The following is a 57,439-nucleotide window of genomic DNA, read 5'->3' as shown; positions in this document are numbered from 1 at the left end:
GCATGACCGACATCAGCGACGGCCTTGCCCGCGATCTGCCCAAGCTGTGCGCGGCCAGCGGCGTTGGCGCGAAAATCGACGCTGCGCGGCTGCCTTGTTCCGAGTCTTTGCGCCGCTTTGCGGGAGATCGGGCGGCGGAATACGTCTGGAAAGGCGGGGAAGATTACGAACTGCTCTTTACGCTATCTGCATCGGATGCGGAAAAACTTACGCAGGAATGGACTCTCGATTGCCCCTTGCGGGAAATCGGCGAAGCGGCGGCGCGGGAGAATGGAATAGAAATAGCAGGCTTTCCGCAGGGCATTCCAATCGGCTTCGATCATTTCCGCGAATGATTGAGCAGTAAATCCGGATCGATCAAACTCCATTGACCGGCTTTGCGACCGTCAGCAGGGAAGAGCGAATCACGACGTTGGAATTGATGGTTTTGGATTCGACTTTCTTGCCTCGGATCATCTGATGCAAAAGATTCACTGCCTCAACGCCTTCTTGTTCCAACGGTTGATGGACGGTTGTCAATCCGATCGCTTCCGAGAAGGGCAGATCGTCGAAGCCGGTGATAGAGACTTCCGCTCCTAAACTGGCGCCGACGTTTTTCAAAAGGCTGAAAACGTGAATGGCGATTTGATCGTTCAGGCACATCAACGCCGTCGGTTCGTATTCGCAGAGAATCGTTTCGAAATCTTCCAAACTTTTGGAAAAAGGTTTTTCGCCGCTGACGCTTACTACCTTGGCCAGTTCCGCTTTTTCGCCGCTTTTTACGGCGGATTCCATGAAACCAGCGACGCGCTCGTCCGTCGAAGTGCTCTGGATTTCCTCCCATCGGACCATCAGGATGCGCCGGTGTCCCCGTTTCATGACTTCGCGAGTGAGATTGGCCATCGCTTCTTTATTATTGGTTTGCACGATGGGAACGTTTTCCAGATTTTTAATGCCCCGATCCACAAGGATTACGGGAATCTGCGCTTCGCGAAACATGCCGTACCAACGGAGATTGCACGAAGTATCGGCTACGCGCTCCAATGGAGCGGCGATGACGCCCGCCGCCTTGCGGGCGATAAGGCGCTCGGCGAAGGTTTCTACTTTCGCCGCATCGTCGTCGGTGCTGCATAAAAACACTTCGTATCCCAGAATGTGGGCGCGTTCCTCGATGCTGTGCAAAATGACGGGGAAGATGCCCTGATCCGTTCCCGGTACGAGGACGCCGATCAAGGGCGCGTTTTTCGATGGACGAAGAACATACGTTCCTTTTCCCTGGACGCGGCGCAAATAACCCTCCTGCACCAGTTCCTGCAAGGCGCGGATCACCGTCATTTTGCTCGCGCCGAAACGATCGATCAGCGCCGATTCGGATGGCAGTTGTTGTCCTTCGTTCAGTACGCCGTTCTCGATTTCGTTACGGATAGATTCTTTGATCTGGACGTATTTCGGTAAACGCTCAAACAAGTCCGACATGGAAATTACCTAATGAATCAGTTTTATATATAGATGTACTACTTATACAAAGAAAATGGATTGCAGGAAAGCCTAGAGATCGTTTTTTTTAACGATTATCTCATAAATGCCGTGATGCCCGCGGGTGAACGCCTATGCGGTTTCGATATTTTTCGATATTTTATGGTATAAATCAATCGAATTGAGATAGCGGTTTTTCTTCTGTTACCTTCATAATAACGGGTATTAGGTTGCTTAGGTAATCGAAAGCGGAGTATAACGTAACGGCGCAAGCAAGGCCCATCAGGGAGTTGGCGATCAGATACAACCAGTTATCGATGACGGGAAAATGAAGAGCGGCAATGCGCAATATTAAAATAATAATTATGATCGTTGCTTGACAAATGGCTTTCATCTTTCCGCTTTTTCTGGCCGCCAACACAATGCCTTTGTAGGCGCAAACAGTGCGCAGCGTGGAGATGATGGAATCTCGATACAAAATCGGCAGTACAAGAAAAAGGGATACCTGGTGCACGACGGCCAGACTCAAAAAAATCGTGTCCCGGTAAATGCTGTCCGCCATGGGATCGAGAATTTTGCCGAAATCGGTTACCTGCCCATGCTTGCGCGCCATATAACCGTCGAAAAGATCCGTAAGTTCCGAAAGTACAACGATGGCTAACGCCCAATAGCGCGCCCAAGGAATCTCCTGATCGAAGAGAAAGAGAATAGCCAGCAAAGGGCTTAGAACCAATCGGCTGGATGTCAATAGATTCGGCAGCGTCGATTGCGATTGAAGGAATTTTATAAACATGATCGGATTCTCTCCCAGCCGTTTTACCGTAGCGAAGGATTCCGCGATGCGAGATAAGCGTAATGAACCAACGCCATTATCGTCCCCGCCGCCGTCAAATACTCCAAAACAACGATGGGAAACGATGATGGCAGTATAACTACTGCGAATACCGTAAAAAACTGCAAGGCGGTGGCTGTTTTTCCAAGATTGGATGGTTCCACGTCTACTTTATCGAATAGAACGGCGAATACGCACCAACCTATGCTGACAAGGATGTCTTTCGTTACGACGGTAATAGCCAGCCAATCGTGGATTTTATCGAATACGGCCAGCAAGACAAAGGAGGCCGTTACGAATAATTTATCCGCCAGGGGATCGAGAATTCCCCCCAATTGCGTCACCTCGCCCCGCACTCGCGCCAAATATCCGTCGAAAAAATCGCTGGCCACGATGAGCAGCAATATCGCTCTCGCCGGCCATAACATCCAATTTTCGCCTTTTAACCAATAATAAGTAAAAAGAAAAAAACAGGGAACCATCAACAGGCGGGTCATCGAAAGTCCATTGGGCAGGTTCAATTTCACCATGAGACGATACGCCTCGTTTCTATGCTTATTGGTTTTTGAAAATGGGAAAAATGGAATCCTTTCGATTCTTTCCCTCCGTATCGATCGTCGAAACGGGCGCCGGATTACTTTTTCCTGAGCCGTACTATACTCCGACAAGCCGTTCTTGGAACCCCGCCGGAAATTCTCCCCTCAACGCCTTGATTTTCTACTCGATTCCCGTCATCCTTCCTATTCGGTTATCGTTGATTTTTGGAGCGATATGGTTTGAAGAGCAGGATGAATTCGCCTTTTCTCTAATGAAAACGATATCCGCATCGTTACTTAATTCCACTATCTTCGTTTTTGTCTAATAACTATGATCGACCAATCTTCCATAAAACACTTTTTTTCAAAAATTACGACGATCTGCAACAGCGTTTCGATTCTTCTTTCGATTTGGCTGATTAGCCATCTCTTCATCCGCAGCATCGGCGGTCCCTTTCCTCAACGGACAATGGGGCCATTTCCCAAAAAAGAGTTTTATCAATTGGGTATTCTACCCGACTGGGAGAATTTGTTGGTTCCCAGAACGGAGGGCGGCAACAAAACATTCTCGGAAATGTTGAACGACGGCGAAAAATTGCCGGAGTTGCCGTTCGCCTATCCCCCGGAAGCCTCTGCTCCTCCCGTCGAAGCCTCTGCTCCGACGGCGGAAGCGTCCTCCGTCCCTCCAGAAGTTTCATCCGCCGGGCAGAATGCGGCGTCCCCGGAAGCCTCCGCCGCTTCGGCTTCGGGGAACTGACGGATTGACGCCGTTTTCCAGGGCGGTAAACTCAACATAGACAATTCCAATAACCGGCGGATTCTCCATGACGAACGTATACGAAGCCAAAAATCAAATCGTTGAAATCGGACGCAGAATGTGGTCGAAGGAATGGGTGGCGGCCAACGACGGGAATATTTCCTGTAAAATTTCCGAAGATGAAATCGTGTGCACTCCGACCGGCGTCAGCAAGGGATTTTTGGAAGTATCCGACTTAATCGTCGTAGACAGCCAAGGCCGCAAGCGGTCCGGCGGTCCCTTGAATCCTTCCTCCGAAATCAAAATGCACCTCTTCGTTTACGGCAAGCGTTCCGACGTTAAGGCGGTTTGCCATGCGCACCCTCCTACAGCTACCGGTTTCGCCGTAGCAGGATTGTCGCTGGATCAATGCGTACTGCCGGAAGTGGTCGCCTTAGTTGGTCAAATTCCCCTTACTCCCTACGGTTTGCCTTCGACGGACGAGATTCCGCAAGCCATCGAACCTTATATCGCAGGCAATAGCGCCCTGCTATTGGCCAATCACGGCGCCCTTTCTTGGGGAAGCGATCTCATGCAGGCGTATTACCGCATGGAGACGATGGAGCATTTCGCCAAAATCCTTCTCGTCGCCATCCAATTAGGCAAAGTCAACCTTTTTTCTCCCGAACAAGTGCAGGCGTTGGAAGGATTGCGCGACCGCTTCGGCCTGAATTCGCCTTTTACGGGATGCAACGTCCGGCAAACGAATCTTCCCGCGCAGACCGGCTCCGTTCCGGATGTGCGAAAAATGTAATACCAGTCTGCGTTAGGATTATTGCTTATGAATTCCCTCGCCCTCTGGGAGAGGGTCAGGGTGAGGGATCAATAAGTCTAATAATATCAACCCTCACCTAACCTCTCCCAATCTTGGGAGAGGGATAAAAAAAAACAATATCTATGCAGGGTGGCGTGATTCGTTTACCGGGGCAGTCTTTCCGATTTCAATTCCCTTAACATCAAACGTTCCACGGCGCGTTTGGGATTGGCGTTCTCGTAGACGATTTTAAAAACTTCTTCCGAGATAGGCAGTTCAACGTTGAACTTCTTCTTGATGTCCGGAATCGCCTTTACCGTACTCAAGCCCTCCACTACCATGCCGATTTCCTCTTCTGCGTCTTCCACGCTGTAGCCTTTGGCGGTCAACTCGCCGAACTTGCGATTGCGGCTATGGCGGCTGGTGCAGGTTACGACGAGATCGCCCAAGCCCGATAATCCCGAAAACGTTTCCGGCTGGGCGCCCATCTCTCTCGCCGCCAGGCTCATTTCGTAAAGCCCGCGCGAGATTAACGCCGCTCGCGCGTTGTCGCCGAAACCCAATCCATCGGAAATGCCTACGGCGATGGCGATGATGTTTTTCAAAGCCGCTCCAATCTCGACGCCCTTGCGGTCGCGGTTGGTATAGACTCGGAAGTGGGAAGTTTGAAAGATTTTTTGCGCTTCTTTGGCTAGGCTCTCCTCGGAGTGCGCGGCTACAACAGCCGTCGGCAAACCCCGCGCTACTTCTTCCGCATGGCTGGGACCGGATAGGGCGACGACGCCCTGAATGGGGCGGTCTTTCCAAACTTCTTCCAGAATTTCGCTCATCGTGGCCAAGGTTCCCGATTCCAGCCCTTTGGTGGCGCTGACGACAAGTTTGGATTGGCCTGCGATGCGTTGGGCGTGTTGTTGCGCGAAAGATTTGAGGAATTTGGATGGAACGGCGATCGCCAGCATCTCCGCTTCTTCTATGAAAGGGCCATCGTCGTCCGTTACGGCGATCGAATCCGGAACGACGATATCCGGCAGCTTATGCGGCAGGCGGCGGGTATGGCGGATTTTCTCCGCTTCCTTGGCGTCGTTGGACCAAAGGTAGATTTCGCGTCCTTTCGCCGCCAGCGTCATCGCCAGCGCCGTCCCCCACGATCCCGATCCGTAAATTCCGATTTTCATATTGGTAAACGCGCTTTCTATTCGTTCTTAGCAAGATAATATTCATTTAATAACTCAAGTTACGCACAATAGAAGGTAGGATGAGCCTATCGCGATTAGCCGTATCGAATCGCGAAGACGCGAAATAACTCGAATTCCACGAAATTTTTGAATCACGGATATCGCGGATTCTATTGGATTCCACGGAAAAATCTTTCTCGCAGCATTATTCCTTGCGTCAAACGTTTTTCTTTTCGTGTTTTTCTTTTTTCATTTCGCGTTTTCGTGATTCAAACGACGAGATCAAGAGATTCCTTTTATTTCCCTTGCGCGTAACTTGAGTTAATAATTACTCATGTTGCTCAGCCTAGTGCGCATGCGTCCCGCCTGCACGTTGGAGGAACCGTCCCAGAGCGGCGATTGGAATTTATTTCTGTTGCGTTTTTTGAATCGCAATGACGCGAAATAACTCGAATTCCACGAAATATTCGAATCGCGGATATCGCGGATTCTTTTGGATTTCATGGTAAAAACTTTCACATAACGCGATTCCTTGCGTTAACCTTTTTTCTTATCTTTTTTTCGTATTTTTCTTTTTTCCTTTCGTGTTTTCGTGATTCAAACGTCGAGAGTAAGAGATACCTTTAATTTCCCATAGCGCATAATATGACTTAACAACTATAAACAAGATATCGCCATATGGAAGCGGGAACGCGCGTCATAGGACATTGGCGGGGAAGAAAGAGTATAAAATAGAGTGAAATAATTAAATGAAATATTCGTAAGATATTATTGCGCCTGCGAAACGAAATAAACGGCGCCGGGAACATGTGCGATCAGGCGGAAGAGGCAACCTATATTCAGCGCGTGCTGGCTGGCGACCGCGAATCGTTTCGCGCGTTGGTGGAGAACTATAACGGCGTTGTTTATCGCATTGCTTATGGTATGACCCGCAACGCCGAGAGCGCTCAGGACGCCGTCCAGGAAGTCTTTTACCGCGCTTATCGCGGATTGGAAAAGTTCGATATGGAACAACCGTTTGGAGCGTGGATCCGCCGCATCGCCGTGAATTACCTCCTGGATCAACGCAAGAAAAAACGCGCTTTTACAGTTTCGATGACGGCGGAGGATAACCAGGAAATCGACGCGCCGGACGAATCGGAAAATCCGCGCGAGCGCTGGATGAAGAAAGAACGACAAACCGCCGTCCTGCAAGCGTTGCAGCGGCTGCCGGAGAAATACCGCATGATTCTGACGCTGCGGCATTTCGATAACTTGAGCTACGAAGAGATCGCCGATACGCTGGCTATGCCCCTGGGTACGGTGACTACCCAGATTCATCGGGCGAGAAGCAAACTGGCGGAGTTGCTGAGTCCGCTGCAAAAAGAGTTGACGATTTAACGGATTGAGAAACATCGCTGGAAGGGAATATATCATCGCCGAGGAACGATCATGAACTATCGCCAAGAACCGGAAAAGAAAAAGAACGAATCTGCGGAGAATATGGGCGGCCATTGCTTCGACGGAGATGAGTTTCTTTTCGACGGCGAAGAGAACCGGAACGTTATAGCGCTCCTGGGAGAAATCGAAATCGCCTTGAATGAAATAGAACTGCCCCCGCCTCCCAGCGCTTTGGTTGACGATGTGATGGCGTTCATCGCAAAGCGCGAAGCGCAACGCAGCTTGGTCTGGTTGATTCCCGGCTTCGGCGCGTTGGCTAGCGTTATAAAAACAGCGGCGCGTTATTTATCCGCCCTGACCGTTCCCAATGTGCTGCGGCGGGAAGCCTTGGCCGTCTCCATCGCGGCGTTCGTCATCGTCTGGAGCGTCTTTATTTCGCCGCAAGTAGAAGCGGGCAAGATCGATCCTTACGTGGCCAAAGCGAACCAGGCGGCCGATTACCTTCTCCTGAAGGGGGAAATCATCGCCGACCGGCTCTCTTCCATCGCCAACGAGTGGACGCCTAAGCCTTTCCGTCTGGAAAAAGCGACGAAAAATGAGGAAAAAGCGACAGAAAAGGAATCCAACGCTCGTACTCTTTACAAGAATGCCGCCTATGAAACTTTTTCGGCGTAAGACCGAAGATTCTCGGAGCGAAAAATCATGCAATCTCCGCGCCGCATCAATAAAAGACCTTGGCTGGCTGGCGTCCTTTCCGCCATTTTTCCCGGTACGGGGCAAGTATACAACGACCAGATCGTTAAGGGAATTTTGATTTACTTCATGCTAATCGGTTCGTTCGTTCTGATGGTCATCATCCGCGTTCCTTTTATTTTCAATCCCGCCGCGTTCTTTTTAGGCGGCGGCATCTTCGATAACGGATGGCGTCATGAAGATTATCTCTTCTTCCGGTTATCGCCCTTTTTTTGGGCGATTCTGGTATTCCCCATTCTTTATATCTACGCCATCACCGACGCGATCGTCAGCGCCCGCGCCATCAACGAGAAGGCAACGCCGCCCGCTCCTCAACCGCAAAATCAGGCCCAACCGGCTATGGAGGCAACTATGAACGCCAATACGGAACAAGACAATCTTCGGCAGCAAGCGCAGGAGAAACTGGGAGGCGGAACGGCGAGCGTCGCCGCCGCCGCGATTCCCCGCAAAAAAACCAAAGGCTTGACGGGAAAATTCTTCATTGGCTTCGTCCTGGCGGCCATCGGCATCGTCTCTGTCTTGGATGAGATGGATATCCAACTTTTCACTTGGTACACCTGGGAGCGCGTCTGGCCGCTGATTCCGCTGCTGTTGGGATTGCGGCTGTTGAAGGACTACATCCGCGACCATGAGCAGGGGCAATTCATTCTGGGCATCGCCTTTTCCGCCGTGGGCGTCATTTTTCTCTTCGAAAATTGGAGAATTTTCCCGCTCTGGGATTTCATCACGGATTACTGGCAGGCGGCTCTGATCCTGGCGGGCGTCGTGCTCATGGCGCAAGACCTTGTTGAAAGGCGGCGGCGGGACAGGTCTTAATTTTTTACTTCCTGGTGGCAGGGTGGCAAGGGTAAGGTTGTTTTTGCCTTTGAAGAATTCCTTAGAATTTAAAGCAAACATCATCCTAAAGCAGAAGGAAAATTAACCGCGACGGATTTCATTGGAATAGGCGCAAGATATCGCCTAAAAATGCCGGAAAAGGAGATGAAATCTCATGGCTCTCAATAAGGATTTACCCCCTAACCTGAATCGAGAAACACCCGAAATCGACCGGCTGGCCAGAGAATTGGACAAATGCTGGCAGGCTTACCAGCGCGTCAAAGAGGCGGCGGACGTAATTTCCTTTAGGGAAGGCGTTCATCCCGCGCTTGTCGAATCGATGAAGAAAGCCGCCAACCAGCAATTCACCGATGAAGTCTACGACGCCGTGCATCGGTTTTCTTCTGGAGAAGAGGCGGAACCGTCGCCCAAGTTGGAAGCCGCCGAAGCCGAGACGAGTTCGGAGGCGGAGACGGAAGCAATGCCGAATATCCGCAAACTCTACCGCGTCAAAGACGACAAAATGGTGGCGGGCATCTGCGGCGGCCTGGCGAAGTATTTCGAAATCGACAGCAGCATCATCCGCGTAGGCTTCGTCCTCGCCAGCATCTTTTGGGGAGCGGGAATTATCGCTTACGTCGTCCTGCTGCTGATCTTGCAGCATGAGGAGTGAAATTGTAGGGCGCCAAGGGCAAGGTTGTTTGTACATTATCATAACATCCTTGACAGGTAGTTATCAGGAGATGGTTTACAATACCAAGGTAAAGAAATCCCAAAAAGGGGGAGAAGAGAGATGCCTTGGCAAGTCGAGGATATTATGGAAAAACGGATTCAATTTGTCGCTCAATCATTCCAAGAAGGCGTTAATTTCAGCGAACTTTGTCATCGATTCGGAATCAGCCGCACAACGGGATATTTATGGAAAGATCGTTTTTACGAAGCGGGGAGTTTTACGCAGCTCAACAAGAAATCCCGACGGCCGCATAATACGCCGAACCGTACGCCGGAAGTAATTGAAGAAAAAGTTGTGAAATGCTGGGAGAAGTGGGGGGAGGGAGCCAAGAAGCTTCGCCCCAAGTTGGTGAAACAAGGCGTCGATTTGCCGTGGATTACGATTCACCGAATTCTCAAGCAGAATAAAAAGATCGCCGCGAAAGAGCGTAGCGCCGCCGCCGTCAAGCGGTTCGAACGGGAAAGGCCCAACGAATTATGGCAGATGGATTTCAAAGGCGACTATCCCCTTCCGAAGGGGCGTTGTTACCCGCTGTCGATCCTGGATGATCGAACGCGATTTCTCGTAGGGGCGCATGGACTGGACCGGCAAACGCGCGAGGAAGTGCAACCCTGCTTGATCGAAACCTTTGAAAGGTACGGATTGCCGGAAGCGATTTTATCGGATCACGGGACGCCCTGGTGGAATGTCAACAACGGTCACGGCTTGACGAAATTAAGCGTTTTTCTAATTCAGCAAGGCATCCGTCTCTATCACGGGCGGATTGGCCATCCGCAGACGCAAGGCAAAGTGGAACGATTCCATCGCACCTTGAACGAGGCCGTCCGTCATCGAGGGCTTCCGGATTCGCTGGAGGCTTGGCGAACGTTTTTGCGGGAATTCCGTACGATGTACAATGAGGAACGTCCGCATGAAGCGCTGGGCATGGTTACGCCCGCCGAGCGCTATACCCCTAGCCCCCGCCCGTACCATCCCCATCCGCCGGAATGGGAGTATCCGCCGGGAGCGCCGGTGACTCGGATCACCCCCTCCGGATGGTTGACCTACAAAGGATGTCACGCCTTCGTGTGCGAGGCGCTGGCGGGAGAACGGGTTCAAGTCGAAGAGGCGGAAGGATTGCTCTTGATCCGATATCGGAACCTGTATATCCGGGAAATTGAACCGGCGGCGGGAAAAAGTATTCCGCTGATTCTGGACGATCAATCCGTGAATGACTGAGGCAAGCCCCCCTCCGCCCCCCAAAGGGGGGAACGCGTTTTGATCCGATCCGGTGTAGGCAGACAAGAAAACTCTCTGCACCGTTTCGTCGCGGGACGGACGCCTCCGGAGCCCGCACTTCCTGCACAGAGAGTTTTCAGCTCCATTATAATCGTTTTAATTGGGAGGTATCATGTTTTCGCTTGATCCTTGAGTGTAAGGGATGTCCTGATAACTACCTGTTCAGCATCTCTTGATAACTTACAGCTTTTTTCTGCCCTTGATTTATTGCGGCATCATTCAAGGGCAAAAACAACTTTGTCCTTGCCGCCCCGACTAAATGCTAACGACTATGATGAACGATCCCAACCGAGAAACCATAACTATTTCCGCGCATGAATGGGAAGAATTAAAATTGCGCCTGGCCGATGTGGAAGAGCATCGGCGCGGGCTTTTGAAACATACGCAAAATCTCGAACATCTCGTTAACGAAGCCACGAAGCACGCCCGCCAATTGGAAGCGCTCTTGCAGCAAAAAACGAACGACGTTTCCAAATTCATCGAGCATATCGGCAACCTGGAGCATCTCTTGAAAGAGAACGAAAGCGATCTGGCGCAATCCCGAACCTTGCTCAACGATTTGAAAGCCCGATGCTACCGCTACGAACAGATGCTTCTCGATCACGGCGAAAAAGTTGGAGGCGGGAACTGACGTGTTTTTCCATCGCCGCCGCGCGGAATATCGAAAACTGGTGGAGCGGGAAGGGGAACTATGGGGACGCAGCAAAACCGGCGTTCGCATTTCCTGGTTCGATTCTCCCCTCATTTACCGTTATATCTGCCAAAGCGTCTCCGGACGTCCGCACGTCGATTGGGTGGATTATATCAAAGAAAAATATTTCCACCGCCCTGCGGAACTGGGGCTGACCGCTGGATGCGGGCATGGCGATGCGGAGCGCCATTTTCTGCAACGGGACGTCGTGCGCCGCATGGAAGCGTTCGACATCAGCCCCCAAGCCATCGAACAAGCGCGCCGGCTGGCGGAGGAGCGCGGTTTCGGCGAACGGGCGCGGTATTTCGTTGGCGATGCCAATTACCTGGAAGACGCCCCCCTCTCTAACAGCTATGACGTCATCTTCGGCGTCATGTCGCTGCATCATTTCGAGCAATTGGAAAAATGCCTGGACGAGCTGCAAGCGAAACTGAAGCCGGGAGGCTATTTCATAGCCGACGAATTTATCGGCCCCGAACGCTTTCAATGGAGCGACGCGCAGTTAGAGGCCGCCAATCGCCTTCTGGCCTGCTTTCCCAAGGAATTGCGGCGTTATCTCGACCGCCCGGACGAATGGAAGACGCTCGTCAAACGCCCCACAATCGAGGAGATGATGAAATACCAAGCCTTCGAGGCGATCTGCTCGCCGCGCATCATCTCCGCCATCCAGAAACGTTTCGATGTATTGGAAATCAAGTATTACGGCGGAACCGTCCTCCACATTCTCTTCGAAGGCATCATGGGCAATTTTAAAGAAGAGAACGAGCGCGAGCACGCCATCATGGTGCGCATGGCCATCGAATGCGAACGCCTGCTTCTCGCTCATGGCGGCCTGCCGCACGATCACGCCTTAATCGTCGCCCGCAAAAAATAAAGGGCGCATCAATTCAAGCGCCCTTTTAAAATAAATCGAACATAACCAAAACAAGAATCGTAATCCAAGAAAAATCAATTCGATTTTGACAAAATTCTTGCGTTTTTGGCGTATTTTTCCACTGCCTGACGGGTTATGGGCGCGGGATGCAGTTCGCCTTTCGACCACATTTCGTAAGCGCTTAACCTCAAGGGATCACCGGGGCGTTCCGATGGGCCGATGGGCAATAGCGACTTGGCGGAATCGATGTCGTTCATGGGAACCCATTGCGTATAGGATTGCGCTTTCTGCGAATGGATGGTTCCGCCGTCGAGGCAGGTTAGATAAGGAACCTTGACGATCTTCTGAGGATCGAGAGCGGAGAAATTATCTAGTGAAACGAAATAACCCAATGTTTCCTGTTGCGCTTCGCGCAGGGCTGCTTCATGCCATTTTTGCGGATCGCTCCCATATTTCGCAATAGCCGATTGCCAAGCCGATTTCAATGTTTCGTCGATCCATCCTTTTTCCATGTCGTCTAAATCCGCTTGAGGATTTTTTTGGATGCGCGATTGCGTGGATTTAAGGAAGCGGGTAAGTCCCGTCTCGCCGCCGCCGTGGACGAACGCCAATTCCGTCGCCGTCATGCGGAAGAAAGTAGAGAGCAAGTTGACTAGTTCCGTTCCTTTGACCGCCATATCGGATTGGGCGCCGTTCTTATACCACTCTTCCAAATAAGCCAGCGCGTTCAATGACGCTTCCGAGAGATGCGCTTTCAATACGTCGCGCATGTGATAGCCGAGGTGAAGAATTTCGCGCTTGGGAGCGTTGACGCAGTCGTAATGGATGGCGAGAACCTCTTCCGGCGTAAAAGTTTTCTTTTCCTGCAACCGTTCGCGCAAGCGCCAGGAGCGGGAAGTATCGCCGGTCGAGCCGGTGCTGATGCCGAGCAGCGTGGGATAGAAGGAACCAATGGGGCGGTGATTGGCGGAGAGGAGATAGCCTCGCTTAGGATTGACGACATGGGGCAACAGGTCGTAAGGCATAGTTCCCAGCCAATCGTACTTGGAATCGGAGCCGTCATGGGCGGCATTCTCGCCATCCAGAGCCAAAGGCGAACGCATGGGAATGGCGGCCAATACCCAATAGGCGATGTTGCCTTGCGCATCCCCGAAAACGATGTTGGCCGAGGGGAAACTCCAACCTTCGATGGCTTTGGAAAATTCTTTCACGTCACGGGCGCGCATCATGGCCACGGCGCCTTGAATCGTATCGTTGTCCGTTTGGCAAAGGGGAATTCGCTTCAACGCCGCTTCTTCGCCGGGACGCATATCGTAGGCGATCGTCGTAACGACGGGGCCGAAATGGGTTTCCTTGACGGTCAGCGTCTGCGGCGAAGCGCCTTTGACTTTGATGGTCTCTTTCGTTATCGCCATATCCCGCCATTGGCCGTCGAAGAAATACTGGTTGGGATGATCCGCGTCCGTTTTCAGTAAAAACATATCGGCTTGATCCGCGCCTAATGCCGTCAATCCCCATGCGACGCGATCCGTCCAGCCGATGAGAATAATAGGACTGCCGGGAACGCCGGCTCCGCGCGCGTTGAAGGTTTTGCCTTGGAAATGATATTCGTAAAGGAGGGAAGGATTGCGCACCGGGGTTTGAGGATCGCTGACCAGTACGGCGCCGCCTGTCGTTGTCGCCTGGCCGCCAACCACCCAGGCGTGGCTGTATTTGGGATTGACCTCGCCGCTGGGATTATCCTTCGTGAAAGATAGGCTTTTTTGTTGGAGAAAATTTTGAACTTTTTGGATCCATTCCGGACTGATGTCTTCTTCTTGAACGACGGCGGCGGCGTCATCCACCGGCGGCTTAAAATTGGCGGCTCTTTGCGCCAGGGCTTCCATGCTGTCGCGCATCGCTGGGCGGGCGCCTTCTTTGGCGGCGGGTTGGGGACGCGCGCCATTCTTGCGGTTGTGATATTGCATAACGTCCCGCAAGCCGTCTCCGGCGAAAAAGTTACCCAAATGCCACCAACTGGCCAGACAGTCGGCGGGCGTCCAAGGTTCAGGCTCAAGGCCGAGTTCATCGAAGAGGTACAACAATTTGGTTCGATTTTCCGCGACATAATCGTTGACGCCGTCGCTGAAGGCTTGCAGCAATTTCACCGTTTCCGCATCCAACTTGCCAACCAGCCGGTTAGCGGCGCGATAGAAGCCCAAGGTTCGGAATTTTTTATCATGATCGAACGTGGAAAAATCGCGCCGGTTCGCGGGGACGTCGCCGAGAATTTCTGAAACGCGGCCCTGGATGATTCGCAGGGAATAGTACATCTGAAAAGCGCGGTCTTCCGCCTGGACATAGCCCACTCCGTAAAACGCCCCGGCGTCAGTATCGGAAAAAATATGCGGAACGCCCCACTCGTCGCGCAACAACTCAATCTTGCCGAATTCCGGGGAAGGCGCCGCTCCCGCCGTGAAGCCGATGGATATTGAAAACAACGCCGTTAAGATCGTTCTTTTAGCGATCATGCCGATCCTCCTCATTCGTAGGAGTTAGTATTAAATTTAAATGTCGTCGAGAAACGCCATTATGTTCCGTGCTATATCGAAGAATCGATCCAAGGAAACCCGGCGCGGGAGAATGGGATGAGGCGATGATAGAGAATTTGGGCGATGGCGTAAGGCAGAGTTCCCATAGCGGCCAAGTAGATATTCAATCGGTTTGGATGAAGCTGCGCCTCCGTTTCCGTCGCCGGTAGATAAATATGAAGCAAAAAGAAAACGGCGATAGGAACGCCTGGCGAAAAGAGGTCCCAGTCTTCGGGATAGCCTCGGTCGGGATTCCACAAAAAGGTATAGGCGAGATATCCAGCGGCGAGCAGCATCCAAAATAGGTTTTCTTTTTTCAGGCGCCGGACGAGAATAGCGAGAGCGAGAGGAAAGAGTAACAAGCAGGGTGGCGATAAATAAATCGCTTCATTGAGCAAATCCCATAAATGGCGTCCTTGAAGCAACGCCCAACCGGGAAGAAACATAGCGCGATCCGGACCGACGTTGAAATCCTCATGGAGCCTCGCCAGCATCCGCGAGGGATCGGAGCCGTAACAGAAAACGAGCAACGAAAGCCAAAATACGGATTGAATAGCGAGAAACGTTGTTCCAAAAACGATAACGTCCGGGAAAATTTTCTTGCGTTCTTTTTGCATAAATGGAAGCAGCCCAAACGCGGGAATCAGCCAGCCAACGGATAAATGCAAGAGAAACGTTAGGGAAAAACCAACGGCGGCGGGCAGGATGGAGCCTTGGCCGCCGAGATAACGCTGCGCGAAATAGAACGTCGGCAACAGTCCGGCGATTAGGATAGGATAGACTTCGACATGGCCGAAATTGAGGATCATCCAACCTCCCGATGCGGCGGCGAGCAGGCAGGCGAGAACGCGGTCGACATTGCCGCGCCAGGCGAGGCGGACGATTTTGAGGAACCAGAACCCGCTCCAAAGCCCCGCCGCGATGGATAAAATGGGGAAAATTTGAAAGGAAACCGCCATATCGTTGCGAACGTGAAAGAACGGACGAACCAGGAGGTAAAGCAGCCGGTGAAGACCGATGGTTAACGGCTCGCGCATATAGAGATGCCACACGGGCTTCGTTGAACGTTCGATCCAGTCGAGACCGTCGCGGGAAATATTGCGCGATTGCAGGGCGAAAAACAGCGCTGTCAGCAAGACAAAAAAAACGGCTGTATAAAACCGTTTCTTTCCATTCGGCCATTCGCCGACTATCCGGCTATAGCGTTCTATCTCCCTATAAGCATCGGGGTGAAGCATCAACGTTCCCACGCCATACCAAACCAAACCTAATAGGGGAGTATGAATCCATCCCCCCCGCATTCCCCACAACGCCGTCAGACCTAACGAAGCACGATAGACTAAGCGAAAGAAATAGAGTGAAGTTAAAATATAGATCGAAGAGATGGGAAGCGATCCCAATCGGATGCGCCAGGCGAAGGCCAATTGCGCCAATACAATGAACTCCATGAATGCAATGAAAGAAAAGGAGAATCCGGCTTCAGGCGAAAGCGCCGGAACGATATCCAGCAAAAAGAATGAAGCGGCGCAGAGCAGCGCCAGCGTCTTCCATTCGCTAAAGCGTTGAAAGATAGGATGGATGGATTGGCTCATTGCCTGGAGGGTAGGCGTTTTTCCCCGCATAGTTAATTTGCAAGTGATAATTAAGGATGACTAGGATTTTTTGTCTTTTTAACCAGTAAATCCTGAAAATCCTGCTCATCCTGATTCTGACTCTACGTCGGCAGCCAGATATCGCGCTTTTGTTTGCGGCGGATGCGCGATTCATGATCCCAATAATAATTTCGCCGCTGATGGATGCGGAGGGCGGAATAGAATTTTTCCGGGTGGACGCCGTGGCGGCCGCTGCTCTCGCTGGCGTAGGAGTTCTTCATGCAATCGCAGAACGAATAGAGCAAATCCTTGCCGCAAACAGGACAGTTATAACGGAATTGGCCGGGTTTCAGGCGACGCTGTTGAATCCATAGAAAGATGCGCTCGTAGGGAACGCTCAGTTTATCGGCCAATTCGAAGACGCTCATGCGCCCTTCCGCCTGGATCATATCGCGGGCGAGTTGCAGCAGTTGCTCGTCGATGGGGAAGCAATCGGAGCAGATATACAATCGGTTAAGTTTGGCGTAGTTATTGCAGAGAATACAGTTTCCGTACATCCAAACCTCCACGGAAAATCCGTCGTTCAGTCTGGCTTCGGAAAACTCTTCGAACCTCGTACGCCCTCATGGCAAATCATGGAAATTCAAACCTAATATCGGCGGAGGGAGGACAACATTGAGAGAAATCGTAAGGGAGAGCGTCACTCAGGCGGGAGGGGCGGTGATGGTCAGCAGGCGATGGGTTAATAACTTGCGGGCGACGTCCTGGATAGTTTGGGCGTCGGCTTTATAAATCTCTTCGGAGAAGCGGTTGGCGTATTCCCATCCCAACCCGGCGGCTTCGTAGAGGGCAAAGCGAGAGGCCTGGCCCATGACGGTTTCCATAGACATAACGTTAGTACCACAAATGTAGGTTTTAACGCGATCCAATTCTTCCTCCGAGATGGATTCGTCCTGAAGCCGCTTGATTTCCGCCTCGGCGCACGAAATCACGTCCCTCCGGTTTTGCGGCGAAGAGACGGCGTAGATCATTAAGGGCGAATGGCCATGCGAGGGAGTGAAATTGGCGCCGACCTGGTAACATAAGCCCCGCTTGTCGCGGATTTCACGGAAAAGACGCGAATCCATCGAACCGCCAAGAATGGCGCCAATAAGGCGCATGGGGATGGCGATCTCGTCGCGGATGCTGCAGCCGGGATAACCCATAACAATGTATTCCGCCTCTGATTCCTTTTGTTCCACTTTCTCGCAGTTGGAAACGAAGGCGGGAGCGGCGGGAGGCGGATCGGGAATGGAGCGATAGCCGTTGACGGGACGATCGGCGAAGGCGTTGGAAATCATCTCCCGGACGCCGCTCTTTTCGGAACCGCCCACAACGGAAACAATGAGATTGGATGGTTCGAAAACGCCTTGGGCGAAGGGGACGAGATCGTCTCTTTCGATATTGTCCAGCGTTTCCACCAGGCCAATATTGGGCCAGGAGTAGGGATGATCGCCGAAAAACAGCTTGCGGAAAATGCGCATCGTGTAAGTCAAGAGCGAATCTTCCTGTTCGAGGATATTCATGCGGACAATTTCGCATTCGCGCTCGATTTTGTCTTCGGGAAACGTGGGGCGATCCAATAATTCCAAAACCGCCTGGAGATCGTCCTGGAAAAAATGGGTAGTGGAGAGCAGATCAACGGCGCTGTTGTCCTTGCCCGCTTCCGCTTTGAAAAGGGCGCCGTTGCGTTCGAGATTAATGGCGATCTCCTCTTCCGTATGCAGATCCGTTCCGGCGGATAGGAGCCTCATGCAAAGATTGGCCATGCCCGCTTTTTCGGCCTGTTCGTGGCGGGAAGCCTGGCGGGAGAGGATGTTCATCGCCACAATGGGATTATATGGATTGGGAGCGTAAAGAAAGACCGTCCCGTTCGCCATAACTTCGCGGACGACTTCTCTTTGGGGGATTTGTATAGCCGGGGTTTCGGATGGCATTGATTTTTTGGTTTAAGATCAAATTTTACGTAATAGAAATTCCTTCTTACTACCTCATGTTACGCAATTCCTGTTCCCTCTCCCAGGGGGAGAAGGAATGATATGTTACAATCTTGATAGGTATTGGTATTACCATTCATTACGCATCGCTCTTTGAATTTTCACGCTGTCTTCTTTTAGAACATCCAAGTCGGCTAAGCATCCAGCCATTTTCTTCAAATTCTTCAGAGAACTTTTTGTTTTGGCTTTTGCGAGCATCTGTTGTTTCAGCAAATCCAAGGCCTTAGCCACCGCCTCATCCGGCGTTCGGCAAAGTCCTTCTCCAATCCATTGTTTAATAGTATGCTCCGCTTCCGGCGTTAAATGAATATCCATGATTTAACATCCTTCAAGCGTCGATTAAGGACTACTTGGCTTTCCCCTGGTTGGCGACGGCTTGCATTTTCTTCTTCAATTCTTCCGCATCGCCTAAATAATAGGATTTGATCGGCTTCAGATCGTCATCCAACTCATAAATCAGCGGGATGCCGGTGGGGATGTTAAGTTCGAGGATGTCTTTTTCCGAAACGTTGTCCAGATGCTTCACCAGACCGCGCAGACTGTTGCCGTGGGCGGCGATAATCACTCTTTTTCCGGCGTTGACGCTGGGGACGATGACGTCAAACCAATAGGGAAGAAAACGGTCGATGGTCAGTTTCAAACTTTCGGTGGTGGGCAATTCTTCAGGTTTCAGGTTGGCGTAGCGGCGATCTTTGCCGGGGAAGCGATCATCCGTCTTTTCTAATTCCGGGGGTGGAACATCATAACTACGGCGCCAGATTTTCACTTGGTCGTCGCCGTACTTGGCCGCCGTCTCCGCCTTGTTGAGGCCTTGCAGTGCGCCGTAATGGCGCTCGTTGAGCCTCCAACTGCGATGAACGTCGATCCACATCTGGTCGATTTCGTCCAGGGCGATCCACAATGTGCGGATGGCGCGTTTGAGAACGGAAGTATAAGCGATGTCGAATTGGTAGCCGCCTTCGCGCAGCAGGCGCCCGGCTTCATTGGCTTCCGCTAGTCCTTTTTCCGATAGATCGACATCGGTCCAACCGGTGAATTTATTTTCCTGATTCCATACGCTTTCGCCATGCCGAAGCAATACGATTTTCTTCATTCCTCTTGCTCCACGATAGTTATGAATGAAATGGCAATTCGTTAATCTCTATGAACACTGAAGAAAACATTCTCGCCTGCGAAAAGGAATTCGTCAAGCGGAAAGGATAGCGGGAGGAAGACGGATATGCCGAATCTTCCAGCAAGGAAATTTCAGCGCCAAAAAGCCGTTTTCTCACTCCCTAAAACGTACAAGAAGACTCGAATGCGAGATAAGTTAGGATGGATCGTATCATTTTGACAAAAGGAAGAAGAGAAAAATCCAATGCACATGTCATGATTGCGCCAAAATGGCCTATTATAGAACGATTCAGGTTTAAAAAAGGGAACAATAAAGAAATCGGTGAAGAAAGGAAAAAGGACATATCGTTTGAAAAACAGTTACATGGTTACTTGTTTGTATCTTGTCCCGATACATATTTTAAATAAAACAATATATAAAATTGATAATTTACCCAAGATAAGTTGACGAATCGGGTGGAATAGAGATAATAATAAAACAAAACTATTGTTGGCGTTGTGTTGGCCTATAAATTGCTTATTAATAAAATTGAAAAAGAAGTCGATAACAAATATGACAAATATGCAAAATTATTTATTGAAATTTTGTTTGACGGCAAAGTCGTTGTAGAATATAAGCAAGGGTTCGTTCCGGCATCGACCGGATGCGACGCCCCCAAAAGGAGTTCTCATCATGTATATACGTGAGCAGAAATCCCCTTTCCAAGGTAAAAAACCGTGCGAGAGTTTCCTCTCTCCGCTGGCGGGAGATAAAAAAACTTGCGGCGCGCCGAGAGAAGACTGGAAACCCGCTGTGGATATCATTGAGAACGCCGAATGTTTCGTCATCGAAATGGACCTGCCAGGGATCGACGCCGATCGGCTGATCGTGGAAACAGGCGAGGATTTTATGGTCGTCCGCGGCGAGAAAAAGAAGACGGACGAGCGGCCTTTCGTGGCGGCGAACCGGTTGGAGCGAGGCTTCGGCGCGTTTGAACGAAGCATATCGCTGCCCGTGGCTATCGTGAGCGAAGCGATAACCACTACTTACGAGAACGGCGTAATGACGATTCATCTTCCCAAAAAAGAAATATCCGTTCCTAAAACGATCAAGATCGATTTCATCAATTAAGGCCGCAGAGAATGAATCCCGGCGTCGATTGCGCCGGATGGAAACAAAAACAAGATATTCAACGCCGTGCGCTTTTCAGAATTCCTTCCCTCCCTATCATGACTAAGGGCGGCTTTGCAGCCGCCCGCTTTGTTTTGTACGAATGACGTTTCCGCAGAGGAATAAAGGTTTGGTAATGGTTGATTTAAATGAACTTATAATCCATCACCCTAATCCTCTCCCAAAGGGCGTCTGGGAATGTAATTGCATAATAAAATCACAATTTAAGTTTTGGATCTATCGTCAGGTTGGATTTCATCATTTCATCCCAAGTTACCATACGTTCTTCATAAGCTGCGATGCGACCTAATATGCAAGTCAGAGTGCTTTCGGCGGCTTGCAGGGTTTCGTTGGCGTAGTTGCCGCTTTTAACGCTTTCGATGAAGGTAGTAACTTTACGTTCTTCCGTACCGCCCAGCAGATCGGTATTTTCCGATTGCCAGGATTTGTCGCCGGTGATTTCGGCGTTGCCAGTATAAGGCGTATTGGCGGTTCCACGGGTTCCGAAGATGCGCTCGCGGCAATCGCCCCATCCCCGTAGAAATTGGGACGAGCTGAAATCGATGCGCACATCATTGGGATACCAGAAGATGCAGATGAAGTGATCCCAGCAGTCGCCTATATCGACGCGGGCTTTGCGTCCGCCGGTTCCGAAAGCTTTAACGGGATGGTTTTGCAGATACCAGTTGCATACATCGATAACATGGACGTTCTGTTCGACGATGATGTCGCCGGAAAGAGCTTTGTCGAATACCCAATTGCGCAGCCGGTTTTCCTCTTCCGTCGCGTTGGGCAGGTTGCGTCCGCCAAGACGGCCGGCATGGTAATTGACCATGCCGCTGACGGGATCGCCGATATCGCCTTGATGGACGCGATTTACGGCTTCCTGAAATTCCAGGCTGAAGCGGATTTGGAAGCCAATCATCATGCTCTTTTTTCCATTCGCTTTGCGTCCAGCCTCGATCACTTTCTTGACGCCCGCCACGTCGGCGCCCGCTGGCTTCTCCATGTAAATATGCTTACCCGCATTGACCGCCGCTTCGAAATGGATGGGGTGGAAATAGACGGGGCTAGTGATGAGAACCATGTCAATATCGTCTATAGCCAAAACGTCTTCGTAAGATTTCATGCCTTTGAATAGTTTGGAGGCTTCGATTTCAGGTTGGCCCTTTTCTTTCAAGCGGCCATCGAGAGTGTTTTTCGTCGATTGCAGACGGTCTTCGAAGTAATCGGCCAGAGCGATGAAGCGCGTATCCGTCATGCGGACGAACACGCCGGCATCGTGCGTCCCACGGCCGCCGCATCCGATAAGACCCGCTTGGATGAGGGAATTGGCTGGGGCGCCGAATACGGATTCCGGCTTGACCAACATTAAACCAGCGCCTGCGGAGGCGGCTTTCATGAATCCGCGCCGGGGCAGCGTGTGAGGGGCGTTCTTTTTATTCATAGCGGTTCTCCAAAGGTTTGATGGATAAATATCCCCAACATCATAATGGAAAAAGGGGGAGAAAAGAAAGCCTTCGCAATATCCTTAAAGGGACATAATGAATTTTGGATTCTTCACAGAGCGAGACCGAAATCGTAGAGGAGAATCATGCGGGGCGGAGGAAGAGGAGGAGAGCGCGGGATATTTTTTAAGATGGTTTTGCGGACCGAATAGCAAATCGCCCTCCGTCTCTTCGGCGCGGAGAACGAAATCGGAATGGCCGATGACGATCATTTTGCGCGGTCCGGGAATCACCGATTTCACCCAACTGCGGAATTCGACGGGATCGTGTTCGGGAATATACGCGGTGATTTCCAATAGCGTATTGGGCCGGAGGGGAATGTGAATTTCGTAGTAGGAAGGAATAACGACGATCAGCCCCATTTTATCCACATCGATCAAATGGCCCCAAAGCAGGGCGTCTGGATATTGGATATACTTCAACAGCAGGCGCGAGCCGGGCGGCAGCTGCTTGGTGGAATGGATCGTCTCCGCGGGCTTAAGTCTATAGCCGAAGAGTTTTTCCCGGATGTTTTGGATCATCAAACGACGGAATTTTTTATACATTGAGAATACGGCTCTTTCGAAGCGATCCTGTTCCGTTAAGATGCGGCTTAGGGGATGGATATTGTTTTTCGAGGCGGCGAGTTTCAAATAATTCGCTTCTCTATTGGACAGATGGAATCGATGCGCTAAGGAATAAAACAGGCGTAGTTCTTTGGTTGCGCTTCGCCGGAATAGAATATAGTCGATAATAATCCAAAGCAAAAATACGGCGATGACGGCAAAAGTGAATCCGATGAGGAAGGGAAAGACCGCTTCCAGAGATTGGGTAGGGTGAAACAATTGGAATGGAAACTGGTACATGATTTCACGCCCCCCTTCTCTATTTATTTAATGTGCAGTTGTCTTCAACTAAATTATAAGCAAAAAACGTACCTTTTATTCAATGTTTTTATCTAGTTGATTTTATTGCATATATATCTACATGTTTTACGAATAGATGAACTAGAATTGCCAAATTGGCCGCTCGTCAGTTCTTTTTTTTCTAGGATTTTATTTGAAAAGTATTCGATTTTGATAAATCTGCGTCAGTGGTTTTCAAGACTGGAGCGTGATAAAATGAAGGCTATTCCCTTATAAAACACGGAAATGGAACGGCATGATGAGTTCAAAAACGCCTCTTTACGATCATCATCTGGCGGAAAAAGGCCGGATGGTCGATTTCGCCGGCTGGGATATGCCGGTGCAATACGAATCCATCCCCTTGGAACATAAAGCAGTGCGGCGTTCGGCGGGCGTTTTCGACGTCGGCCACATGGGGCGCTTCTGGATCGAAGGCGGCGGAGCCGCCGATTCGCTGGAACGGCTGACCGCTTCGCGCATGAAAGACATGGAAATCGGGCAAGTGCGGTATACCGTCGTCTGCAATCCCGAAGGCGGCGTAAAGGACGATATTCTGGTAACGCGGCTAGGGGAAAATTGGTTCGTCGTTGTGGTTAATGCCTCCAACCGGAAAAAACTGCTGCCTTGGTTTCGGGAACATTTCGCCCCGAAGACGTTATTGGACGACTACACCTTGGAAACAGGCATGATCGCTGTTCAAGGGCCTGAAGCGGCGAAAATCGTGGAAAGCATGTTTCCCGGCGCCGATGAATTGGCTTACTACCACGCCCGCGATTTTAGCCAAGGAAAAGGAGAAATCATCGTCTCGCGCACGGGCTACACCGGCGAGGACGGCTTCGAAATCATCGCTCGCGATGACGAGACTTGCGATTTTTGGGATCGCGTCCGCGCGCTCGGCGCTCAACCGGCGGGACTGGGAGCGCGGGATACTCTGCGTCTGGAAATGGGCTATCCGCTGTACGGTCACGAGTTGACGGAAGAAATTACGCCGCTGGAGGCGGGCGTAGGCTGGGCGATTCATCTGGACAAAGAAGATTTCATCGGCCTGGCCGCTCTAAAAAAACAAAAAGAAACGGGCGTTCCCCGGAGGCGCATCGGCTTCCAGCTGGAAGAGAAAGGCATCCCCCGCGAGGGCTGCGCGCTCTACGCGGGAGAAATACCTATCGGCGCGGCGACCAGCGGCGGATTTTCCCCCACATTGGAAACGGGAATCGGCATGGGATTAGTGCAAGCGCAATATGTAAAAACGGATAATTTGTCCGTAGAAGTTCGTTCCAAGCGCCTAGCGGCGAAGATCGTTAAACCGCCTTTCGTAACCAAGCATGTAAAAGCGTGAAAAAGCGATGATCACCGAAATCGAGATCGAAGGCTTCAAGAGTTTCGGCTCTCCGCCGGAAAAAATCCGCTTGGGTCCGCTTAATTTCCTCGTCGGCGCCAACGCCTCGGGGAAGTCGAACCTGCTCTCGGCGCTGGAGTTTTTAAAACTGGCGGTGACGCACGATGTGAATTATGCCGTGAATGAGTTGGGAGGAGCGTTTAATCTAATTAATAGAACTGGATTGTCTCCGAATCGTCAACTTCGTTTGAGAATCGCCGCCGAATCGATAAAAGAAACGATAAAATATTTTGAATACGAATTTACATTGGATTTCGACAATAAAGAAAACGCTCCGATTATTGTCAACGAACAATTACGAACGAAAACGAATAGCGATAACAAGGAAGAAAAATTCGAATTTATAAGAAATAAAACGGAATTTACAATAACGGAATCTTCCTTATCCGATTTTTGGCCAAAAGGGAAAATCTATCTTCTCCCCGAAAATGATAAAGCAAGATTATTAGTAAGCGGCGTGGGAATACGATTATTATCTTCCATTCGATTCTTAATTGAACAATGGCGATTCTTTGATATTTCCCCTAACATTGCCCGGCATCCTATGCCGAGTTCAACATCAAACCTGCATCTTGGGAAAGAAGGGCAATATCTCGCCGATATTCTTCATGAGTGTTCCGAAACAATGCCCAAGGACAGTTTTGGATTCGGCGGCGCTGATCGTTTTCTTCAAGGATTTATCCCAGGATTCGATCGACTTGGTGAATTATATCTTTCGGAAGCCGACAGTCGTTCTTTTGAACTCATCGAAGATAATCTCACGGGAACGATTCGGCAATACGCCGCCGCCGACGGAGTCATCCGGCTTCTGGCCCTTTTTGCTATTGCTGAGTGGGTTGCCAAAAAAGGCTCCTTAATCATGATCGAAGAACCGGAAAACGGTTTGCATCCCTATCTGGCGGAACATATCGTGCAATTATTCCGAGAAGCCAGCGAAGATTTGGGAGCGCAATTCCTCATTACTACGCATAATCCTAATTTTATGAATTATCTGAATCCTGAAGAAATCATTTTATTTGCCAAGAATGAAGGACTTACGAAAACCAAACGAGCATCCAGCGTCGAAGATATTGAAATCTCTCTCAAATACTTCAGTTTAGGAGAACTCTGGGAGCAAGGCGCTCTAGGAGGCATTCCGTGATTATCGGCGTTGGCGTAGAGGGAAATTCCGACAAAGAATTTTACGAAAAAATATTATTTAGATATTTCCCTCAAATCATCTTTAAAGTTAGAAATTATAAAAACAAGCAAGAATTGATTAGTAAGACCCCTTCTTTCTGGGAGGAATGCTTGAATCGGAATTATAATGGTTGTTTTATTTTAGTGGATAGCCATGAACAAGCATGCATTTCAGAAGTAAGGATGTTGTTCAATAAAAACATTATCCACGAATGCAGAAAATCGATAGAAGAAAGAAATCTATTTATATGCGTTGTAATTCGCGGTCTGGAATCATGGCTTTTAGCCGATGACGGCGCTATCAAGAACTTATTTCCTTCCGCCAATTACGAACCTCCAGATGACACGGGTATAATTGATCCTAAAAAAACTCTTAAAAAAATCGATCTTAAACGCATTTACATATCCAATAAGACACTGTTGGCTAAACAGATCGCTGCAAAATTCAATCCCAACCGCGCAAAGCTGCATTCGCCCTCTTTCGCTTACTTTTGGGATTGCTTGCAAACGAAATTCAGACTAATTGAAAGTTAATTTATATCGGAAAGGACAGCAGCATGACGCCGCAGGATTTGAAGTATACGGAATCGCACGAATGGGTGCGGGTGGAGGGCGGCGCCGCCGCCGTGGGAATCACCCATTACGCGCAGGAGCAATTGACCGACATCGTCTTCGTGGAATTGCCGGAGATCGGGCGCAAGGTGGACGTCGGCGACGAATGCGCCGTGATCGAATCGTGCAAGGTGGCGGCGGAATTGTACGCCCCTATCGCGGGCGAGATCGTCGCCGTCAATACGGAATTGAACGATCATCCCGAAATCATCAACAAAGATCCCTTCGGCGCAGGCTGGATCGTGAAGATTCAAATGCTCGATCCCGCCGAACTCGACGAATTAATGGATGCAACGGCTTACGAATCCCACTTGGAAAATTCGTAACTCATATTTGAAGAAGGCAAGGACGGGTAGTTCTAGGTGGGCTACGCTTCGCTTTGAGCCCACCCTACGCGCTACGCACTGCTTGTCATTCGAGAAATAAGTATTTCTATTTAGGAGACGTTCATGGATTATATTCCCCATACTCCCTATGAGAGACGGGAGATGCTGGCGGCGGCGGGCTTGGCGACGGAGAATGACCTCTTCCGATCGATTCCCGCCGCTCTGCGCAATCCGGAGATACCCTTTCCAGCGCCGATGACGGAAATGGAAATCGCCGACGAGATGGAAGACTTGGCGCGCCGCAACGAAGGCCGCCGTATGGCCTCGTTTTTGGGAGGCGGCGCCTACCGCCATTTCATTCCCCAAGCGTTGAAATCGCTGCTGTCGCGCGGCGATTTCGTTACGGCGTATACTCCCTACCAAGCGGAAGCCAGCCAAGGAACGCTGCAATCCATCTACGAGTTCCAAACCCTCATGTGCCGTTTGACGGGGATGGAAGCGGCCAACGCTTCTATGTACGACGGCGCTTCGGCGCTGGCGGAAGCGGCTCTGATGGCCTGCCGTCTGACGCGCAAGGAGAAGATCGCCGTCTCCGCCGCCGCGAATCCTCACTACTGCCGCGTGTTGAATACTTACCTCGTTGCGGCGGGCATCGAAGTCGTCGAGATTCCGCATGACGGCGGCGCCACTTGCGCGGAAAGTCTTAAACGCATGGTGGATGCGTCATGCGCTGGCGTTTTTCTACAAAATCCCAATTATTTCGGCGTTGTGGAACCGATGGACTCGCTGAGCGCGGCGGCGAAGGAAGCGGGAGCGCTTTTGGGCGTCGCCGTTTACCCCATTTCGCTGGGATTACTCAAACCGCCGGGCGCATATAACGCGGATATCGTCCTCGGCGATTTGCAACCGTTGGGGATGCCGCTCAGTTTCGGCGGTCCATATGCGGGCTTTATCGCCTGCAAGGGAGAATACATTCGACAACTTCCCGGACGGCTTGCGGGACGCACAACGGACGCAGACGGCAAGACGGGCTACGTTCTGACTCTGCAAACGCGGGAGCAACATATCCGTCGGGCGAAGGCGACGTCCAACATCTGCACCAACCAAGCGTTGTGCGCGCTAGCTGCCGCGATGTATCTGTTCACGATGGGCGCGAGAGGATTGCAGCAAGCCGCCGAACGCAGCGTTCGCAACGCGCGCGCCTTGCAGGAACGGCTTTGCGGCGTAAAGGGTGTGCGATTGGCGTTTCAAAAACCTTTCTTCAACGAATTCGTTCTCGAATTGCCGATTCCTATCGAACATTTCTTGGCGAAAGCAAAGGAAGAACAAGTCGCGCCGGGAATTCGTTTGGCGCCAGGATTGGCTGGTGAAAAAGAAGCGCTGCTGGTCTGCGCTACGGAATTGACTCGCAAAGCGGATATGGAACGCTATGCGGAAATTCTCACAAAGGTTATGGAATAAAAAATCGCCCCTCACCCCAGCCCTCTCCCGATGGGCGAGGGAGAAGAGAACCGACGGGGTGGCAAAGGCAAGGTTTTTTCTGCCCTTGCGATATCCCTTCGACTTATGAGAAAACCATTGCTGGTTTTATCGGAAAGGAAAATACATGCCGCTTGACGCTTACGAACCGACGCTTTTTGAATTGGATCATGCTGGAGAAGGACGCGATTGGTTTCCCCGCGAATCGGAGGAGAAGCCGATCGAGGATTTATTGCCGCCGGAATGCCTCGCCGGGGCGCCCCCCCGCATTCCCGACGTGAGCGAATTGGAAGCTGTGCGCCATTATACGCGGCTGTCGCGTCGCAATTTCAGCATCGATAGCGGATTCTATCCCCTTGGCTCTTGCACGATGAAATACAATCCCAAAATCTGCGAAGCGATGGCGCAGTTGCCCGGCTTCGTCGATCTGCATCCCGAAATAGGAGCGGAGGCGGCGCAGGGGATATTATTCGTCATGGATGAAATCGCGCGATTTCTCGCCGATTTGACGGGGATGCAGCGAGTTACCATGAATCCCTGCGCCGGAGCGCACGGCGAATTTTGCGGGATGTTGATGGTGAGAGCGTACCATAAAGATCGAAAAGACCATCGCCAAACCGTACTGGTTCCCGATTCGGCGCATGGCACCAATCCCGCATCCGCCGCGATGGCGGGCTTCAAGATCGTCGAAGTGGCGTCCAACACTGAGGGCTGCGTCGATCTCGGCGACTTGAAGAAGAAACTCAATAACGATACCGCCGCCTTGATGATGACCAATCCCAATACGCTGGGAATTTTCGAAAAGGATATTGTGGAGATTGCGCGCTTGGCGCACGAGGCGGGAGCGCTGCTCTATTACGACGGCGCCAATCTCAACGCTATCGCGGGCGTTACGCGCCCTGGCGATATGGGCTTCGACGTGGTGCACATCAATCTGCATAAAACATTTTCTACGCCCCATGGCAGCGGCGGGCCAGGAAGCGGTCCCGTAGGCGTAGGAGAGAAATTGCTGCCCTTCCTGCCGATTCCCGTCATCGAGAAAAAGGCGAATTCCTATACCCTGAATTACGAGTATGAAAAGAGCATAGGCCAGCTTTCCACCTTTTTCGGCAATGTGGGAATCGTTCTGCGCGCTTACGTCTACATGCGACTGCATGGCATAGAAGGCATCCGAAAAAACAGCAACAATGCCGTTCTCAACGCGCGGTATCTCAAATCGAAATTCGAAAAGATAATCCCGCCCGCCATGCAAGGCGATTGCATGCACGAATTCGTTCTAACCATGAAAAATAAAGAACGCTTCGGCGATTTGACGGCGATGGCATTCGCCAAGAACCTGCTTGATCTCGGCTTTCATGCGCCGACCGTCTATTTTCCGCTGATCGTCAAGGAAGCGCTAATGATCGAGCCGACGGAGACGGAATCAAAGCGTACGCTCGACGAATTCGCGGATGCGGCGGCGCAGGTATTGAAGAATTACGAAAACGATCAGAAGCGAGTTTTGAGTGCGCCGCATACAATGCCGGTGCGCAAGCTGGACGAAGTGAAGGCGGCTCGCCAACCTGATTTGATTTTTAAAGATTAATACCAAACACCTTTGAATTTACCGCTAATAAAAATCCCTCATCCTGGAGGGGAGCGGTTAGGTGTGCGCTGATATTAATAGACTTATTATTCCCTCACCTAATCCCTCTCCCAGAGGGACTGAAGTTTGGCTATTGCGAAGCAAAGAAAACAGCGGAAGAGATGGAGTTTTGGCATTTCTGGGGCTTCGCGCCGCAGGAGGAGCGCGTAGAGAAGCCGGAGAAATTGCGCCGCATGCCCAAGCCCCAAACTAGTAAACAGCCAAACTCCAGCAAGAGGATGGAAGCCTCTTCTGCTCTCACTCCGTTTACTTCGAACGTTTGGTTACGCTATGCGAGGACGGCATCGAAAGCGACGACGGCATAAGATGCGACGACTGGAATTCATGCAGCGAAACCGTCCAAGGCGCGCGCATCCGATGCCGAAGAATGTGCCGAATGGCGCTGGCCGAGCCTCCGAAGGAAGCGTCGTCGAAGCCGCCGGATAAGCTGAGCATCTCTTCGAATTTCTCTTCCATGATAGACCATTCTTCGTCTGTGGCGTCGCTGGGACGCGATGGGGGCAGCATGATGCGGTTGGAGCGGACCAAAACGCGATAGGTTCCGTCTCCGCGCTTGAACGCCAGTTCAAACTCATACTCTGGTCCGGATTCGAGGGTGATATACCAGCTTCCGGCGTCGAGAAGAATGGGAATTTCCTGGAGGAATTTCCCTTCGGCGTTATAGATGCGCAAAACGGGAACGGCGACGTCGAAAAACCACTCCCCTTCTTCACGCAAAATCGCCTCTCGGCTTTCGTCCGTAATCTCCCAATAGACGAATGCCCAATGGGGATCGCGGGGAAGAGCCAGAAGCAGGGTTTTACCGTACGCGCGGGGAAGATCGGGGCCTTCCTCCCCAACCCAGACACGGGAAGGTTCCAAAGGAACGGGCGGCTTTTCCTTCTCCGGCATGGGAGAAGTGACGGATTTGCCGATTGGCTGTTTTACCGCTGGAACCTCTTTCTTTTTTGATTTTTTGGCCGGCTCCGTTACGGCGGGATGGGGAGACTTTTTGCCATTGACGCCGTTTTCCAACAATGGCGCCACATCCGTTTCCTTTTTGGCTAGCGCTCTTACAAGTTCCGATTTCGTCATAGTGCTTCGTCCTGGAATCTTGATTCGTTGTGCGACGCGATATAGCGCCGCCTTAGTCATCTGCGCCAGATATTTGAAAAAATTCGTCCCTTTATTTGGGGGAGATGGAGACTTGGGAGACATGATCTCTCCTTTTCTTTTGGTTCAATCATAACTTATTATAGTTTATATTTTATTAAAGTACAAAAAACGTACCATAAATATAGGGTGGTATTGGGGGTTTTGGGGTGATCTATCGATCAAATTTTGCATGAATGAGGACAGGTTGTCCCAAAAATGAGACAATGGCGGATAAAAAAGAAGAAATCCGCCTTGGAGAAAATTTTAGATTCAAACGCTTATACCTCTCTTGCCATAACGGATGAGAACGCCAATCGTTATGATAATCATCGATTATTTTGGAAAACAAAGCGAACCGTTGGGCAAGAAGAGGAAAACCATCCCACTATTTTTTGTCTTCTAAGAGGTTTTCCTTGTTTGCCGTGAACGCCTCTGTTATATTTATTACCGACTGCGGTCTCTTCTAGTTCGTCCGATCCCCTTGGAAAACGCTTGAATTTCGTTATCGCGTTCCAAAGGACCGCATGACATTGAATTCGCCGCGAAAGATAAAATCCAGCCTCGAGGGATCGAATCGTTCTACTTATGGAATGGTATCACTTTTTCCTATTATTCTTTGAGGGTTTTCTCCTCTCCCTCCTATTAACTCCCCTCATGAGAAGATTGGCGCCCGTTTTGGGCTTTCTCGATCACCCCGGGGAACGCAAGGTGCATCACAATCCCAAGCCGCTGTTGGGCGGCGCGGCGATTTTTTTCGCTTTTCTCATCGCCGTAGCCGGCGACCTCTCGATCTTGAATTGGATTCTTAAAAGCGATATTTCCCAAGCGAACTGGTGGGGACGCCATTGGTCCGATCTCTCCTATTTCGCCGCTGGTTCCGGACGCGTGATGCGGGAATTGATCGGGCTTTTGAGCGGCGGAGCGATTTTATTTGTTCTCGGCTTGATTGACGACCGATTTGGAATGAGTCCTCTCGTCAAATTGGCCGGACAGATCGTTGCGGCGATTATTCTTTATTATTGCAATATACAGATCGCCCTTTTCATCGATCACGCCTTTATCAACTTCGCCGTCACTCTCTTTTGGATCGTTCTCATCACCAACGCTTTCAACCTGTTAGACAATATGGACGGCTTATCGGGCGGCGTAGCCGTGATCGCTTTGGTTTTATTGGGCATCTCGACGCTCTTGGTCGGGCGGCAGGTATTCATGTCCTCCATCGCGTTCACGCTGGCGGGATGCATCGCTGGATTCTTGCGCTATAATCTGAATCCCTCCAGCATCTTCATGGGCGACGCGGGATCGTTGGTAGTGGGATACATGGTCGCCGCCCTGACGGTGCAATCGACGTTCTACCAAACGGGAACGGAAAACGCGACGGGTTGGGCGGTGGCAATGCCGGCGGTGATTTTAGCCGTACCCATCTTCGATACGCTCTCCGTGATTCTGATCCGACTCAAAAACGGCAAGCCGATTTACGTGGGCGATAAAAATCATTTCTCCCACCGCCTCGTAGCATTGGGGATGAGCCACCGGCGGGCCGTCTTTTTTATCCACTTGGTGACGTTATGCGTCGGCAGCGCCGCGCTGGTGCTGCCCATCATCAACAAGCCGTTCGGCGCCTACGTCGTCTTGACGCAAACGATTATCTTTTTCGTTATCATTGCCATGCTGGAGCATATTCGGAACAATAACAATCACTCTAAATAATCAGGAAAATGGTGGGCTACGCTTCGCTTTGAACCCATCTATGCATCTGTTAATTTTCATTATAGGGAATATTGGGCAAGATTTGCATTCCGTGCGAAACCAACAAAACGATAATTGTTTGCTGTTCGATTTTATAAACAATGCGGTAATTATGATAAATCAATTCCCGAATTGAGGGTTGATTAAATTCGGGAACGACGCGCCCAAGTTGGGGATAATTCTTCAGTATTTCAAGAGAATGTAGAATCCCTTCCGCCAAACGTCCTGCATAATATTCCGAATCGGCCGCTATATAATCTACGATAGATTCTAAACTATCGATGCCTCGTTGCGTCCAGCGTATTTTCATTGTGGAATCCATTTAGATAATCTTATCTTGGCTTCCTCGTGAGAAATCGTCTTGCCTTCTTCGATTTGCTTGAGACTTCGATCCACCGATTGCTTGAAGTAAATTTGGGCCATAATCTCGTCATAATCGGCGTCATCAGGCATCGTTTGAATCAATTCGATAATTTCTTGCTTCTTACTTGTCATAGCTATTCCTCTTCTATCGATTTTAGTTATTTAAATTTTAGCATAATTTTATTGAGATGATTTTTATAAATCCCGATTGGTGGAATGACGTACGAACAATACGCAGGATATCTTTCTCTTGTACATTCAAGCATCCTGGACACTTGATTCGGATAATTTTATTGTTACAAAAACATGATTAAGAAGCCTTAACCCCTTCCTTCATCATGCAGCATTTTTTGTATTTTTTGCCGCTGCCGCAGGGGCAGGGATCGTTGCGTTGGATTTTCGCGGCTCTTTTTACGGGGGCGGGGCCGCTGGAAGCTCCGTCGCTGCGGTTCGTGGCCATTGGCTGCGGCGCGGGCTGCATCCGCTGGCGGGGGTCTTCGCGGGAAATTTCGACGTGGAAAAAGCTGGAAACGCTCTGCTGTTGAATCCCTTCGTACATGCTTTCGAACATCTGAAAACCTTCCCGTTGATATTCCTGCAAGGGGTCTTTTTGGCCGTAGGCGCGCAAGCCGACGGATTCCTTAAGATGATCCATCGTATAGAGGTGTTCTTTCCATTTAGCGTCAACGGTGCGCAGCATGATGACGGACATGAGCCACTTGGAAAAATCTTCGCCGAATTTTTGCTTGCGTTCGTCGTATTTTTCCCGGACTTTCGCTTCGATTTGAGCGCGGATTTCCTCCCGCTTCATGCCGACGCCGATTTGCAGCCAATCGGCGACATCTTCGCCAAAGGGAATGACGAGATGAAAGAAGTTGCGCAGCTGGTTTTTTAAGTTATCCAATTCCCAACTGTCTTTATCGCGAGGATCGGCGATGGTGAGGCTGACGGCGTAGTCGATGACGTCGAGACACATGTTCCAAAAATAGGAATCGGGTTTTTCGCCGTGGAGCAAGTCCTGGCGGATGCCGTAGATAACCTCGCGCTGCTTGTTCATTACGTCGTCATATTTGAGGATGTGCTTGCGCATGTCAAAATGGTGGCCTTCGACGCGCTTCTGGGCGTTTTCGATGGCCTTAGTAACCATGCGGTGTTCGAGCACTTCGCCTTCGGCCATGCCGAAGCGTTCGGCGAGCGCTTTGATCTTCTCGCCGCCGAAAATGCGCATGAGATCGTCATCCAGGGAGAGGAAGAAGCGCGAAGAGCCGGGATCGCCCTGGCGTCCAGCGCGTCCGCGCAACTGGTTGTCGATGCGGCGGCTTTCATGGCGTTCCGTGCCGATGATGTGTAATCCGCCAAGTCCGGCGACGCCCTCGCCTAGCTTAATGTCGGTGCCGCGTCCGGCCATGTTAGTGGCGATGGTGACGGCGCCGGGCTGTCCGGCTTCGGCGACGATTTCGGCCTCCTTTTCATGATGTTTGGCGTTGAGGACGGTATGCTTGATTCCCCGGCGCTTGAGCATGGCGGAGACTTTTTCCGACTTTTCGATGGAGACCGTGCCTACGAGAGAAGGGCGTCCGCTTTCATGAGTTTGGACGATTTCCTCGATGAGGGCGGCGTATTTTTCTTTTTCGGTTTTATAGACGGCGTCGGGATGGTTGAGACGGGCGAGGGGACAGTTCGTAGGAATAACGATGACTTCAAGTTTGTAGATTTCCATAAATTCCGCTGCTTCGGTGTCGGCGGTGCCGGTCATGCCTGCAAGGACTTCGTAGAGCCGGAAATAGTTCTGAAAGGTGATCGTGGCCAGGGTTTGATTTTCGCGTTGGATTTTCAATCCCTCTTTGGCTTCAAGAGCCTGATGGAGGCCGTCGCTGTAGCGGCGTCCGGGCATCTTGCGCCCAGTGAATTCGTCGACGATGACCACTTCGCCGTTTTCTACCATATAGCGGTCGTCCCGCAGAAAGAGATAATGGGCGCGCAGCGATTGCTGGATGTGGTGAACGAGGTCGATATGCTGCTCGTCGTAGATGTTGACGTTGAGGATTTGCTGCACCTTCTCGCTGCCCTCTTCCGTGAGCATGACCACCTGGTCGCGTTCGTCGATGGTGAAATCCTTGTTTTTGACCAGGCGGCGGACGACGCGGTCAACAACGTAGTATTTGTCAGTGGATTCTTCGGCGGGACCGGAGATGATAAGCGGCGTTCGCGCCTCGTCGATGAGGATGCTGTCTACCTCGTCAACGATGCCATAATAGAGTCCTCGCTGGACGCAGTATTCCTTGGCGATGGCCATGTTGTCGCGCAGGTAGTCGAAGCCGAATTCGTTGTTGGTGCCATAAGTGATGTCGCAGCCATAGGCGGCTTGGCGCGCTTCCGGATCCAGATCGTGCTGGATAGTTCCCACAGTGAGGCCTAAAAACTCGTAAATCGGCCCCATCCATTCCCTGTCGCGGCGGGCGAGGTAGTCGTTGACAGTGACGATGTGGACGCCCTTACCCGTAAGGCCGCGCAAATACGCGGGAAGAGTGGCGACGAGCGTTTTGCCTTCGCCAGTGGCCATTTCAGCGATTTTCCCTTCCAAGAGAACCAAACCACCGACGAGCTGAACGTCGAAGTGGCGCATTCCCAGCGTTCTTTTAGACGCTTCGCGAACCACGGCGAAGGCTTCGGGAACAAGATCCATGATGGATTCGCCGTCTTGGAGGCGTTGACGAAAGATATCCGTCTGCTGGCGCAGTTCGCCGTCGGAAAGCCCGATTGTCCATTCCTCGAAATCGTTCACCGCCTGGACGAGAGGAGCATAGCGCCGCATATCGCGGTTTTGCTTGGTGCCGAATATTTTTTTCAATATAGCCGCAACGATAGACATGGTATTATCCTAATATTAAATTTTTATCTTGGGCGTTTTTTACTGAATGTATCGTACTTATTCGACTCTCGACGCTCAATGCGCGCCCCATTCACCCCGATAGAACGAATAGAAAGAGCGTCCGTTACGCAGTATGAACTTTATAGTTTAGCACGAATGTTTCATCATACGGATAAGCGCGACTTGTACTAATAACAACAAATCCCACCCGATATGGTTTGGGATGCTAAGGAGGAATATATGGGTAGAGCGGGCGTCCCGTCTGCATCAATAAGGCAGGCAAGACGCCTGCTTTACCCACTTTGAGAAAAACGATGTCGGGTATTTTAGTTAATGTTTAGTAAGTTTTCTTTTCTCAATGCCGTTGTCCAAAGCGGAGAGGCGTTGCTTCGTGCGCAATCATTTATGGATTTCACCCTCATTCCCGATTCGTCTTTATGATAAAGTTAGGCGGATTTGAGTGCTGTGAAATGGCGGTAGTCTTTTATAATAATCATAGGACGGTTGGAATATTATTCCAGCCTGATATTGACCGCGTAGAATATTGATGGCGGAAACGACGTAGAATTGGGGAAGGAATATAACGAATAATGAGTTCCATACACGGGATTCCGGTAGTGTTGTCAGGTCCTTCCGGCGTTGGCAAAGGGACGGTGGCTTCTTTGTTGATGGACATGGGATTAGATATGATTCGCTCCGTCTCTATGACGACGCGCCCGCCTCGGCCGGGAGAACAAGAAGGAATTGATTATTTCTTTACAACTCCCGCCGCCTTCGAAGAAGCCATCGATCGAGACCAACTGGTGGAATGGGCGAAAGTCTATCGGCATTATTACGGAACGCCGAAACATTTTTTGGAAAAGCAATTCGAATTGGGCCATGACGCGCTGTTGGATATCGACGTTCAAGGCGCCGCCGCCATCCTGACGTTATATCAAGACGGCATTTTCATCTACTTGCTGCCGCCTTCGCTGGAAGAATTGAGGCGCAGGCTGCATTCGCGCGCCAAGGGAGAAGGAGACGATTTGGAATTCCGCTTCAATCAGGCGCTGCGCGAAATGCGGTTTATTGAAATGTACGATTACGCCGTTATTAATGGCGATCCCCAACAGGCGGCGGAAGAATGCCGAGCCATCATTCAATCCAACCGGCTGCGGGTGGAACGGAGAAAACCCTGGCTGCAAGATTTGGGATTGCTTGTATGAACGCAAGAGCATTCCTGCCTTTTATACCAACCTGCATTGAGATTGTTGTTTTTAAAATTCCTCTCCCAAGATGGGGAGAGGTTAGGTGAGGGTTGATATTATTAGACTTATATTTCCCTCACCCTAACCCTCTCCCAAAGGGCGAGGGAATTTATAAGCAACTAACCTAAAGCAGACTGGTATTACTCATCAAAATATGGAATATCGGCTTGGATCGAAAACCATTCTCCCATGAGGGTGCGACAAGCGCGATTTTCCGAATCGACAATCGATCCATACTCCATTCTCCTATGATATGACAAATTCTTACACGATTTTTGAGACAATCTTCCCGCCTTATGTTAATACTAAAAGCAGGAGAATCTTTTATAATTGATAGATAGACCTTTTTCGCCGTCATGTTTTTTTCTTGTTATCGAGTCGAATAACGGCTGCACAGGCGCAAGCGGGAGGGAGGGCGAATCATGTTCGCAAAAACCTCATTTAACGTTATTTTAGAGAAATGCTTTATCCAAAGGACATTATTTCTGCTCGTGTTGCTTACTGGTTTTTGTGGATGGCCGCCGCTTGACATCCAGGCGCAAGACGAACTTCCCCCAAAAACTATTGACGATTCCCCTATCAAAACTTTTCGAGGACTGGGCGAGCTCAGCGCGGCGGCGTTTGCGCCCAACGGCACGCAGGTCGTCACCGTAGGCGATATCGGCGCCATCCTTTGGAATATCGACAAAGGAAACGCCGAGGCGGCGCAATGGTATAAAGGGCATAAGGATAAGATAAACGCCGTCGCCTTTTCTCCCAACGGTTCCCAATTGCTCTCGGGAAGCAACGACATGACCCTTCGGCTTTGGAATACTCAATCCGGCGAGAAAGTGGCCGTTTACGATAAGCACAGCTCGTATATTTCCGCCGTGGCTTTTTTGCCCGACGGCAGCCAAGCCGTAAGCGCCAGTCTCGATAATACGGCTAAGTTGTGGGATCTTAAAACCAACGAAGTCCTTTTCACTTACCGCGGCCACCTTGGAAACGTCAATGCCGTCGCCGTTTCCAAGGACGGCAAAAAAATCCTAACCGGCAGCAGCGATAATACGGCCAAATTGTGGGATGTCGAAAGCGCCGGACGAGTGAAAACTCTTTTCGGCCATACAGGCGCTGTCCGGGCCGTCGCTTTTGAACCGGGAGGCGATCGCGTATTGACGGGCGGCGGAGATAAAATCGCCATCCTTTGGAAAGCCATTACGGATGAAAATTCTCCTATAGAACGGGAGGTCGCTTTCGTCGGCCATACCGGCGCCGTGCTCGCCATCGCCATGTCTCCCGATAAAAAATGGGTGCTTACGGGCAGCGAGGATAAAACCGCCAAAATCTGGGATGCTGAAAAAGGAGAAGAATTCCGCGCCCTGATCGGTCATCGGAATCGAGTGCATACCGTCGCTTTTTCCAAGGACGGAATGCAAATCATGACCGCTAGTTCCGACGGCCGCATCTTAACTTGGGACATATCCGATCTTTATCCGAAAGAAGACGAGGAACCAACGGCTCCAATTCCGCAAGTCGGGGGCGGTTCGTTGGGCGCAGGGCCTGGCGAAACCGTAAAGGTCCCCATAGTGATTTACGATCTGGAAATGGCGAAGGCGTTTGGTTTTCAAGTCGAATACGACGCGAAATCTCTGGCGTTCGAAAACGAAGTCTCCATCGACAACACCGTAATCTCGTCTTGGGGATTGGCCGATGCTTTTGAAGATTCTCCCGGCCATCTCCAGGTTGTCGCCGTGGCACTCGCCGGCGATGACGCGGCGGGATCGGGATTTCTGATTTTTCTCACATTCAGAGTGTTGGATGAAGCCAAATCGGGAGAAACCCTCCTGCTCAATTTTACGAACTTTTCGGACGATCTATCGGGAGTTTCCTCAACGCCAGTCAAACTCTCCATCGGAAGCAAAGGCGATGTGGACGGCAATGGACAAATCACCTCGGCGGATGTGCAAATGGCTTTCGATTTAACCTTACGCCGTTTTACTAGCACGCCCTATCAAACATGGGCGGCGGATGCCAACAAGGACAATCGCGTTACCGCCGTCGACGTACAAATCATTTTCGAAGCGGCTTTGGGACGAATCGAGATAGAAGACCTGCCGGGAAAGAGCGCCGGACGAGTCCTTTCCGCCGCCGATAAAGTCGGCGTAACCAGCGTTGTGGGCCTTCCTGGAAAAGAAATCCTGGTTCCCATCCGCCTCGAACCCGCCTCGCCGATTACGTCCTTTCTAATCGATCTCGAATACGACCGTACCAAACTAACCTTTTTGGGCGCCAGTAAAGAAGGAACGCTGACGCAATCCTTCGGCCTCGCAGACGCCGTAGAAGTGGAGCCGGGGTTGATCCGCGTTTCGGCTGCGGCGTTGGGAATGGCGCCCGCGTCGTCGCCCGGCGACTTGATCCGCCTTCGCTTTCTGGCTTCCGAAGACGCCATCGGCAAAGCGGGTGTTGTTATCGTCGCCGTGGAAGACGATCTCCTCAACGCCGAAACCAGCGGCGGCGCCGTCGATTTCGACCTCGTTACAAGCATCGATTGGATGGTTTATGAATGATGAATGATGAGCCTCCCTACCGAGAAAAGGCACTCGGCGATTATAGGAAGAAAACGAAGTGTTTCAGATGATTCGTAGGGGGCGTCCCCTATGGCGCCCCTTGCGATGCTCTATTCATCCAACGAACTTTTTTTAGGAGCAATCCACCCACGGTTCGCGGGCTATATCAGGCGGAAACGGAGGGTGTTTCAGAAGAGAAGGGTGGATTGAGCTTCGCTTTGACCCCACCCAACAGAAAAGCGAATTCTTTTTCATCATTCATCATTCATCACTCATCATTTCAAGATATCCGCCGTATTATGATGAAACAAATAATGGAAAGAGGGGATCATGGAACACGATATCGCCGTCCGCGAAGTCCGCGTCGAATACGAAGATCACGCTTACCGCGCTCCCTTGAAATTCGGCGGCGTCGTTACCGACAAAGTCACATTGCTGAATGTCTACGCGCGAGTGAAAAATCGGGCGGGCAAAGAGATGGAGGGATTCGGTTCCATGCCTCTAGGCAACGTCTGGTCTTTCCCCACGAAAAAACATGCGTATTCGGAAACACTGGGCGCCATGAAAAAGTTAGCCGAGGAAATCCGCGCCGTCACACAGGATTACGATGAATTCGCTCATCCTGTCAGCATTAACCATGCGCAGGAGCCGCTCTATCTGCAAGCCGCCGGGCGCGTTTCCCAAGCCTGTTCCCTGCATGATCCCATTCCTAAACTCTGCGCTCTCGTCGTTGCCAGCGCTTTCGACGCCGCTCTTCACGACGCTTACGGCAAACTGTTGGGACTCAACGTCTTTTCGGTTTACGGCCACGAATATCTGCCCAGCGATCTATCCCATTTTCTCGACGAGCGATTCAAAGGCGAATATCTCTCTCAATACGTATCGGCAACTCCCAAACCCCGGATGCCTCTCTATCATCTCGTCGGCGCTGTCGATCCGCTTACAGAAACCGATATCCCTAAACGTTTGAACGACGGCTTGCCGGAAACGCTGGCGGAGTGGATCGAGGCCGACGGATTGACGCATCTTAAGATCAAATTGAACGGCGACAATTTGGAATGGGACGTCAACCGCGTGGCCGCCGTGGATCGCATCGCAGAAGAGACGCAGCGTCAGCGCGGCGTAGAACAATGGGTTTATTCGCTGGATTTCAACGAGCAATGCCGCAACGTCGATTATCTTATAGAGTTTCTCCGGCAAGTCGGCGAACGCGCTCCCCGCGCTTTGGATCGCGTTCAATACATCGAGCAGCCCACGGCGCGGGATTTGAAAGCCAATCCCAATAACAAGATGCACAAGGCGGCGGCCATCAAGCCCGTCGTCATCGACGAATCCCTTGTGGATTACGAAAGCCTGCTTTTGTCCCGCGAGTTGGGCTATAGCGGCGTCGCGCTCAAAGCCTGCAAAGGTCAGACGCAAGCTTGTCTCATGGGCGCCGCCGCACAGAAGTTCGGTCTCTTCCTCTGCGTACAAGACCTCACTTGTCCCGGCGCTTCTTTTCTCCATTCCGCCAGCCTGGCGGCGCATATCCCCACCATCGCCGCTATCGAAGGCAATGGCCGCCAGTATTGCCCATCCGCCAACCGGGGCTGGAAAGAGCGCTTTCCCGGCGTTTTTTCGGTTGCGAACGGGACCATCGACACAGCTTGTCTTAATGGCCCCGGCCTTGGCGCGGTTCCAGTATAATGAGTCGCGATGCGGCGAATTTATTCGAAAAAAATTTGATAGCGCTGGATTCCATCTATCCCAGCCTAGCGAAATTGTTGCGCGAGTACCCATCCGCCGACGAGCCTGAAATCGCTCCGCCATCCGAAGCGGCGGAAGAGTGGAATCCCGATGCGGACATTCATATCGTTTACCGCTTTTCGCATAGCCCCTTAGCCCGCCGCCTCTTCGACAGGCTGAATCTGGAAGAATTGCGCCGCGAACGCAATCGCCGCCTCCTGCTCATCGAAGACCGCCTCATACTTTTTCGGGATGATTTAATGAAAGAAGATTGGCGGCCGCTCGTCTTGGCGGATCATTGTTTATTTCTCGTCCATCATTCGTTCCAAGACGGGTTGCGCCGATTTCTTGCGCAATATCCTGATATCGCCTGGGGAACGATTCAATTTCATACGGGCGCCGATCGTCCGGAAGAGGCGATTCGATTCATCCAATCGCTTTTCAAATCCGCGAGAAACGCTCTCAGCCAGAACATAGAGCATTTTATAAACCTGCAAAATAAAAAAACCATGCCGCCCTATCCGCAAAATATCCGTTTCTTTGTCCCAGGACATAATTATCTTCAAGACGCCGCTATCCGCGCCTTGCGCCGCTTAGGGTATGGCTCCGATCGCTTGGCGTGGAAGAATCCTCTCTACCGCTTTACGCGCGCCACGGCTTGGATGAAGGATATGCAAGAGCAGGAAATCGACGCCGCCATCTTCCTCAATTCCACTCCAGCGATTTTCACCCGCGATTCCGCCCTGCAGCGGCTGCCCATTCACCGCGCCGCCTGGTTCGTCGACAATCCCCGCCGTTATGTCAGTGATCCATCCGATTTGGAGGGATGCGACGCCATTGGCGTATTCGACCGCACCTATATTCCCTATCTGCGCGCCCGTACTCAGGCGCCGATTCTCGAAGTGCGTACCGGATACGGCATAGAATTCAACGATCCCATTCCCCAGGATTCATCCATCGATATCGCTTTCGTGGGCGAATTGGGCGCGAATGGTTTTCTGCCGCTGGAACGCGGTTTTCTCCGCCTTGATCCAAATATAGTAACCACAACCAATACATTTCTTAAACAAATCGACATTACTCAGCCCATCGATCTTTCGCCCTTGGCGGAAAAAATATTCGCCGAGAAAGGCGTTGAGTATCGCGGCGCACTAGTGGACTATCTGGAAAACAAAGCGGCGGCGCTGCGGCGGCGCTACTTCTTAGAAGCGCTCGCGGATCAAGGATTGGCGATTTTCGGTGGCGAGGATTGGAGCAACGCCGAGTTCGCGGGGCCGCTGACCGCTTGCTTTGCGGGTAAGCGCCTAAACTATACCAGTGAGTTGCCCCGCCTTTACGCTTCGGCGAAGATCAACGTCAACCTTTTCCATCCCCAATGCGTCTCTGCGCCTAATCCCCGCGTCTACGACGTACTCGCCTGCGGCGGTTTCTTGCTTACTTCGTGGAATCCCGGCTTGGAAAACGAATTTACGGCGGGTGAAGATTTGGTTGTATTTCATACCAAAGAAGAATTGCGGAAACTGGCGGCTTATTACCTCGCCCATCCCGCCGAACGGCGCCGCATCGCCGAGAACGGACGCCGGAAGACGCTTGCGAAATGCGGGTACGATGGTAGAATGCAACAACTGTTATCTGCTCTAATTACAACTATAGGGGATTCTTATGTCTATCTTTGTCGATGAAAACACAAAAGTTATCGTACAGGGGATTACGGGAAAAGAAGGATCGTTTCACGCTGAGCAATGCCTCGCCTACGGGACCAAAATCGTAGGCGGCGTTACGCCCGGACGCGGGGGAACCGAGCATCTCGGCGTTCCCGTCTTCAACACGGCGGCGGATGCGGCGGCGAAAACCGGTGCGGACGCTTCCATCATCTTCGTTCCGCCTCCCTTCGCGGCGGACGCCGTCATGGAAGCGGCGGACGCGGGCGTCAGGCTTATCATTTGCATTACCGAAGGCATTCCCACTCTCGACATGGTCAAGACCAAGGAGTACATCAGCCGCCGTCCCTGCCGCATGATCGGCCCCAATTGTCCCGGAATCATCGCGCCGGGCAAATGCAAACTGGGCATCATGCCCGGTTTTGTGCATATGCAAGGCTGCATCGGCGTTGTTTCCCGCAGCGGCACCCTCACTTACGAAGCCGTCCAGCAAATCACCGACGTGAAACTCGGCCAATCCACCTGCATCGGCATCGGCGGCGATCCCGTCGTGGGAACCACGTTCGTCGATTGCCTGAAAGCCTTTAAGGATGACGATCAGACTAAAGGCGTCGTCATGATCGGCGAGATCGGCGGCTCCGCCGAAGAGGAAGCGGCGGACTACATCAAGAACGAATTCAACAAACCCGTCGTCGCCTTCATCGCCGGCAAAACCGCCCCTAAAGGGAAGCGCATGGGACACGCCGGAGCCATCATCGCCGGAGGCAAAGGCACGGCGGCGGAAAAAGAAGCCGCGCTGAAAGCGGCCGGCGCCCACGTCTGCGAAAGCCCGGCGGAAATCGGCGAACGGATGCTAAAAGCGCTAAGTTAATAGTTGTGTGGCAGGGAAGAAAGATCGATACTTGAACCGATGGATCGCCGTAGCCAAGGCTTCCCAATTCGCGCCTGGCTCCCAAACCTGCGCTGTTGTCGATGGGGCGGGCATCGCGGTTTTTAACGTAGACGGCGCCCTACACGCCATTGAAAACGCCTGCCCCCACGCTCATGCGCCTCTATCCGAAGGCTATGTAGAAGGAACTCATGTCGTCTGCCCTTGGCACGCCGCCGTCTTCGATCTCGCCACCGGCGAATTGATCGAAGGCCCCTGCCATCGCGGCGTCAAGCGATATAACGTCAAAACGGAGGGCGATGAGATTTTAGTGGAAATCCCCCAGGAATAAGAGATAGAATCCTCACGCCGTCTCGTAATGCGTAGGATTGACAGCGATCGCCAGCGGTATCTCTCGCAGTGAATCATAGCGCTCGAACGACGATTCCAACTGATCCCATACGATGGGATTCAGCGCTTCATCCATCGGCAATTCCTCCATTCGCCGATGGCGCGATATTTCTACTACGGCGCTTTTGTCATCTATGATCTGGAAGAGATAGCGGGATATCTTCTCCCATCCTTCAATATTCTTTTGGGTTTTCAGATGAACTGCCGTTTCCAACGCGATGTCTTCGTATAATTCCGGGCGTTCCTTTCGCCGACGACGATAAAGAAAAAGGCACGTCGCGATTTCATTGCGCCAGGCGTGATGAAAGACATAGGTTTGACAAGAATTGAATCGCAGCAGAAACGCCTGCGCTTCTGCGCTTATCATCGCCGCCTCTTTGATGGTTTTCGCGTCGTAGTAGTTGTTATCGTATCTTATCCTCCGTCGAGGCAGGATGTATTGGACAAAAAGCATCGGCAAAAGAATGACGGGGATAAGTAGGAAAATATAGGAAACCAGGATGCTCTGCCGTAAAACGAATCGCGCAAGGAGAGAGAGAACGATATAAGCAGTAACTGTTTTTTCCGCCCAATTGCGCAACTCTCCTTCATCGGTATTTTTCTTTGTGATATCGCAGAAAGAGAGATTCAATTGTCTTACAATGAACGAATACCAATAGAACAAAAAATGAGTCTCGATCAGCCACGGCGGATACGCAACCAGGCCGGTGAACGCTGCAATAGTAAAACAAACGAGCAATGACGCCGTAACAATGACAAAAAGAAAATTCCAACCCATATTCATGATATTTTCGCCTTACGCCGTCTCGTAAACCGCTTTCCGTGATGCCACCGGCAGCGGAGCATCTCGCAATGAGGGGTAGCGGTCGAACGCCGTATCCAACTTATCCAATGTAAAGGAATCCAAAGGAGCGTCCCATTCGTCCAACGCTTCAATTTTCAAAGGCGGCAGTTCGACGACGCTGCTGGCTTCGCCGTTCGTCAGAAAGATGTAGTGCGAGATAATTTCCTTGCCGCGCAACGTTTCGCACCGGTCGAGATCGATGGAGACTTCGAGAGTAATATCTTCCAGCAGCCCATCCCGTTCTCTTCGCCTTTTTCGCTGCAGAAAGACGCATGTACCCACCTGGTTCTTCACGGCATGATCGAAGACGTAAAACCGGGCGGCGGGAAAATGGGCTAAAAATGCCTGAACGGCTTCGTTTTTCAGCGCGATCTCTTTCGCTTGCTGAGCGCTGATTTGAATGCTTTCCAATTTCTTCTGCGTTCGTGGATAACGGTAAATTGCGATTTTTATTGGAACGTAGACGGCGGCGAACCATCCGCCGATATAAGAAACAATCAATCCCTGATTAAAGACGGCGCGTAGAATCAGGGTCAATACGATATGGGCGTTCACCCAATACGGGACTTTAGGCGCTAGTTTCCATAACATGCTGTCCGGCTTGGTAATGTCGCAAAATCGATGCTTCAGCGAACCGAATACCGCCGTAAACCAAAAGACGGCCAAATGCAGCTCGACGAACCAAGGAGGATACAGAGTCGGCAAACTCAAAGGCGGATAAATTTTCACGATCCCCAACGATATCGCCCTGGGATCGAAGGCGCCGACGAAGGCGGCGATGGTAAAGCTGACAATCAAAGAACAGGCGATTACGATCAATACGAAAATAGGCCACAAACGCATAATTCCCCCTCCAAACAACACGATGCTGTTTAATCGTTCCCCGGTTTTTTCTCGTCTTCTTTCTGTCCCATTTCTTCCAGCATTTCATGATAGCGCCGGTAAGCGAGAGCGTAATCGGGCCTGATTTTTAATACCTTTTGGTAATATTTCTCCGCTTCGGCGTAATCCTTCATTTGGTGATAGAGATCGGCGGCGGCGTAAAGATAGGATGGATGATCCGGAACCAGTTCCAACGCCGAAAAACAATCTTTCAACGACAGTTTCAAGTAAGTCAACTGACTTAAGCGCGAATTTTGCAGGTAGGTCTTCAACCAATAACACTGCGCACGTTGGAAGCAATACCATGCTCGTTCCTGTTCCGCCAGAGTGGGATTTTCCAGGCGTTGCGTGATTTCTTCGATATCCGCGTCGATTCGCGCTGGATCGCTGCGGCTTAACGCATCCTCGGCGTGCCAGGGCCGGGGCAGCGGCGGCTGCCACCGCAACGCGCTGAAGCATACCCACGAGAACAGCAGCCAGACGATGGTCAGCATGATAAAGAGAAATCGCATAGATTCCCGTCTTTCACTTTCGACTATGGGATGCAGAGGGCGAATGCTCTTGTCTAGGATAAATACGATCCCTCATCGCGCTCCATTTTCCGTACGGAAAAGTATTATAATGCATCCTTCGCTAAAAGTATTTAATTCCAACATGATAGGCAATCTTTCGGTCCTCGTTTCATTGCCTGGCCATCGATAAAAACAGTATAATGGCTCCTTGAACGAGGCGGTCCCGAAGATGAATTTTCCCGAAATCCCCATTCTCTCTCCTCCGGCGAGGAAACCTCTCCAGTCGGTTTTGATCAAGCCCGCGGGCGCCGATTGCAACCTGGACTGTTCCTATTGCTTTTACCTGGAAAAGTCGGAACTCTATCCCCAATCGCGCATCCATCGCATGTCCATCGAAATATTGGAAGAGATGGTGAAACAAATCATGCGCGCCGGACGTCCGGCGATTTCCTTCGGATGGCAGGGGGGAGAACCCACGCTTATGGGCTTGGATTTTTTCCGCCAAGCCGTCGCTTTCCAACAAAAATACGGCGTATCCGGCCAAACCGTAGGCAACGGCCTGCAGACTAACGGGCTGCTCGTCACGAAGGAATGGCGCCAGTTTTTTAAGGAATACTCGTTCCTCATCGGCCTATCACTCGACGGTACTGAACACATTCACGATAAATATCGCTTCACTAAGGGCGGCGGTCCCTCCTGGTCTAAGGTTTCCGAATCGGCCCGCCGCATGTTGGACGAAGGCGTCGCCGTCAATGCTCTGACTGTCGTCAACGATTACTCGGCGCAATTTCCCCGGGAAATATACGATTATCACAAAAACCTTGGCTTCGAATTCATGCAATTCATCCCTTGCGTCGAACCGGACCCCTCCGATCCCCGCCGCGCAGCGCCCTATTCGGTTTCCGCCGAGCAATACGGCCGCTTCCTTTGCGAAATTTTCGATTGCTGGAAAGGGGATTTTCGTAATGGACTCGCCACAACCTCGATTCGTTATTTCGATTCCGTGTTTCATACGTACGTGGATTTGCCCGCTCCCGAATGCACATTGCTGAAGGAATGCGGATGCTACGTCGTCATCGAACATAACGGCGACGTCTACTCCTGCGACTTCTTCGTCGAGCCGGAATGGAAACTCGGCAACCTCATGCAGGGCGACATCGTTGATTTCCTCAACTGCTCCCGCCAGCGGACTTTCGGCTGCATGAAGTCCAACCTTCCGCCGGAATGTACATCCTGCCAATGGCTGCCTCACTGCTGGGGCGGTTGCACTAAGGACCGTCTGCGCGATCTGGCTGATAATGGCTCCAACCATTTTTGCCTTTCGTATAAAATGTTTTTCCAATATGCCGACGCCGAGTTGAGGCGTTTGGCGGAAAACTGGAAAACGCAGCGCCGCCATGAGGAGGAAGAAGAACAATGCCGGTTGCAATCGCTCTCTTCCTCCACCGCCGTTTCCAAGCCGGGCCGCAATGATCCATGCCCCTGCGGCAGCGGCAAAAAATATAAAAAATGCTGCGGTTCCCGCATAGCGTAAATTTTTTCCTTTATTTTTTGTATTTTTCCCCGATAGTAAGGGATGGGACGCGCGAACGCTGCTTAACGATATTGTCAAGATAGTGGATTTCTGCGGCCCCAGGCCAAAGATTCGCAATAAACCGGCCCGAATTCTCGTTAATAGAAAAGATATCCCGCTGCGCGGCAAGACGGCGTAAGACGTTCGCTGAGATGGATGCCAGCGGCGGCCTTTGCCGTTGGCGTTTGGAATGGAAAAGGGCGATGCACGATGGGTGAATTACTCGTTTTCAGCAAGAACAGGAACGATTTGATCCGCGAAGCGATAGCCGATCCTCCCGACGATCGCGCCCTCCGCACGATCGACCGGCTCTTGGCGGCTGCGGAAAAAGAAAAAGTTTCTATTACCTTTCTTTTTTTGCGCATCGACGATATCGACGGCATCCGTTCCCGCTGCAATGCGCGCAAATTCCGCGATTTGACCGCCTGTTTATTGGACGTGCTTCTCGATAAAACGCCGGAAGGCGTTTATGTGGATTGTCTGGACCGCAACGAGTTTCTTCTTGTCATGCCGGGCGTTACCAAGGAAAACGGAAGCGGAATTTGCGCCCAGATCAGCGACCGTTTCCAAACGGCCGCTTCCGATATTTTCAAAAAAGAAAAAGCCCCCCCCGCCATCAGCGGCGTTCTTGTCTTTTTCCCCGAAGACGTTCAAAACCGCATCGATCTCATCAGCGCCGGACGGGAAGCGCTCCATTTGACTCAACAGGCTGGCGGCGGACGCATCGTCCAATCCATCGACGCGGAAAGGCATTCCTTTTCCCTCACGGGTCCGGCTTTGCAATGGGATCGGCTGGCGAAATTGGCGGTGAAAGAAAACCGAACGTTGGAGTTGCTTCTCTGCGAAGCCGTGGACGATCTGCTGAAAAAATATTCGTAATTCCGATTATTCCCTCCATTCCCCTGCTCCCCCAACACCGCCCGGTTTCTTTTCTATCGGGGCGGCTACAATATATTGTTTCATTCCACCTCTGCAAACAACAAAGGAAGAAATATGCCGCCATGAAATGGATAAAGGAAGATTATTGGATCACCGACGATAAAGATCGCGTCGATTTGGATTATATCGCCGCATCGCTGCAAACAACTTACTGGGCGAAAGAACGCCCCAAAGCCCTCATCGAAAAATCTATTGAAAATTCTTTCTTTCTTACGCTGTTTAAAGGAGAGAGGCCCATCGGATTCGCCCGCATCGTCAGCGACTGCGCCGTATTCGCCTGGCTATGCGACGTGTTCGTTGATCCGGATTTTCGCGGCGGCGGTTTAGGAAAATGGCTGGTTCAATGCGCGCTTGAACATGATTCTATGCACGTCAAAATCAATCTATTGGCTACGAAAGACGCCCACGGATTATACGAAAAATTCAGCTTCGAACGGAAAGAATGCATGGTTCGTTACAATAAGGCCGATTCGGCTTGATTCTACGCGCTATCCAATGCAGTCAATTCCAGCGGCTCATGCTACCTTCCTTCTTATTGCATTCTTATCTATAAGGTTTTATGAATATGCGTCATCAAAAAACGATTTTTATCCTCCTCTTATTTATTCTCTCCATGTCCAATCTATCTTTGTTTGCTGAGGCCTCGTCCGATGCGGCGGCGGTTTCCGGCGTTCCTTTTGGCGGAATCGGCGCGGGGAAGATTGAAATCGCGCCCGATGGACGCCTGGGCCGCATTACGATCAACAACAATCCCCACCGGCCTCTCGATGCTCCGCTGGGATGCTTCGCCGCCGTCTATATCTCTAATTCTTCGGGAACTTTCGCCACAAAACTTTTCCAGGACGCTTCCGATCCCCACGCGGTTCAATCGGTGAAAATCGAAGGCGGTTACCCCGAAATGGCGGCGCAATACGACGATCCCGCTCTTCCGTTCCGCGTCCGCTTGCGCGCTTTTACTCCCTTGATTCCCGGCGACGAACAAAACGCCTGTTTCCCCGCCGCCGTGTTTCAGTTCTCCATTCGCAATGAATCCCAAGAAAAAACCACCGTTGCCCTGGCTATGTCTTGGAGCAATCTCCTGGGCGTCGGCGGCTCCCCAAACAACCCTATCGACGAATCGGGCGAGTGCATTCATTCTGTTTTGAAACGGGGATCGCTTCAGGGAATTGGCCTTCAATTCCAAGCCGATTCCAAAGAGGACCGCATCCGCAGCGCGATGGGCGAATATGGCTTATTTGTTCAAGAAGAAAAAGGAGCCGAATTGAGCTTCCTTCCCTTATGGGAGCCTGAGAAGACTCCGCAAACGTTCTGGAATTCCTTCAGCGGCCAAGGATTGTTTTCCGAGAAAAAAACGTCTGCCTCGCAAATAGTTGAAGGCAGCCGCTTCCGTCCAGCGGCGGCGGCGGCGGCCCGCAAGACTCTCGCGCCCGGCGAAGAAGCGGTTATTGCATTCTTTCTTATATGGCATACGCCCGAACTCGTTGGAAGCGATGGCTCCCATTACAGCGCTTATTACGCCAATCAGTGGAGTTCCATGCGCGAGGTTGCCGACGTTCTCGGCAAACGTTGTCCTGAATTGTTGCAAAGCTGGGAAGTATGGAAACGCCCATTTCGTCAATCGTCTCTGCCGCCGAGTTTCGTAGACCGCCTCTTCAACGGTATGGGAGCGCTGGCGGCCAACGCCGTATTTCTTAAGGATGGTACATTCTCGCTTCTCACGCAGGACCCGGATAATCCCGGCTATCTCGGCTCGCCGGAAGAATTGCTGGCGGCGTTTCCTTTTTTGCTGCAACTTTATCCCAGCCTCTTGCAATCGGAACTGCGTTTGTTCGCCGGAGCGCGTTTAGAAGGTGGCGAAATTCCCATCTCGGCGGGGAGCCTCTATTCCACTATCGGCAAGAATGAAGGTTCCGGCGGATTTTTGGGGCGGCCCGATTCGGCGGCGGCTATGATTCCCATGCTTTACGAATACGCTTTGTGGATGGACGACGCCAAATTTCTGGAAGAAATGAAGCCCGGCATCCGCGAATCGCTTCTTTGGCTTATGCAAAAAGACGCTAACGGCGACGCTATTCCCGACGGCCATTCCCTTTGGCCCGGATGCGGCGAAGGAATCGCCTCGTCGTTTTCCGCCGACCTTTGGCTGCAAGCCTTGCGCGTCGGCGAGGAGATCGCCGTTGGTTACGGCGATTTGGAGATGCAATCGTATTGCAGCGAGCTGAGAAAATCCGCCGCGCAAAATATGATGAGCCAGTTGTGGAATGGCCGCTATTTCAACGCTTTCTTCAATCCCAACCAGCCGCTGTCTGCCGAAGGAACCGCTCTGCTCCCCGGCGCCATGCCCGGAACCAGCGGCGCTCTTCGCTTGGGATGGAAATCCCCTCTGGGAGACGATATCGTCGCCCAGGCTATGAAAACTTTAGCCGGACGCATTACATCGGGCGCAATCGCCGATTCCAACTTCTCCGGTAAGCTATCCGGCGTTCTCTCTCTTTTCGCCAAATCGTTCGCGCCCTATTCTCTCGCCCGTTTCGGCTATCCCGACGCGGCTCTTCGCCTGCTGGAGGCGCCGGACGGCGGCCTTCATGCCTATAGCGATATGGGCGCCTGGTCTCTTTTGCTGGGTTGGACGGGCGTAAGCCTTAATGCTCCCCAGCAACGCTTGATCGTCGGGCCGAGCATTCCCTCTTCGATGGAGGAATTCATCAGCCCCTTCTTTACATCCCAGTATTCCGGCGTTATCCGATTCAACGCCTCAAATCTTTCCGGGCTGCGCCAATGCGAACTGGAATTCAATAAGGCTTCCGAAAACCGCGCCGCCGTTCTCAAACAAATCGCTTTCAATCCCGCCTCGTCCAACGACATGGGAATCGACGCCATGAATGTTCTCTATAACGGAGAATCCGTCGCGGGACAGGATTTCGCCAGCGAACGATTGCGGATTTTCACTTTCCAAAAACCGCTTAAAATTCAACGAGGCGACCGCCTGACGCTCCTCCTTCCCGGCGGCGAGAATGTTCGAATTCTCGTCGATATGGAAAACAAGAAACTTTACAATTTGGGCGCAAAATGCCAATGGGAAAAATTGAGCGGTCCCTCCTCCGGTTTTTCTTTTCAGGTCAATAATCTTTTGCCTGAGCGTCAGCAGATTTCTTTTGAATTGATCAATCAGGGCAACAAATCGAACTTGCTGTTCGCGAACGGAAAGCAAGCGTCATCGCCCTCCAGCGGCTTCGCGTCGTTTCCCGTTCTTTTACCCCCGGCGGCGATTCGGGAAGAATCGCTGAAAAAACTCGAACATGTCCGTTGGGCTTGCGGCAAGGTGGTTCAATCCCTCGGCCCCCATGACGTACGCGAGGAGATCAAAAAGCGTTTGTGGGATCTTCAAGAAACCGTAAACCGGGCGCTGAGCATCGACGCCGCCATGCGGGGCGTCCGCGTCGATGTCATCCCCGCCGACAGCCCCAATCCTTCGCCGAATTTTACGCCGCCGGAATTGAAGGACAATTCGTATAAGGAAATCGACCGGGCGGCGGAAGAGGCGGCCAAGTTCTACGCCGATCTCGACCGCTTATGCCAGGATCCCGTCCTCGCCTCCCAACTGGCGGGCTTCTTTACGCCTATTCTCTATACGGCTTCCACAGGCGCCATCTCCCAAGTCAGCGTGCCGTTTTCCGTCGATGTCCAGATTCTCAATCCCCTGAAAGTTCCCCTGCTCGTCAACCGCATCGCCTTGAATCTTCCCGATGGCTGGAGCGCCCGCACCGATGACGACTTGAAATTGGACGATAGGGAATCGCCCCAAAGCAAGCGCAGCCTCCGTTTTTCCGTAACTCCGACAGACTCTCTATGGCAAAAGCGTTTTAATTTAAGCGCGGCCTTCTCCGGCGTGTGGGAAAATCTCCCCTTCCGGAGAGAAATCGCTTTCCCTGCTGGGCATGATTTCATTAGGCAATGGCTGATCGTCGGACCGTTCCCCAACCCAAAGGGCGAGGGATTCAACAGCATCCTCAAGCCGGAAACCAACGTTAAGCCAAAAGAGGAATACGAGGGCATCGGCAAAACCGTTAAATGGGAAGCCCATGAATTTCCCTCCGGCTATGTCGATTTCGATTCGATCCTGAAACCGAACGACAACGCGATGGCCTACGCCTACGTCGGCGTCTATTCCCCCCGCCAACGCCAGGTTCGCTTCGAATTCGGCTGCGGCGGCGATGTCAAGATATTTATGAACTATCGCCTGCTCTTTCAAAAGCGCGGACTGCATAAGTCTCAACCCAGCGGCGAAATAAGGCCTACGGAATTATTTCAGGGATGGAATCACTTGGTCGTGAAGGTTAGCGAAAGTATGGGCCCGTGGGGATTCTACTTCGAAATCGCCGACCCGGAGGGCGCCCCCCTGCCCGATCTGCGCTACGCCCTGGACCGGGCGGAGTGAGTTTTGCCGAAAAACGGATAATCTCGAAAAGCGAGTTTTTTTACGATAATTTCGTTCCGCATGGAAAAAGTGGTTATTATTTCTATTGGACGGATTTGTATACAGCCCAATCCCCGATATCCGTTTGAGAACAATCGTAAGGATCTAGCCCCGTTTGTGGATCGTAAAAGAAGCCGGATATAAAAGTACCTCGATTAGTGTATTTAGGCGGACCAATTTTTAAAAATAGATTTACGACATCTCCACAATCCAGAAGATTGTATCGAAAATCTACTCTTCTCAATTTTGTCATGAACAGCAAATTGGTTATGCTGGTGAATTGATTATCCTAAAAACGGCAGTTGAAAATAAAATGAAAGGATGCAAGTAGTTAATGGGAGGGACGAAATCGAGACGGGTGGTGGTGCTGCGCCGCGAGATTCCCCCGGAAACCGTGGAGAAAAAGCAAGAGAAGAAGAAGGCGAAAACCGATCAACCCGAATTGGCGTTTATGAAGACGGCGGCGCCTCTCAAGCAATACGAATACGCGGTGTTGGCAACGTGCCTGAACGACGAGATCATGACGATCGCCCAACATTACCGGGATCGCAGCGATGCGGAGAATATGTTCGACGAATTGAAAAACCAATGGGGCTGGAGCGGCTACATGACGCAGGACCTGAAGCGATGCCAAATCATGGCGCGAGCCATCGCCCTGATCTACAACTGGTGGTCATTGTTCGCGCGCTTGGCGATTCCGGAAAAACACGCGGAAGCGGTAACCAGCCGTCCGCTGCTGCTTACGGGAGTGGCCAAACAAATCCGGCACGGAGGGCAATCGACGTTGATCGTAACCAACGCCCACAGTAAAACGGCGGCGATCCAAAAACGACTCAAGTCATTGGCGGCGTTCCTTCTTCAATTGAAGCGAAATGCGGAGCAGTTGGATTGGCAAGACCGGTGGCGATTGATTTTGAGCCGGGCGTTGCAGAAATTTCTGCAAGGAAAAATACTTGCTCGCCCCATATGGCTGCCGCAAATGGGCTGAACCGACATTCAACTAGGATCGCCAGGGAGGTCTAGAAAGGCTTTCGACGGAGAATTCTGCTCCTCAACTGCCGTTTTTAGGTTAATAGATGATTTATAATTTGAATGGTGCGCCATCCGGCAATTGCTAGCGTCGGCGATTACGATGGCGTCTCGCTCCCAAGCGATATAAATAATTTATTCTATATAAAACTAATATAATAAGGAAATACACATAATGTAAATAAATGATGCTTAATATGTAAATTATTTTTATTGATGGAGTTATCTAAAGAAAAATGAGGTGATATCTGCGCCTTGCACGTTGCCAAAGTAATGAAAAATAGCTTATAATAGGCTGAGTTGGAGAATTCGTTAGGACGTAAAAATTTAAAAAGCGTTGCACCGCCGGTACGTTCTTTTTTCTTAGGATTTAAGATCGAAACGGCGGCGCGCAATCATGAAAAATGATGGCGGAAAGATCGCAAAATTCTAAAACGTCCGCAAAGATAATCGAATCCAAAGACATAAATCCCGCCGCGGCGAAAAATACGACCGTGAACTCAACGGTTGTGAAAAAATCATTGGCGGATTCTCCCCCGAAATCCGCTGTCCCGAAAATCAACACTTCCAATTCGCCAAATAAAATTCCGATAGCCGCCGCCTCGAAAACCAAATCGTTCTTGGAGCAGAAAAAAACGGCGAAATCCTCCACCTGTAAAAATACAGCGGCGAACAGAAAAGACAGCGAGCGGAAAACCGCAGCGATTAAAAAGAAAAAAGTAAAGATAACCCCCGAATTTCCAGTTACGAAATGGGGCGATAATAGCGTAGTATCATTTGAGGCTACAGAACATCTTCCCGCGCCGGAACTTACGAGCATAGCGGCTGGATTCGTCTTCCATGACGATAAACTGGTGTTGGCCAACATACCCGGTCGCGGTTGGGAAATCATTGGAGGAAGAATCGACATCGGCGAAACTCCAGAGGAGACTTTTCGCCGCGAAGCCATGCGCCAGATCGGCTGCGAACTCTCACATGTTAAGATGATCGGAGTAGTTCGCATCGAACATATGGGACCAGAACCGCCGAATTGCCCTTATCCTTTTCCGATAGGATATGGAGTTCAGTTCATCGGCATTGTAGACAATCTGACTTCTTTTGATGGAGGAAAAAATTCTCTTGGCCGGTCGTTGATCTCTCCCGATGGTTTTCAAAAACACTATTACGATTGGAACGAATATTACGACGCCGTCTTCCAATATGCCTATTCCGTATACCAGAAATGGAAGAAAAAACTAAAACTGTAGCGTCCTTCCTCCCGCCGAGGAATGGCCAATTCCGATCGGATTTCTTTGTCTTTCGAAATACTCCGAAACAATCCCCTAAAAAAAGATGGACGGACATGCAGAGCGTGGTAAAATAATACGACATGAAATTTAATAGGATCGAAAGCGAACGTATTGAATATGGTTGGCCCAATTCTATCCGGCGCGGCGTTCGATAGGAAAATCAAGCCATGAGCGACCTGCTCTCCCAATCGGAAATCGATGCGCTGTTGAAGGCGGGGCTGGGGGGATCCCCAGCCGAAGAGGAAGATATCGAACCTCCTCGACCGGCCAGGGAAAGCGCCCCCTATTTTCAGGAAGATTTCGACGAAGCCGCTCCCGCCTGGCAGCCGCAGCCGCCGCAAAAGAAATTCAAAATGCGGCGTTCTCCCAAAGTGGAAGAAGAGGCGAAAGTGAACGTCCAAGAGGCCGTCTTCGAGTCGTTCGACGAAATAGAACCGCCCTCGGACGTTACCAACCTTGAAATCATCCTTAACCTGACGCTTGAAATCAGGGTGGAACTGGGCAAGACAAAATCCACCGTCAAGGAAGTCCTGGAAATGGGCTCCGGCTCCGTCATCGAGCTGCAAAAACTCAATGGAGAGCCGGTAGACTTGCTCATCAACAAAAAGCAATTCGCTAAAGGCGAGATGATCGTCATTGGCGAAAACTTCGGCGTCCGCGTGACCGATATCGACTCCATCCCCGAACGCATCGAAGCCCTTCAATGATTCGTCAACGGCGTTCGCCCGGATCGCCCTTGAATGCTTTCACGCCTTTATGGGTTAAGCCCACGCCCGCGCTGGCGCCGCCCAGCCATTGCAAGGTTTCAACCGCCTTGGGCAGCCAGTCCGGCGCCGTTCCGCCGCTCCAGATCGTAACGGTCTTTTCCAAAACCATCGCCGCCAACAACAAAAAACTCCCGATATTCGTCTTTTTGTTATTCAGAAACAACCAGATTTTCAACAATTGCGTTACCATCTCTTCACTCCTTCGCCGCAAAACGCGGCGTTTTTCCAATCAAGATTCGAGAAACGATTAAACGTCCCTCTTAATTTGTAGATGGGCGCGCATATAGACTGGATTAACGAGAAAAAATATAGGAAATGGGAATAAAAATTTGTAAAACCTTGATTCTCTGAAGCGTTTCTGTTTTTAGTATGCTAGAAACGCCAACAATGAAAATCCGAAGGGGAAAAATGAAAACGAAAGACGTTGGGATTCTGATATTCCGCATTATGGCGATCTATGCCTTCTTGCAGACGCCGCGCTTTACGGCGGATATTTTTAATTTTTCTACGACGATTTTCTCTTTCAGCGCGCTGACATCCTTCATGAATATCTCTTTTATATTAATATCCAGCGGCCCTTTTTTGCTCTATCTTCTCCTTGCGGTTTACTTTTGGATGAAAGCCGACGTTCTCGCCGTTTATTTGTTATCGAAAATCGAAGAGAAGGATTTTTCACTCCCCATCAGCTTCTTGGAGTTGCAATCCATCGCCTTTTCTACTATTGGCGTTTATCTCGTCGCCCAATCGCTTCCTAAAATATCTCAAGCCCTTTTTATCAACGCCATAATGATAACGCTCTCTGGTCAAAATCCTGGCGATTTGAATTATCTTATCCTCGCTTTTCTGGAATTCGTCATTGGCGTGATCAGCGACAATTAAAATTCCCTCCTGACGACAATTAAAATTCCCGGTTTGAAGAGACGAGATAAAGTGATCCCAATCTCGAAGAAGGAGGTTGGAATGGTCACGGATGAACAGGTGAGGTTAC

The 57,439-nt window shown here is 51.1% G+C and carries 54 protein-coding genes (1 of these 54 cut by a window edge); 34 read left to right on the top strand and 20 right to left on the bottom strand.

Annotation, left to right across the window (positions count from 1 at the left end; genetic code table 11):
- Nucleotides 1-335, top strand: partial view of a thiamine-phosphate kinase gene (gene thiL / locus AB1656_14795; GenBank protein MEW6236650.1) — the end only. Its footprint begins 670 nt before the window's first position; the window shows 335 of its 1,005 coding nt (coding positions 671-1,005); the start codon falls outside the window, past its left edge; it ends in the stop codon at nucleotides 333-335.
- Between the two features lie 22 nt (nucleotides 336-357).
- Here the strand turns inward: thiL and AB1656_14790 are convergent, their stop codons facing one another.
- The 3 genes from AB1656_14790 to AB1656_14780 form a co-directional block, all read right to left on the bottom strand.
- Nucleotides 358-1,455, bottom strand: a complete 1,098-nt coding sequence (locus tag AB1656_14790) for a GntR family transcriptional regulator (protein MEW6236649.1) — start codon at nucleotides 1,453-1,455, stop codon at nucleotides 358-360.
- Nucleotides 1,456-1,627: 172 nt separating this feature from the next.
- Nucleotides 1,628-2,248 carry a CDP-diacylglycerol--glycerol-3-phosphate 3-phosphatidyltransferase gene (gene pgsA, locus AB1656_14785; protein MEW6236648.1) on the bottom strand — a complete coding sequence of 207 codons (621 nt, stop codon included), beginning with the start codon at nucleotides 2,246-2,248 and terminating at the stop codon, nucleotides 1,628-1,630.
- A 23-nt stretch (nucleotides 2,249-2,271) separates the two neighbouring features.
- Nucleotides 2,272-2,817, bottom strand: coding sequence for a CDP-alcohol phosphatidyltransferase family protein (locus AB1656_14780; protein ID MEW6236647.1), 546 nt, complete (start codon nucleotides 2,815-2,817; stop codon nucleotides 2,272-2,274).
- Nucleotides 2,818-2,867: 50 nt separating this feature from the next.
- On the opposite strand from AB1656_14780, the gene AB1656_14775 reads away from it, so the two are divergent.
- The 3 genes from AB1656_14775 to AB1656_14765 all read left to right on the top strand — a co-directional run bounded on the left by AB1656_14775 (nucleotide 2,868) and on the right by AB1656_14765 (nucleotide 4,373).
- Nucleotides 2,868-3,149 carry a hypothetical protein gene (locus AB1656_14775; protein ID MEW6236646.1) on the top strand — a complete coding sequence of 94 codons (282 nt, stop codon included), beginning with the start codon at nucleotides 2,868-2,870 and terminating at the stop codon, nucleotides 3,147-3,149.
- A 5-nt stretch (nucleotides 3,150-3,154) separates the two neighbouring features.
- Nucleotides 3,155-3,580 (top strand): hypothetical protein, encoded by a 426-nt coding sequence (locus AB1656_14770; GenBank protein ID MEW6236645.1) that lies wholly within the window; start codon nucleotides 3,155-3,157, stop codon nucleotides 3,578-3,580.
- A gap of 67 nt (nucleotides 3,581-3,647) precedes the next feature.
- The gene (locus AB1656_14765) at nucleotides 3,648-4,373 is read left to right on the top strand and encodes a class II aldolase/adducin family protein (protein MEW6236644.1); all 726 of its coding nucleotides are present in this window, start codon (nucleotides 3,648-3,650) and stop codon (nucleotides 4,371-4,373) included.
- 164 nt (nucleotides 4,374-4,537) lie between these two features.
- On the opposite strand, the gene AB1656_14760 is transcribed toward AB1656_14765, so the two are convergent.
- Nucleotides 4,538-5,548 (bottom strand): NAD(P)H-dependent glycerol-3-phosphate dehydrogenase, encoded by a 1,011-nt coding sequence (locus AB1656_14760; protein ID MEW6236643.1) that lies wholly within the window; start codon nucleotides 5,546-5,548, stop codon nucleotides 4,538-4,540.
- An 807-nt stretch (nucleotides 5,549-6,355) separates the two neighbouring features.
- Here AB1656_14760 and AB1656_14755 point away from each other — a divergent pair.
- The 7 genes from AB1656_14755 (at nucleotide 6,356) to AB1656_14725 (ending at nucleotide 12,073) form a co-directional block, all read left to right on the top strand.
- Nucleotides 6,356-6,928, top strand: coding sequence for a sigma-70 family RNA polymerase sigma factor (locus tag AB1656_14755; protein MEW6236642.1), 573 nt, complete (start codon nucleotides 6,356-6,358; stop codon nucleotides 6,926-6,928).
- 51 nt (nucleotides 6,929-6,979) lie between these two features.
- Nucleotides 6,980-7,603, top strand: a complete 624-nt coding sequence (locus tag AB1656_14750; protein ID MEW6236641.1) for a hypothetical protein — start codon at nucleotides 6,980-6,982, stop codon at nucleotides 7,601-7,603.
- Between the two features lie 27 nt (nucleotides 7,604-7,630).
- Nucleotides 7,631-8,497: a hypothetical protein gene (locus tag AB1656_14745; protein MEW6236640.1), complete on the top strand. Its 867-nt coding sequence runs from the start codon at nucleotides 7,631-7,633 to the stop codon at nucleotides 8,495-8,497.
- Nucleotides 8,498-8,672: 175 nt separating this feature from the next.
- On the top strand, nucleotides 8,673-9,170 hold the full coding sequence (locus AB1656_14740; GenBank protein MEW6236639.1) for a PspC domain-containing protein: 498 nt from the start codon (nucleotides 8,673-8,675) through the stop codon (nucleotides 9,168-9,170).
- Nucleotides 9,171-9,290: 120 nt separating this feature from the next.
- Entirely contained in the window at nucleotides 9,291-10,448 is a 1,158-nt protein-coding gene (locus AB1656_14735) for an IS481 family transposase (GenBank protein ID MEW6236638.1), read from the top strand.
- Nucleotides 10,449-10,779: 331 nt separating this feature from the next.
- Nucleotides 10,780-11,139 (top strand): hypothetical protein, encoded by a 360-nt coding sequence (locus AB1656_14730; protein ID MEW6236637.1) that lies wholly within the window; start codon nucleotides 10,780-10,782, stop codon nucleotides 11,137-11,139.
- Between the two features lies 1 nt (nucleotide 11,140).
- The gene (locus AB1656_14725; protein MEW6236636.1) at nucleotides 11,141-12,073 is read left to right on the top strand and encodes a class I SAM-dependent methyltransferase; all 933 of its coding nucleotides are present in this window, start codon (nucleotides 11,141-11,143) and stop codon (nucleotides 12,071-12,073) included.
- 74 nt (nucleotides 12,074-12,147) lie between these two features.
- Here AB1656_14725 and AB1656_14720 read toward each other — a convergent pair whose 3' ends face one another.
- The 6 genes from AB1656_14720 to gpmA form a co-directional block, all read right to left on the bottom strand.
- Complete coding sequence (locus AB1656_14720; protein MEW6236635.1) at nucleotides 12,148-14,583, bottom strand: penicillin acylase family protein; 2,436 nt, start codon at nucleotides 14,581-14,583, stop codon at nucleotides 12,148-12,150.
- Nucleotides 14,584-14,654: 71 nt separating this feature from the next.
- Nucleotides 14,655-16,265, bottom strand: coding sequence for a hypothetical protein (locus AB1656_14715; protein ID MEW6236634.1), 1,611 nt, complete (start codon nucleotides 16,263-16,265; stop codon nucleotides 14,655-14,657).
- 92 nt (nucleotides 16,266-16,357) lie between these two features.
- Nucleotides 16,358-16,792 carry a hypothetical protein gene (locus tag AB1656_14710; GenBank protein ID MEW6236633.1) on the bottom strand — a complete coding sequence of 145 codons (435 nt, stop codon included), beginning with the start codon at nucleotides 16,790-16,792 and terminating at the stop codon, nucleotides 16,358-16,360.
- Between the two features lie 147 nt (nucleotides 16,793-16,939).
- Nucleotides 16,940-18,211: a pitrilysin family protein gene (locus AB1656_14705; GenBank protein ID MEW6236632.1), complete on the bottom strand. Its 1,272-nt coding sequence runs from the start codon at nucleotides 18,209-18,211 to the stop codon at nucleotides 16,940-16,942.
- A 129-nt stretch (nucleotides 18,212-18,340) separates the two neighbouring features.
- Entirely contained in the window at nucleotides 18,341-18,586 is a 246-nt protein-coding gene (locus tag AB1656_14700) for a hypothetical protein (GenBank protein MEW6236631.1), read from the bottom strand.
- Between the two features lie 31 nt (nucleotides 18,587-18,617).
- Entirely contained in the window at nucleotides 18,618-19,364 is a 747-nt protein-coding gene (gene gpmA, locus AB1656_14695) for a 2,3-diphosphoglycerate-dependent phosphoglycerate mutase (GenBank protein ID MEW6236630.1), read from the bottom strand.
- A 221-nt stretch (nucleotides 19,365-19,585) separates the two neighbouring features.
- On the opposite strand from gpmA, the gene AB1656_14690 reads away from it, so the two are divergent.
- Together AB1656_14690 and AB1656_14685 are read left to right on the top strand one after the other, a co-directional pair.
- On the top strand, nucleotides 19,586-19,792 hold the full coding sequence (locus AB1656_14690; GenBank protein ID MEW6236629.1) for a hypothetical protein: 207 nt from the start codon (nucleotides 19,586-19,588) through the stop codon (nucleotides 19,790-19,792).
- A 265-nt stretch (nucleotides 19,793-20,057) separates the two neighbouring features.
- Complete coding sequence (locus AB1656_14685) at nucleotides 20,058-20,495, top strand: Hsp20/alpha crystallin family protein (GenBank protein ID MEW6236628.1); 438 nt, start codon at nucleotides 20,058-20,060, stop codon at nucleotides 20,493-20,495.
- A gap of 256 nt (nucleotides 20,496-20,751) precedes the next feature.
- Here the strand turns inward: AB1656_14685 and AB1656_14680 are convergent, their stop codons facing one another.
- Together AB1656_14680 and AB1656_14675 are read right to left on the bottom strand one after the other, a co-directional pair.
- Nucleotides 20,752-21,981 (bottom strand): Gfo/Idh/MocA family oxidoreductase, encoded by a 1,230-nt coding sequence (locus AB1656_14680; GenBank protein ID MEW6236627.1) that lies wholly within the window; start codon nucleotides 21,979-21,981, stop codon nucleotides 20,752-20,754.
- Nucleotides 21,982-22,065: 84 nt separating this feature from the next.
- Entirely contained in the window at nucleotides 22,066-22,887 is an 822-nt protein-coding gene (locus AB1656_14675) for a hypothetical protein (protein ID MEW6236626.1), read from the bottom strand.
- 295 nt (nucleotides 22,888-23,182) lie between these two features.
- On the opposite strand from AB1656_14675, the gene gcvT reads away from it, so the two are divergent.
- From gcvT to gcvPB, 6 genes are all read left to right on the top strand, one after another.
- Nucleotides 23,183-24,262, top strand: coding sequence for a glycine cleavage system aminomethyltransferase GcvT (gcvT, locus tag AB1656_14670; GenBank protein ID MEW6236625.1), 1,080 nt, complete (start codon nucleotides 23,183-23,185; stop codon nucleotides 24,260-24,262).
- A 7-nt stretch (nucleotides 24,263-24,269) separates the two neighbouring features.
- Nucleotides 24,270-25,463 carry an ATP-binding protein gene (locus AB1656_14665; protein ID MEW6236624.1) on the top strand — a complete coding sequence of 398 codons (1,194 nt, stop codon included), beginning with the start codon at nucleotides 24,270-24,272 and terminating at the stop codon, nucleotides 25,461-25,463.
- Complete coding sequence (locus AB1656_14660) at nucleotides 25,460-26,035, top strand: DUF4276 family protein (GenBank protein ID MEW6236623.1); 576 nt, start codon at nucleotides 25,460-25,462, stop codon at nucleotides 26,033-26,035. The genes AB1656_14665 and AB1656_14660 overlap by 4 nt, the downstream gene beginning before the upstream one ends.
- Nucleotides 26,036-26,058: 23 nt before the next feature.
- On the top strand, nucleotides 26,059-26,439 hold the full coding sequence (gene gcvH / locus AB1656_14655; GenBank protein ID MEW6236622.1) for a glycine cleavage system protein GcvH: 381 nt from the start codon (nucleotides 26,059-26,061) through the stop codon (nucleotides 26,437-26,439).
- Nucleotides 26,440-26,562: 123 nt separating this feature from the next.
- Entirely contained in the window at nucleotides 26,563-27,900 is a 1,338-nt protein-coding gene (gene gcvPA, locus AB1656_14650; protein MEW6236621.1) for an aminomethyl-transferring glycine dehydrogenase subunit GcvPA, read from the top strand.
- A 145-nt stretch (nucleotides 27,901-28,045) separates the two neighbouring features.
- A complete protein-coding gene (gene gcvPB / locus AB1656_14645; GenBank protein MEW6236620.1) occupies nucleotides 28,046-29,503 on the top strand; it encodes an aminomethyl-transferring glycine dehydrogenase subunit GcvPB in 1,458 nt (485 codons plus the stop codon).
- 306 nt (nucleotides 29,504-29,809) lie between these two features.
- Here the strand turns inward: gcvPB and AB1656_14640 are convergent, their stop codons facing one another.
- The gene (locus AB1656_14640) at nucleotides 29,810-30,760 is read right to left on the bottom strand and encodes a DUF4912 domain-containing protein (protein MEW6236619.1); all 951 of its coding nucleotides are present in this window, start codon (nucleotides 30,758-30,760) and stop codon (nucleotides 29,810-29,812) included.
- Nucleotides 30,761-31,360: 600 nt separating this feature from the next.
- Here AB1656_14640 and AB1656_14635 point away from each other — a divergent pair.
- Nucleotides 31,361-32,407 carry an MraY family glycosyltransferase gene (locus AB1656_14635; GenBank protein MEW6236618.1) on the top strand — a complete coding sequence of 349 codons (1,047 nt, stop codon included), beginning with the start codon at nucleotides 31,361-31,363 and terminating at the stop codon, nucleotides 32,405-32,407.
- Nucleotides 32,408-32,456: 49 nt separating this feature from the next.
- Here AB1656_14635 and AB1656_14630 read toward each other — a convergent pair whose 3' ends face one another.
- The 3 genes from AB1656_14630 to secA form a co-directional block, all read right to left on the bottom strand.
- Nucleotides 32,457-32,756 (bottom strand): type II toxin-antitoxin system RelE/ParE family toxin, encoded by a 300-nt coding sequence (locus AB1656_14630; protein MEW6236617.1) that lies wholly within the window; start codon nucleotides 32,754-32,756, stop codon nucleotides 32,457-32,459.
- The gene (locus AB1656_14625; protein ID MEW6236616.1) at nucleotides 32,753-32,941 is read right to left on the bottom strand and encodes a hypothetical protein; all 189 of its coding nucleotides are present in this window, start codon (nucleotides 32,939-32,941) and stop codon (nucleotides 32,753-32,755) included. The genes AB1656_14630 and AB1656_14625 overlap by 4 nt, the downstream gene beginning before the upstream one ends.
- 178 nt (nucleotides 32,942-33,119) lie before the next feature.
- Nucleotides 33,120-35,681 (bottom strand): preprotein translocase subunit SecA, encoded by a 2,562-nt coding sequence (secA, locus tag AB1656_14620; GenBank protein MEW6236615.1) that lies wholly within the window; start codon nucleotides 35,679-35,681, stop codon nucleotides 33,120-33,122.
- A 590-nt stretch (nucleotides 35,682-36,271) separates the two neighbouring features.
- Here secA and gmk point away from each other — a divergent pair.
- The 6 genes from gmk (at nucleotide 36,272) to AB1656_14590 (ending at nucleotide 44,080) form a co-directional block, all read left to right on the top strand.
- Nucleotides 36,272-36,886, top strand: coding sequence for a guanylate kinase (gene gmk / locus AB1656_14615; GenBank protein ID MEW6236614.1), 615 nt, complete (start codon nucleotides 36,272-36,274; stop codon nucleotides 36,884-36,886).
- A gap of 464 nt (nucleotides 36,887-37,350) precedes the next feature.
- Nucleotides 37,351-39,474: a cohesin domain-containing protein gene (locus tag AB1656_14610; protein MEW6236613.1), complete on the top strand. Its 2,124-nt coding sequence runs from the start codon at nucleotides 37,351-37,353 to the stop codon at nucleotides 39,472-39,474.
- A 330-nt stretch (nucleotides 39,475-39,804) separates the two neighbouring features.
- Nucleotides 39,805-41,160 carry a mandelate racemase/muconate lactonizing enzyme family protein gene (locus tag AB1656_14605; GenBank protein MEW6236612.1) on the top strand — a complete coding sequence of 452 codons (1,356 nt, stop codon included), beginning with the start codon at nucleotides 39,805-39,807 and terminating at the stop codon, nucleotides 41,158-41,160.
- Nucleotides 41,160-42,881 carry a glycosyltransferase gene (locus AB1656_14600; protein ID MEW6236611.1) on the top strand — a complete coding sequence of 574 codons (1,722 nt, stop codon included), beginning with the start codon at nucleotides 41,160-41,162 and terminating at the stop codon, nucleotides 42,879-42,881. Before AB1656_14605 ends, AB1656_14600 begins: the two co-directional genes overlap by 1 nt.
- Nucleotides 42,862-43,731, top strand: coding sequence for a succinate--CoA ligase subunit alpha (gene sucD / locus AB1656_14595; protein ID MEW6236610.1), 870 nt, complete (start codon nucleotides 42,862-42,864; stop codon nucleotides 43,729-43,731). Before AB1656_14600 ends, sucD begins: the two co-directional genes overlap by 20 nt.
- A gap of 31 nt (nucleotides 43,732-43,762) precedes the next feature.
- On the top strand, nucleotides 43,763-44,080 hold the full coding sequence (locus AB1656_14590; protein MEW6236609.1) for a Rieske (2Fe-2S) protein: 318 nt from the start codon (nucleotides 43,763-43,765) through the stop codon (nucleotides 44,078-44,080).
- Between the two features lie 12 nt (nucleotides 44,081-44,092).
- Here AB1656_14590 and AB1656_14585 read toward each other — a convergent pair whose 3' ends face one another.
- Genes AB1656_14585 through AB1656_14575 form a run of 3 tightly spaced genes read right to left on the bottom strand, consistent with a single transcriptional unit; the run spans nucleotide 44,093 to nucleotide 46,377 of the window.
- On the bottom strand, nucleotides 44,093-44,923 hold the full coding sequence (locus tag AB1656_14585; GenBank protein MEW6236608.1) for a hypothetical protein: 831 nt from the start codon (nucleotides 44,921-44,923) through the stop codon (nucleotides 44,093-44,095).
- Nucleotides 44,924-44,935: 12 nt separating this feature from the next.
- On the bottom strand, nucleotides 44,936-45,826 hold the full coding sequence (locus tag AB1656_14580; protein ID MEW6236607.1) for a hypothetical protein: 891 nt from the start codon (nucleotides 45,824-45,826) through the stop codon (nucleotides 44,936-44,938).
- 29 nt (nucleotides 45,827-45,855) lie between these two features.
- Nucleotides 45,856-46,377, bottom strand: a complete 522-nt coding sequence (locus AB1656_14575) for a tetratricopeptide repeat protein (protein ID MEW6236606.1) — start codon at nucleotides 46,375-46,377, stop codon at nucleotides 45,856-45,858.
- A 229-nt stretch (nucleotides 46,378-46,606) separates the two neighbouring features.
- Here AB1656_14575 and AB1656_14570 point away from each other — a divergent pair, with 229 nt between their 5' ends.
- The 7 genes from AB1656_14570 to AB1656_14540 all read left to right on the top strand — a co-directional run bounded on the left by AB1656_14570 (nucleotide 46,607) and on the right by AB1656_14540 (nucleotide 56,391).
- Nucleotides 46,607-47,911, top strand: a complete 1,305-nt coding sequence (locus tag AB1656_14570) for an anaerobic sulfatase maturase (protein ID MEW6236605.1) — start codon at nucleotides 46,607-46,609, stop codon at nucleotides 47,909-47,911.
- 249 nt (nucleotides 47,912-48,160) lie between these two features.
- Nucleotides 48,161-48,829, top strand: a complete 669-nt coding sequence (locus AB1656_14565) for a hypothetical protein (GenBank protein ID MEW6236604.1) — start codon at nucleotides 48,161-48,163, stop codon at nucleotides 48,827-48,829.
- Between the two features lie 122 nt (nucleotides 48,830-48,951).
- Nucleotides 48,952-49,368, top strand: a complete 417-nt coding sequence (locus AB1656_14560; GenBank protein ID MEW6236603.1) for a GNAT family N-acetyltransferase — start codon at nucleotides 48,952-48,954, stop codon at nucleotides 49,366-49,368.
- An 86-nt stretch (nucleotides 49,369-49,454) separates the two neighbouring features.
- A complete protein-coding gene (locus AB1656_14555; protein ID MEW6236602.1) occupies nucleotides 49,455-53,327 on the top strand; it encodes a GH116 family glycosyl-hydrolase in 3,873 nt (1,290 codons plus the stop codon).
- A gap of 373 nt (nucleotides 53,328-53,700) precedes the next feature.
- Complete coding sequence (locus tag AB1656_14550; GenBank protein MEW6236601.1) at nucleotides 53,701-54,354, top strand: hypothetical protein; 654 nt, start codon at nucleotides 53,701-53,703, stop codon at nucleotides 54,352-54,354.
- A gap of 535 nt (nucleotides 54,355-54,889) precedes the next feature.
- Complete coding sequence (locus AB1656_14545; GenBank protein MEW6236600.1) at nucleotides 54,890-55,642, top strand: NUDIX domain-containing protein; 753 nt, start codon at nucleotides 54,890-54,892, stop codon at nucleotides 55,640-55,642.
- Nucleotides 55,643-55,851: 209 nt separating this feature from the next.
- Nucleotides 55,852-56,391: a FliM/FliN family flagellar motor switch protein gene (locus AB1656_14540; protein MEW6236599.1), complete on the top strand. Its 540-nt coding sequence runs from the start codon at nucleotides 55,852-55,854 to the stop codon at nucleotides 56,389-56,391.
- A gap of 4 nt (nucleotides 56,392-56,395) precedes the next feature.
- Here AB1656_14540 and AB1656_14535 read toward each other — a convergent pair whose 3' ends face one another.
- The gene (locus tag AB1656_14535) at nucleotides 56,396-56,641 is read right to left on the bottom strand and encodes a hypothetical protein (protein ID MEW6236598.1); all 246 of its coding nucleotides are present in this window, start codon (nucleotides 56,639-56,641) and stop codon (nucleotides 56,396-56,398) included.
- A 218-nt stretch (nucleotides 56,642-56,859) separates the two neighbouring features.
- Here AB1656_14535 and AB1656_14530 point away from each other — a divergent pair, with 218 nt between their 5' ends.
- Nucleotides 56,860-57,330: a hypothetical protein gene (locus tag AB1656_14530; protein MEW6236597.1), complete on the top strand. Its 471-nt coding sequence runs from the start codon at nucleotides 56,860-56,862 to the stop codon at nucleotides 57,328-57,330.
- Nucleotides 57,331-57,439 lie beyond the last annotated feature (109 nt).

This window comes from Candidatus Omnitrophota bacterium (assembly GCA_040755155.1).
Taxonomy (GTDB): Bacteria; Hinthialibacterota; Hinthialibacteria; order Hinthialibacterales; family Hinthialibacteraceae; genus JBFMBP01.
The sequence above is the reverse complement of the archived record's forward strand: the minus strand, read 5'-3'. Positions and strand labels throughout refer to the sequence as shown.

Excerpts from the sequence above, each read along its gene's own strand:
- pgsA (MEW6236648.1), bottom strand. The coding sequence starts at position 2,248 with ATGTTTATAAAATTCCTTCAATCGCAATCGACGCTGCCGAATCTATTG.
- gcvH (MEW6236622.1), top strand. The coding sequence starts at position 26,059 with ATGACGCCGCAGGATTTGAAGTATACGGAATCGCACGAATGGGTGCGG.
- AB1656_14560 (MEW6236603.1), top strand. The coding sequence starts at position 48,952 with ATGAAATGGATAAAGGAAGATTATTGGATCACCGACGATAAAGATCGC.
- AB1656_14705 (MEW6236632.1), bottom strand. The coding sequence starts at position 18,211 with ATGCCATCCGAAACCCCGGCTATACAAATCCCCCAAAGAGAAGTCGTC.
- AB1656_14665 (MEW6236624.1), top strand. The coding sequence starts at position 24,270 with ATGATCACCGAAATCGAGATCGAAGGCTTCAAGAGTTTCGGCTCTCCG.
- AB1656_14685 (MEW6236628.1), top strand. The coding sequence starts at position 20,058 with ATGTATATACGTGAGCAGAAATCCCCTTTCCAAGGTAAAAAACCGTGC.
- AB1656_14745 (MEW6236640.1), top strand. The coding sequence starts at position 7,631 with ATGCAATCTCCGCGCCGCATCAATAAAAGACCTTGGCTGGCTGGCGTC.
- AB1656_14710 (MEW6236633.1), bottom strand. The coding sequence starts at position 16,792 with ATGTACGGAAACTGTATTCTCTGCAATAACTACGCCAAACTTAACCGA.
- AB1656_14740 (MEW6236639.1), top strand. The coding sequence starts at position 8,673 with ATGGCTCTCAATAAGGATTTACCCCCTAACCTGAATCGAGAAACACCC.
- AB1656_14735 (MEW6236638.1), top strand. The coding sequence starts at position 9,291 with ATGCCTTGGCAAGTCGAGGATATTATGGAAAAACGGATTCAATTTGTC.
- gmk (MEW6236614.1), top strand. The coding sequence starts at position 36,272 with ATGAGTTCCATACACGGGATTCCGGTAGTGTTGTCAGGTCCTTCCGGC.
- AB1656_14600 (MEW6236611.1), top strand. The coding sequence starts at position 41,160 with ATGAGTCGCGATGCGGCGAATTTATTCGAAAAAAATTTGATAGCGCTG.
- AB1656_14605 (MEW6236612.1), top strand. The coding sequence starts at position 39,805 with ATGGAACACGATATCGCCGTCCGCGAAGTCCGCGTCGAATACGAAGAT.
- AB1656_14770 (MEW6236645.1), top strand. The coding sequence starts at position 3,155 with ATGATCGACCAATCTTCCATAAAACACTTTTTTTCAAAAATTACGACG.
- gcvT (MEW6236625.1), top strand. The coding sequence starts at position 23,183 with ATGATGAGTTCAAAAACGCCTCTTTACGATCATCATCTGGCGGAAAAA.
- AB1656_14580 (MEW6236607.1), bottom strand. The coding sequence starts at position 45,826 with ATGCGTTTGTGGCCTATTTTCGTATTGATCGTAATCGCCTGTTCTTTG.
- secA (MEW6236615.1), bottom strand. The coding sequence starts at position 35,681 with ATGTCTATCGTTGCGGCTATATTGAAAAAAATATTCGGCACCAAGCAA.
- AB1656_14690 (MEW6236629.1), top strand. The coding sequence starts at position 19,586 with ATGGATCGTATCATTTTGACAAAAGGAAGAAGAGAAAAATCCAATGCA.
- AB1656_14750 (MEW6236641.1), top strand. The coding sequence starts at position 6,980 with ATGAACTATCGCCAAGAACCGGAAAAGAAAAAGAACGAATCTGCGGAG.
- AB1656_14760 (MEW6236643.1), bottom strand. The coding sequence starts at position 5,548 with ATGAAAATCGGAATTTACGGATCGGGATCGTGGGGGACGGCGCTGGCG.
- AB1656_14755 (MEW6236642.1), top strand. The coding sequence starts at position 6,356 with ATGTGCGATCAGGCGGAAGAGGCAACCTATATTCAGCGCGTGCTGGCT.
- AB1656_14680 (MEW6236627.1), bottom strand. The coding sequence starts at position 21,981 with ATGAATAAAAAGAACGCCCCTCACACGCTGCCCCGGCGCGGATTCATG.
- AB1656_14540 (MEW6236599.1), top strand. The coding sequence starts at position 55,852 with ATGAGCGACCTGCTCTCCCAATCGGAAATCGATGCGCTGTTGAAGGCG.
- AB1656_14790 (MEW6236649.1), bottom strand. The coding sequence starts at position 1,455 with ATGTCGGACTTGTTTGAGCGTTTACCGAAATACGTCCAGATCAAAGAA.
- AB1656_14775 (MEW6236646.1), top strand. The coding sequence starts at position 2,868 with ATGGAATCCTTTCGATTCTTTCCCTCCGTATCGATCGTCGAAACGGGC.
- AB1656_14530 (MEW6236597.1), top strand. The coding sequence starts at position 56,860 with ATGAAAACGAAAGACGTTGGGATTCTGATATTCCGCATTATGGCGATC.
- AB1656_14585 (MEW6236608.1), bottom strand. The coding sequence starts at position 44,923 with ATGAATATGGGTTGGAATTTTCTTTTTGTCATTGTTACGGCGTCATTG.
- gpmA (MEW6236630.1), bottom strand. The coding sequence starts at position 19,364 with ATGAAGAAAATCGTATTGCTTCGGCATGGCGAAAGCGTATGGAATCAG.
- AB1656_14730 (MEW6236637.1), top strand. The coding sequence starts at position 10,780 with ATGATGAACGATCCCAACCGAGAAACCATAACTATTTCCGCGCATGAA.
- AB1656_14535 (MEW6236598.1), bottom strand. The coding sequence starts at position 56,641 with ATGGTAACGCAATTGTTGAAAATCTGGTTGTTTCTGAATAACAAAAAG.
- AB1656_14765 (MEW6236644.1), top strand. The coding sequence starts at position 3,648 with ATGACGAACGTATACGAAGCCAAAAATCAAATCGTTGAAATCGGACGC.
- AB1656_14700 (MEW6236631.1), bottom strand. The coding sequence starts at position 18,586 with ATGGATATTCATTTAACGCCGGAAGCGGAGCATACTATTAAACAATGG.
- AB1656_14780 (MEW6236647.1), bottom strand. The coding sequence starts at position 2,817 with ATGGTGAAATTGAACCTGCCCAATGGACTTTCGATGACCCGCCTGTTG.
- AB1656_14640 (MEW6236619.1), bottom strand. The coding sequence starts at position 30,760 with ATGTCTCCCAAGTCTCCATCTCCCCCAAATAAAGGGACGAATTTTTTC.
- AB1656_14630 (MEW6236617.1), bottom strand. The coding sequence starts at position 32,756 with ATGAAAATACGCTGGACGCAACGAGGCATCGATAGTTTAGAATCTATC.
- AB1656_14550 (MEW6236601.1), top strand. The coding sequence starts at position 53,701 with ATGGGAGGGACGAAATCGAGACGGGTGGTGGTGCTGCGCCGCGAGATT.
- AB1656_14720 (MEW6236635.1), bottom strand. The coding sequence starts at position 14,583 with ATGATCGCTAAAAGAACGATCTTAACGGCGTTGTTTTCAATATCCATC.
- AB1656_14575 (MEW6236606.1), bottom strand. The coding sequence starts at position 46,377 with ATGCGATTTCTCTTTATCATGCTGACCATCGTCTGGCTGCTGTTCTCG.
- gcvPB (MEW6236620.1), top strand. The coding sequence starts at position 28,046 with ATGCCGCTTGACGCTTACGAACCGACGCTTTTTGAATTGGATCATGCT.
- AB1656_14610 (MEW6236613.1), top strand. The coding sequence starts at position 37,351 with ATGTTCGCAAAAACCTCATTTAACGTTATTTTAGAGAAATGCTTTATC.
- gcvPA (MEW6236621.1), top strand. The coding sequence starts at position 26,563 with ATGGATTATATTCCCCATACTCCCTATGAGAGACGGGAGATGCTGGCG.
- AB1656_14625 (MEW6236616.1), bottom strand. The coding sequence starts at position 32,941 with ATGACAAGTAAGAAGCAAGAAATTATCGAATTGATTCAAACGATGCCT.
- AB1656_14570 (MEW6236605.1), top strand. The coding sequence starts at position 46,607 with ATGAATTTTCCCGAAATCCCCATTCTCTCTCCTCCGGCGAGGAAACCT.
- sucD (MEW6236610.1), top strand. The coding sequence starts at position 42,862 with ATGTCTATCTTTGTCGATGAAAACACAAAAGTTATCGTACAGGGGATT.
- AB1656_14715 (MEW6236634.1), bottom strand. The coding sequence starts at position 16,265 with ATGCGGGGAAAAACGCCTACCCTCCAGGCAATGAGCCAATCCATCCAT.
- AB1656_14565 (MEW6236604.1), top strand. The coding sequence starts at position 48,161 with ATGGGTGAATTACTCGTTTTCAGCAAGAACAGGAACGATTTGATCCGC.
- AB1656_14555 (MEW6236602.1), top strand. The coding sequence starts at position 49,455 with ATGCGTCATCAAAAAACGATTTTTATCCTCCTCTTATTTATTCTCTCC.
- AB1656_14675 (MEW6236626.1), bottom strand. The coding sequence starts at position 22,887 with ATGTACCAGTTTCCATTCCAATTGTTTCACCCTACCCAATCTCTGGAA.